49 protein-coding genes and 1 riboswitch (1 of these 50 running past the window's edge) are annotated in these 57,441 nt (G+C 69.6%); of the genes, 32 read left to right on the forward strand and 17 right to left on the reverse strand.

Translation table 11 applies throughout. From position 1 onward, the window contains the following. Positions 1 to 529 precede the first annotated feature (529 nt). Both AB0J66_RS43820 and AB0J66_RS43825 read left to right on the forward strand, forming a co-directional pair. Positions 530 to 4,057 (forward strand): hypothetical protein, encoded by a 3,528-nt coding sequence (locus tag AB0J66_RS43820; protein WP_364673646.1) that lies wholly within the window; start codon positions 530 to 532, stop codon positions 4,055 to 4,057. Between the two features lie 20 nt (positions 4,058 to 4,077). After that, positions 4,078 to 5,076, forward strand: a complete 999-nt coding sequence (locus tag AB0J66_RS43825) for an aldo/keto reductase family protein (RefSeq protein WP_364673649.1) — start codon at positions 4,078 to 4,080, stop codon at positions 5,074 to 5,076. Here the strand turns inward: AB0J66_RS43825 and AB0J66_RS43830 are convergent. Further along, a complete protein-coding gene (locus AB0J66_RS43830) occupies positions 5,073 to 5,900 on the reverse strand; it encodes a site-2 protease family protein (RefSeq protein ID WP_364673651.1) in 828 nt (275 codons plus the stop codon). The genes AB0J66_RS43825 and AB0J66_RS43830 overlap by 4 nt on opposite strands. A 1-nt stretch (position 5,901) precedes the next feature. Then, positions 5,902 to 6,099: a hypothetical protein gene (locus AB0J66_RS43835; RefSeq protein ID WP_364673654.1), complete on the reverse strand. Its 198-nt coding sequence runs from the start codon at positions 6,097 to 6,099 to the stop codon at positions 5,902 to 5,904. An 81-nt stretch (positions 6,100 to 6,180) separates the two neighbouring features. Here AB0J66_RS43835 and cobU point away from each other — a divergent pair, with 81 nt between their 5' ends. Continuing rightward, a complete protein-coding gene (gene cobU, locus AB0J66_RS43840; protein ID WP_364673657.1) occupies positions 6,181 to 8,025 on the forward strand; it encodes a bifunctional adenosylcobinamide kinase/adenosylcobinamide-phosphate guanylyltransferase in 1,845 nt (614 codons plus the stop codon). Further along, positions 8,022 to 8,756 (forward strand): adenosylcobinamide-GDP ribazoletransferase, encoded by a 735-nt coding sequence (locus tag AB0J66_RS43845; RefSeq protein ID WP_364673661.1) that lies wholly within the window; start codon positions 8,022 to 8,024, stop codon positions 8,754 to 8,756. The genes cobU and AB0J66_RS43845 overlap by 4 nt, the downstream gene beginning before the upstream one ends. 26 nt (positions 8,757 to 8,782) lie before the next feature. On the opposite strand, the gene AB0J66_RS43850 is transcribed toward AB0J66_RS43845, so the two are convergent. Together AB0J66_RS43850 and gcvT are read right to left on the reverse strand one after the other, a co-directional pair. Beyond that, complete coding sequence (locus tag AB0J66_RS43850) at positions 8,783 to 9,796, reverse strand: hypothetical protein (RefSeq protein WP_364673664.1); 1,014 nt, start codon at positions 9,794 to 9,796, stop codon at positions 8,783 to 8,785. Positions 9,797 to 9,844: 48 nt separating this feature from the next. Further along, the gene (gene gcvT, locus AB0J66_RS43855; protein WP_364673666.1) at positions 9,845 to 10,948 is read right to left on the reverse strand and encodes a glycine cleavage system aminomethyltransferase GcvT; all 1,104 of its coding nucleotides are present in this window, start codon (positions 10,946 to 10,948) and stop codon (positions 9,845 to 9,847) included. A 118-nt stretch (positions 10,949 to 11,066) separates the two neighbouring features. On the opposite strand from gcvT, the gene AB0J66_RS43860 reads away from it, so the two are divergent. Continuing rightward, entirely contained in the window at positions 11,067 to 12,602 is a 1,536-nt protein-coding gene (locus tag AB0J66_RS43860) for a leucyl aminopeptidase (RefSeq protein ID WP_364673669.1), read from the forward strand. A gap of 3 nt (positions 12,603 to 12,605) precedes the next feature. On the opposite strand, the gene AB0J66_RS43865 is transcribed toward AB0J66_RS43860, so the two are convergent. Beyond that, positions 12,606 to 12,968: a hypothetical protein gene (locus AB0J66_RS43865; protein WP_364673672.1), complete on the reverse strand. Its 363-nt coding sequence runs from the start codon at positions 12,966 to 12,968 to the stop codon at positions 12,606 to 12,608. A 166-nt stretch (positions 12,969 to 13,134) separates the two neighbouring features. Here AB0J66_RS43865 and lpdA point away from each other — a divergent pair, with 166 nt between their 5' ends. The 6 genes from lpdA (at position 13,135) to AB0J66_RS43895 (ending at position 20,100) form a co-directional block, all read left to right on the forward strand. Further along, complete coding sequence (lpdA, locus tag AB0J66_RS43870) at positions 13,135 to 14,523, forward strand: dihydrolipoyl dehydrogenase (RefSeq protein WP_364673675.1); 1,389 nt, start codon at positions 13,135 to 13,137, stop codon at positions 14,521 to 14,523. A gap of 35 nt (positions 14,524 to 14,558) precedes the next feature. Further along, positions 14,559 to 16,397 (forward strand): 2-oxoglutarate dehydrogenase, E2 component, dihydrolipoamide succinyltransferase, encoded by a 1,839-nt coding sequence (gene sucB, locus AB0J66_RS43875; RefSeq protein WP_364673678.1) that lies wholly within the window; start codon positions 14,559 to 14,561, stop codon positions 16,395 to 16,397. An 82-nt stretch (positions 16,398 to 16,479) separates the two neighbouring features. Continuing rightward, entirely contained in the window at positions 16,480 to 17,397 is a 918-nt protein-coding gene (locus tag AB0J66_RS43880; protein WP_364673681.1) for a TIGR01777 family oxidoreductase, read from the forward strand. Positions 17,398 to 17,428: 31 nt separating this feature from the next. Next, positions 17,429 to 19,279, forward strand: a complete 1,851-nt coding sequence (locus AB0J66_RS43885) for a DUF2079 domain-containing protein (protein ID WP_364673684.1) — start codon at positions 17,429 to 17,431, stop codon at positions 19,277 to 19,279. A gap of 21 nt (positions 19,280 to 19,300) precedes the next feature. Continuing rightward, positions 19,301 to 19,936: a lipoyl(octanoyl) transferase LipB gene (gene lipB / locus AB0J66_RS43890; protein WP_364673687.1), complete on the forward strand. Its 636-nt coding sequence runs from the start codon at positions 19,301 to 19,303 to the stop codon at positions 19,934 to 19,936. Then, positions 19,936 to 20,100, forward strand: a complete 165-nt coding sequence (locus AB0J66_RS43895; protein ID WP_364673690.1) for a peptide ABC transporter substrate-binding protein — start codon at positions 19,936 to 19,938, stop codon at positions 20,098 to 20,100. Before lipB ends, AB0J66_RS43895 begins: the two co-directional genes overlap by 1 nt. Here the strand turns inward: AB0J66_RS43895 and aspS are convergent. Next, entirely contained in the window at positions 20,097 to 21,344 is a 1,248-nt protein-coding gene (gene aspS, locus AB0J66_RS43900) for an aspartate--tRNA(Asn) ligase (RefSeq protein ID WP_364673692.1), read from the reverse strand. The two genes, AB0J66_RS43895 and aspS, sit on opposite strands and share 4 nt — an antisense overlap. Positions 21,345 to 21,727: 383 nt before the next feature. Between aspS and lipA the strand changes: the two genes are divergently transcribed. From lipA to AB0J66_RS43915, 3 genes are all read left to right on the forward strand, one after another. Beyond that, entirely contained in the window at positions 21,728 to 22,624 is an 897-nt protein-coding gene (gene lipA, locus AB0J66_RS43905) for a lipoyl synthase (protein ID WP_364673857.1), read from the forward strand. An 89-nt stretch (positions 22,625 to 22,713) separates the two neighbouring features. Beyond that, positions 22,714 to 23,706, forward strand: a complete 993-nt coding sequence (locus AB0J66_RS43910; RefSeq protein ID WP_364673695.1) for a hypothetical protein — start codon at positions 22,714 to 22,716, stop codon at positions 23,704 to 23,706. 103 nt (positions 23,707 to 23,809) lie between these two features. Further along, positions 23,810 to 23,876, forward strand: a riboswitch (guanidine-III (ykkC-III) riboswitch). A gap of 14 nt (positions 23,877 to 23,890) precedes the next feature. Then, a complete protein-coding gene (locus AB0J66_RS43915) occupies positions 23,891 to 24,205 on the forward strand; it encodes an SMR family transporter (protein WP_364673698.1) in 315 nt (104 codons plus the stop codon). An 82-nt stretch (positions 24,206 to 24,287) separates the two neighbouring features. On the opposite strand, the gene AB0J66_RS43920 is transcribed toward AB0J66_RS43915, so the two are convergent. Together AB0J66_RS43920 and AB0J66_RS43925 are read right to left on the reverse strand one after the other, a co-directional pair. Continuing rightward, positions 24,288 to 27,386, reverse strand: coding sequence for an AAA family ATPase (locus AB0J66_RS43920; RefSeq protein WP_364673700.1), 3,099 nt, complete (start codon positions 27,384 to 27,386; stop codon positions 24,288 to 24,290). 17 nt (positions 27,387 to 27,403) lie between these two features. Beyond that, positions 27,404 to 27,547: a hypothetical protein gene (locus tag AB0J66_RS43925; protein ID WP_364673703.1), complete on the reverse strand. Its 144-nt coding sequence runs from the start codon at positions 27,545 to 27,547 to the stop codon at positions 27,404 to 27,406. Positions 27,548 to 27,709: 162 nt separating this feature from the next. Between AB0J66_RS43925 and AB0J66_RS43930 the strand changes: the two genes are divergently transcribed. From AB0J66_RS43930 to AB0J66_RS43960, 7 genes are all read left to right on the forward strand, one after another. Next, positions 27,710 to 28,402 carry a DUF4191 domain-containing protein gene (locus AB0J66_RS43930; protein ID WP_364673706.1) on the forward strand — a complete coding sequence of 231 codons (693 nt, stop codon included), beginning with the start codon at positions 27,710 to 27,712 and terminating at the stop codon, positions 28,400 to 28,402. A gap of 135 nt (positions 28,403 to 28,537) precedes the next feature. Beyond that, the gene (locus AB0J66_RS43935) at positions 28,538 to 29,692 is read left to right on the forward strand and encodes an ROK family transcriptional regulator (RefSeq protein WP_364673709.1); all 1,155 of its coding nucleotides are present in this window, start codon (positions 28,538 to 28,540) and stop codon (positions 29,690 to 29,692) included. Between the two features lie 23 nt (positions 29,693 to 29,715). Continuing rightward, positions 29,716 to 31,032, forward strand: coding sequence for an ABC transporter substrate-binding protein (locus tag AB0J66_RS43940; protein ID WP_364673712.1), 1,317 nt, complete (start codon positions 29,716 to 29,718; stop codon positions 31,030 to 31,032). Positions 31,033 to 31,035: 3 nt separating this feature from the next. Beyond that, positions 31,036 to 31,959, forward strand: a complete 924-nt coding sequence (locus AB0J66_RS43945) for a sugar ABC transporter permease (RefSeq protein ID WP_364673715.1) — start codon at positions 31,036 to 31,038, stop codon at positions 31,957 to 31,959. Further along, positions 31,956 to 32,831: a carbohydrate ABC transporter permease gene (locus AB0J66_RS43950; RefSeq protein WP_364673717.1), complete on the forward strand. Its 876-nt coding sequence runs from the start codon at positions 31,956 to 31,958 to the stop codon at positions 32,829 to 32,831. Before AB0J66_RS43945 ends, AB0J66_RS43950 begins: the two co-directional genes overlap by 4 nt. Further along, positions 32,828 to 34,084, forward strand: a complete 1,257-nt coding sequence (locus AB0J66_RS43955) for a 6-phospho-beta-glucosidase (RefSeq protein WP_364673720.1) — start codon at positions 32,828 to 32,830, stop codon at positions 34,082 to 34,084. Before AB0J66_RS43950 ends, AB0J66_RS43955 begins: the two co-directional genes overlap by 4 nt. Continuing rightward, a complete protein-coding gene (locus AB0J66_RS43960) occupies positions 34,081 to 35,049 on the forward strand; it encodes a BadF/BadG/BcrA/BcrD ATPase family protein (RefSeq protein ID WP_364673723.1) in 969 nt (322 codons plus the stop codon). Before AB0J66_RS43955 ends, AB0J66_RS43960 begins: the two co-directional genes overlap by 4 nt. Here the strand turns inward: AB0J66_RS43960 and AB0J66_RS43965 are convergent. Beyond that, positions 35,030 to 35,407 (reverse strand): RDD family protein, encoded by a 378-nt coding sequence (locus tag AB0J66_RS43965; RefSeq protein WP_364673726.1) that lies wholly within the window; start codon positions 35,405 to 35,407, stop codon positions 35,030 to 35,032. The two genes, AB0J66_RS43960 and AB0J66_RS43965, sit on opposite strands and share 20 nt — an antisense overlap. A gap of 210 nt (positions 35,408 to 35,617) precedes the next feature. On the opposite strand from AB0J66_RS43965, the gene glnA reads away from it, so the two are divergent. Further along, positions 35,618 to 37,042 (forward strand): type I glutamate--ammonia ligase, encoded by a 1,425-nt coding sequence (gene glnA / locus AB0J66_RS43970; RefSeq protein WP_364673729.1) that lies wholly within the window; start codon positions 35,618 to 35,620, stop codon positions 37,040 to 37,042. Positions 37,043 to 37,125: 83 nt separating this feature from the next. Here glnA and AB0J66_RS43975 read toward each other — a convergent pair whose 3' ends face one another. Further along, on the reverse strand, positions 37,126 to 37,413 hold the full coding sequence (locus tag AB0J66_RS43975; protein ID WP_364673732.1) for a tyrosine-type recombinase/integrase: 288 nt from the start codon (positions 37,411 to 37,413) through the stop codon (positions 37,126 to 37,128). 386 nt (positions 37,414 to 37,799) lie between these two features. Here AB0J66_RS43975 and AB0J66_RS43980 point away from each other — a divergent pair, with 386 nt between their 5' ends. The 5 genes from AB0J66_RS43980 (at position 37,800) to AB0J66_RS44000 (ending at position 43,511) form a co-directional block, all read left to right on the forward strand. Further along, complete coding sequence (locus AB0J66_RS43980) at positions 37,800 to 38,180, forward strand: hypothetical protein (protein ID WP_364673735.1); 381 nt, start codon at positions 37,800 to 37,802, stop codon at positions 38,178 to 38,180. Continuing rightward, entirely contained in the window at positions 38,177 to 38,902 is a 726-nt protein-coding gene (locus AB0J66_RS43985) for a hypothetical protein (RefSeq protein WP_364673738.1), read from the forward strand. Before AB0J66_RS43980 ends, AB0J66_RS43985 begins: the two co-directional genes overlap by 4 nt. Before the next feature lies 1 nt (position 38,903). Further along, positions 38,904 to 39,236, forward strand: a complete 333-nt coding sequence (locus tag AB0J66_RS43990) for a hypothetical protein (protein WP_364673740.1) — start codon at positions 38,904 to 38,906, stop codon at positions 39,234 to 39,236. Positions 39,237 to 39,475: 239 nt separating this feature from the next. After that, positions 39,476 to 42,100, forward strand: coding sequence for an NACHT domain-containing protein (locus AB0J66_RS43995; RefSeq protein WP_364673743.1), 2,625 nt, complete (start codon positions 39,476 to 39,478; stop codon positions 42,098 to 42,100). 805 nt (positions 42,101 to 42,905) lie between these two features. Then, entirely contained in the window at positions 42,906 to 43,511 is a 606-nt protein-coding gene (locus AB0J66_RS44000; RefSeq protein ID WP_364673860.1) for a LysE family transporter, read from the forward strand. On the opposite strand, the gene AB0J66_RS44005 is transcribed toward AB0J66_RS44000, so the two are convergent. The 3 genes from AB0J66_RS44005 to AB0J66_RS44015 are packed head-to-tail and all read right to left on the reverse strand — an operon-like array spanning position 43,477 to position 47,515. Continuing rightward, a complete protein-coding gene (locus tag AB0J66_RS44005) occupies positions 43,477 to 46,551 on the reverse strand; it encodes a BTAD domain-containing putative transcriptional regulator (RefSeq protein WP_364673744.1) in 3,075 nt (1,024 codons plus the stop codon). The two genes, AB0J66_RS44000 and AB0J66_RS44005, sit on opposite strands and share 35 nt — an antisense overlap. A 33-nt stretch (positions 46,552 to 46,584) precedes the next feature. Continuing rightward, the gene (locus tag AB0J66_RS44010) at positions 46,585 to 47,061 is read right to left on the reverse strand and encodes a phosphoribosyltransferase (protein WP_364673747.1); all 477 of its coding nucleotides are present in this window, start codon (positions 47,059 to 47,061) and stop codon (positions 46,585 to 46,587) included. A 4-nt stretch (positions 47,062 to 47,065) separates the two neighbouring features. Further along, on the reverse strand, positions 47,066 to 47,515 hold the full coding sequence (locus tag AB0J66_RS44015) for an MSMEG_6728 family protein (protein ID WP_364673750.1): 450 nt from the start codon (positions 47,513 to 47,515) through the stop codon (positions 47,066 to 47,068). Between the two features lie 109 nt (positions 47,516 to 47,624). Between AB0J66_RS44015 and AB0J66_RS44020 the strand changes: the two genes are divergently transcribed. After that, the gene (locus AB0J66_RS44020) at positions 47,625 to 48,047 is read left to right on the forward strand and encodes a DUF6210 family protein (RefSeq protein WP_364673753.1); all 423 of its coding nucleotides are present in this window, start codon (positions 47,625 to 47,627) and stop codon (positions 48,045 to 48,047) included. On the opposite strand, the gene AB0J66_RS44025 is transcribed toward AB0J66_RS44020, so the two are convergent. Next, complete coding sequence (locus AB0J66_RS44025) at positions 47,999 to 48,874, reverse strand: hypothetical protein (RefSeq protein WP_364673756.1); 876 nt, start codon at positions 48,872 to 48,874, stop codon at positions 47,999 to 48,001. The two genes, AB0J66_RS44020 and AB0J66_RS44025, sit on opposite strands and share 49 nt — an antisense overlap. Positions 48,875 to 49,029: 155 nt before the next feature. On the opposite strand from AB0J66_RS44025, the gene AB0J66_RS44030 reads away from it, so the two are divergent. Genes AB0J66_RS44030 through AB0J66_RS44040 form a run of 3 tightly spaced genes read left to right on the forward strand, consistent with a single transcriptional unit; the run spans position 49,030 to position 52,584 of the window. Beyond that, the gene (locus AB0J66_RS44030; protein ID WP_364673759.1) at positions 49,030 to 49,329 is read left to right on the forward strand and encodes a hypothetical protein; all 300 of its coding nucleotides are present in this window, start codon (positions 49,030 to 49,032) and stop codon (positions 49,327 to 49,329) included. A 22-nt stretch (positions 49,330 to 49,351) separates the two neighbouring features. After that, positions 49,352 to 49,714: a hypothetical protein gene (locus AB0J66_RS44035; protein WP_364673762.1), complete on the forward strand. Its 363-nt coding sequence runs from the start codon at positions 49,352 to 49,354 to the stop codon at positions 49,712 to 49,714. Positions 49,715 to 49,773: 59 nt separating this feature from the next. Continuing rightward, positions 49,774 to 52,584, forward strand: coding sequence for a hypothetical protein (locus tag AB0J66_RS44040; protein WP_364673764.1), 2,811 nt, complete (start codon positions 49,774 to 49,776; stop codon positions 52,582 to 52,584). Between the two features lie 62 nt (positions 52,585 to 52,646). On the opposite strand, the gene AB0J66_RS44045 is transcribed toward AB0J66_RS44040, so the two are convergent. Genes AB0J66_RS44045 through mptB form a run of 3 tightly spaced genes read right to left on the reverse strand, consistent with a single transcriptional unit; the run spans position 52,647 to position 57,252 of the window. Continuing rightward, complete coding sequence (locus AB0J66_RS44045; RefSeq protein WP_364673767.1) at positions 52,647 to 54,749, reverse strand: esterase-like activity of phytase family protein; 2,103 nt, start codon at positions 54,747 to 54,749, stop codon at positions 52,647 to 52,649. 9 nt (positions 54,750 to 54,758) lie between these two features. Beyond that, positions 54,759 to 55,922, reverse strand: coding sequence for a glycosyltransferase 87 family protein (locus tag AB0J66_RS44050; RefSeq protein ID WP_364673770.1), 1,164 nt, complete (start codon positions 55,920 to 55,922; stop codon positions 54,759 to 54,761). Then, positions 55,855 to 57,252, reverse strand: a complete 1,398-nt coding sequence (gene mptB, locus AB0J66_RS44055; RefSeq protein ID WP_364673773.1) for a polyprenol phosphomannose-dependent alpha 1,6 mannosyltransferase MptB — start codon at positions 57,250 to 57,252, stop codon at positions 55,855 to 55,857. The genes AB0J66_RS44050 and mptB overlap by 68 nt, the downstream gene beginning before the upstream one ends. A 137-nt stretch (positions 57,253 to 57,389) precedes the next feature. Here mptB and AB0J66_RS44060 point away from each other — a divergent pair, with 137 nt between their 5' ends. Next, positions 57,390 to 57,441, forward strand: partial view of a hypothetical protein gene (locus AB0J66_RS44060; protein WP_364673863.1) — the 5' portion only. 1,457 nt of this gene lie beyond the right edge of the window; 52 of the gene's 1,509 nt are visible here — the first part of the coding sequence; its start codon is at positions 57,390 to 57,392; its stop codon lies off the right edge, out of view.

The raw sequence follows: 57,441 nt of genomic DNA on the forward strand, positions 1-57,441 counted from the left end.
CACCTCGGGACCCGCTCACCCGTTCACTGGACCCGTCCAGCCCACCTCGGGACCCGCTCACCCGTTCACTGGACCCGTCCAGCCCACCTCGGGACCCGCTCACCCGTTCACTGGACCCGTCCAGCCCACCTCGGGACCGGCCCAGCCCACCTCGAGACCCGCTCAGCCGTTCGCCGGGCCTACCCAACCGGTCTCCGGCACCGCACGACCGGTCTCCGCGCCGGTGCCCGACCCGGCCGCGACGGCGTGGCCGCCCCCGGGCGTGGCCCAGCCGTCCGCGATTCCGGTCCAACCCACCCAGGCCGGATCGCTCCACCCGACCTCCGCACCCGCACACCCCATCTCCGCACCCGCCCAACCCGTCTCGGCACCCATCGAGCCCGTCTCGGCGCCCGTCCGCCCCACCTCCGCACCCGTCCAGCCCGCCTCGGCGGCCGCACAGCCGGTGTCCGCGCCCGTCCACCCGGCCTCCGCACCTGTCCAGCCCGTCTCGGCGGCTGTGCAGCCGGTGTCTGCTCCTGTGCAGCCGGTGTCCGCGCCGACTGGCTACGACGCGGGCGGGCCGGTGGCCGGCGCGTTCCCGGTGGGTGGCCGGTTCGAGCCGGACCGGGACGTCGCGGACGGTCCGGAGGCCGGCGAGTTCGGTCGGCCGCAGCCGGTGACCGGGCCGCCCTACCTGGGCTCCGGCGCGGAGCTTGCGCCGGAGGCTGGGCACTACGACCCGTCCGTCAGCCCGGTGTCGTCTCTGCCCGCCGACCGTCCCTTGCCCACTGGTCCCGTCGCCGGCTCGGGTTCGGCTCTCGACCGGGCCGCCGAGCCGCCCGCGCCGGAAGCACCCCCGGCTCCCCGGCCCCCGGCGGACGACGAACCTCGCGGGCTCGGCTGGCTGCTGTCCCAGAACGGCCTCGGCGCGATCACCCCGCTGCCGCCCCCGGAGCCACTGCTGGCCATGCTCGAGCAGCCGGTGTCCGTACCTACGCCCGAGCCCCAGCCCGAGCCCGAGCCGGAAGACCTCCACCCGACCAGCGGCGGCCCGGAGAAGCAGAACTGGTTCGTGCCGCCCGCCGAGGACGAGCCCTCCGCCGACGACACCACCGCGACCGACGACGCCCCCGCGCTCCCGGAGGCTGTCCCGGCCGAGGCCACCGCTGCCCCCGCGGAAACGATCGCGCCGGCAGATCACCACGAGTCCGACGCAGCCTCGCCTGAACACCCGGAAGCCGACCGCGCCGCTGCTGCCTCCGCCTTCGTCGAGGAGCCCGAGGCCTACCCGCCCACGCCGGCCCACGAACCAGACGACCACCCGGCGCACCTGCCCGAGACCGAGCACCGGGCCGACGAGCCCGAGGCGCACCTGCCGACGCTCCAGCACCCGGCCGACGAGCCCGAGGCGCACCTGCCGACGCTCCAGCACCCGGACGACGAGCCCGAGGCGCACCTGCCGACGCTCCAGCACCCGGACGACGAGCCCGAGGCGCACCCGTCCACCACCCAACGGGTGGCCGACGAACCGCACGCGAGCCTGCCCACGACCCAGCAGCCGGGCGACGAGCTGGAGTCCCAGTTGCCCGTGGCCGAACACCTGGCCGATGGAGCCGAGGCGCACCCGTCCGTGGCGGAGCGCCCGGCGGAAGAGGGACCGGTGCCGCTCGCCGAGTTCGATCACCCGGCCGGGGAGCCGGCGGTGGATCCGTTGCTCGACGACTACGAGGTTGATGAAGTCGCGGCGGCTCGGGATCTCGCGGGCGCCGGATACTCGGTGGAGGAATCTGGGGCTGAGGCGCGGGTGGCGGAAGAACCCGGCGACCACCCGGCCGTGGCTGAGGGTCCAGGGGAAGAGCCTGCGGTTGACGAGCTTGCGGACGGGCGTGTGCTGGCCGAACCGGAGAATGCCGAGCGCAGTGACCTGCCGTTCGCCGGGCGCCCGGTTCAGGTGGAAGAGCCGGCGCCGACCGGGTCCGCGGCACCCGGGCAGGGGCAGGAATCCGAGTCCGCGCCGGACGCCCGTGACGATGAGGTCGTTCACTCCGGGCCGAGCTTCGTGGATGAGTCCGGCTGGCCGGAGCAGGACTACGCCAGTGTGCCCGCGCGGCCCGAGGAGCCCTTCGCGGAAGAGGTCGCGGAGCTGCACGAGGCTCGGGTCGAAGATGAGTCCGTCTTTGAGGTGACGCCGGTCGACGTCGAGGAGCCCGCCCGGCAGGAGGACGACTCCACCGGCGAGATGGAGCAGGTAGCCGCAGAGGAAGAGGCGGTCCAAGGCGCCGGTGCCTTGCGGGAAGAGGCGGCCGAAAGCGACAGCGGGCCCGAGCACGAGGCGGCCGAAAGTAACGGCGCGCCGGAGGGCGAGGCGCCGCACATCGAGATCGAGCTTGGGACGGGTGTGTGGGACCAGGAGGAGTTCTCCGGGGCCGCGCCGGTCGACGAGCTGCTCGAAGTGGCCGAGGCGCCCTCGGCTGAGTTCGGCGTGGCCGAGTCGGACGACGCGGAAGCGGTCGACGGAGAGCTTCTGGAGACCGCACCGGCCGCCGAGCCCGCGGCCGACGAGGTCCGGGACGATGACGGGGACGAGATCGTCGACGCCGAGCTGGTGGACGACTCGCTGCGGGAACTCGCCCCGGCCCCGGAAGCCGGGGTCGACAGCGAGCCGGAAGCTGCTGCCGAGGCCCTGGCCGCGGCTGAACCCCTGGCCGAGGCAGTGCCCGAGCCGGCTGCCGCGGCCGAGCCCGTGGCCGAACCGGCTGCCGCGGCCGAGCCCGTGGCCGAACCGGCTGCCGCAGCCGAGCCCGAGCCCGAGTTCGAAGCCCTCGAGCCCACGGCCGAGTCCGAGATTGGCGAGCCGGAAGCCCCCGAGGCCGGAGCCTCCGAACCCGAAGCCTCAGAGCCCGAAGCCTCCGAACCCGAAGCCTCCGAACCCGAAGCCTCCAAGGCCACGGCTGAGCCGGAAGCCGACGCCGAGCCCGAGCTGGAAGTCGGCGCCGAGGAGCCGCCGACCGAGGCGGAGCCGGCTTCCCCGGCGGCCAAGGACGAGCCCGCCGGGGAAGCGGCCTCCACCTTGATCGCGGTGCCGCGTGTCCCCGCCGCCCCGATTCGGCAGCGGGGTGAGCGGGTGGCGCCGCAGGACAGGCGGGCGGATCCGGAGCAGGTTCTCCAGGCGTACCCTTGGGTCTTTGATCCGGCGACGCTGCGTGAGCGGATCGAGGAGACCGACCCCATGGGGGTGGTCATCGACCGGCTGACCGACAAGCTGGAGTATGCCGAGCGGGCGGCCGTCCGGGCGCGGCTGCTGAGTTTGCGGGCGGTGGCGTCGCGGCTGCTCGACGAACTTGACCCGGCTCTGGAGGATGCCGAGGCGGCCCTGGCGCACGCCGAAACCACGGACGATCATGTCTTGGTGGCCACCGTGAAGGGGCGGCTCGCTCACGTGCGGCATTGGCGGGGTGAGTATGCGGAGGCCGACCGGCTCTACGCCGAGGCGGGGTCGCCGGAGCTGCCGACGCGGCTGCGGGCCGAGATTCATGAGCTGGCGGGGCGGTCGGCGTTCGAGCAGGGCCGCTATCTGGAGGCCGTGAACCACTTCGAGACGGCGCTGGACGTGCGTAAGGGCACGGACCCGGATCTCATCGAGCGGATCGAGCTGGCCCTCGACACGATCACCGGGTTGACCACCGAGGGCTGGGGCCCTTACCCGCGTACGGACGAGGAGATCGGCGGCGAACGGCCGCAACCAGCAGGCGGGGTGTTGCCGGAGCAGTACGACCGGTTCGCCACCACGCTCGCCGGCGGCGAGACGGTCGACGGCTTCACCGTCGAAGGGCTGGCCGTGGTCGAGAGCGACGGCCGGCAGGGTGTCATCGACCGGGCCGGGCAGGTCGTCCTGCCGCTGGAGCATGCCGAGGTGCGCATCCACCCGGCCGCTTTCGTGGTCGCCGACAAGTTCGGGCTGTGGGGGGCGCTCGGCCGGGACGGGGCGCCGATGATCGAGCTGCGGTACAAGGACCGGGCCGATGTGATCGAGGAGATCGAACGACGGGGGCCCGCCACCCGGCCGGTTGTCTGAGAAGGCAATAGTGTCGGGGCATGGAGTTTCGTCATCTGGGCCGTTCCGGCCTGCTCATCAGCGAGATCGCCTACGGCAACTGGATCACCCACGGGTCCCAGGTCGAGGAGGACGCGGCCCGGGAGTGTGTGCGGGCCGCGCTCGACGTCGGCATCACCACGTTCGACACCGCCGACGCCTACGCGGGCGGGCGCGCCGAGGAGGTGCTGGGCCGGGCGCTGAAGGGCGAGCGCCGCGCCGGCCTGGAGATCTTCACCAAGGTGTTCTGGCCGACCGGGCCGGGCCCGAACGACCGCAGCCTGTCCCGCAAGCACATCCTGGAGTCGATCGACGCCTCGCTGGGCCGTCTGCAGACCGACTACGTCGACCTCTACCAGGCTCACCGCTACGACTACTCGACCCCGCTCGAGGAGACCATGCAGGCGTTCGCCGACGTGGTCCGCTCGGGCAAAGCGCTTTACATCGGCGTCTCGGAGTGGACCGCCTCGGAGATCCGGGCCGGCTGGGAGCTCGCGCAGGATCTGAAGATTCCGCTGGTGTCGAACCAGCCGCAGTACTCCGCGCTGTGGCGGGTCATCGAGGCCGAGGTGGTGCCCACCTCGATCGAGCTGGGCCTGGGCCAGGTCGTCTTCTCGCCGATCGCGCAGGGCGTGCTGACCGGCAAGTACAAGGTCGGCCAGGAGCCGCCGGCCGGTTCGCGGGCGACCGACGAGAAGAGCGGCGCCGGGTTCATCGCGCGTTTCCTGAACGACCAGGTGCTCTCGGCGGTGGCCAAGCTGCAGCCGCTGGCCGAGCAGGCCGGGCTCTCGCTGGCCCAGCTGGCGGTGGCCTGGGTGCTGCAGAACAGCAACGTCTCGGCCGCCATCATCGGCGCGTCGCGCCCGGAGCAGGTGCGGGACAACGCCGCCGCCTCCGGCGTGAAGCTCGACGCCGATCTGATGAAGGCGATCGACGCGGCCCTGGACGAGGTCGTCGAACGCGACCCCGCCCAGACCAAGTCACCGGCCCGCCGGCCTTAAGAACCCGACCAGAAACGCATCAGTTCGAGGCCCAGCCGGACCAGGGCCTCGGACACCCCGATCTTGTCGGCGATCCAGAACACGACGTCGTAGAAGTACTGCCCGACCTTCGTCTGCCACAGCAGCAGGAAGAGCAGGATGAAGCCGTACGGGCCGAACAGGTTCCACGCCCGCTGGTAGGCCGGGCTCATCCAGGGCGCGATGATCCCGCCGCCGTCGAGACCGGGGATGGGCAGGAAGTTGAGCACGCTGGCCGTGATCTGCAGGAATGCGAGCGCGGCCAGCGCCGCCCAGAACTCCAGGTGATCGGTCGAGCCGGTGAGCTCGTACCCGCCGATGGACGGCACGAGCTGGGGGCCCACGCCGGCCAGGAACGGGATCGCCACGATCAGGGCCAGGACCACGTTGGTGAACGGGCCCGCGAAGCTGATCAGCGAGTCCTTGACCTTGCTGCGGATGTACCGGTGGTCGACCCAGACCGCGCCGCCGGGCAGGCCGATGCCGCCCAGGATCACCACGACCACCGGCAGCACGATGGACAGCAGCGGGCTCGTGTACTTCAGCGGGTTGAGCCGCAGGTAGCCGCGTTCGGCCACGGTGTGATCGCCGGAGAAGTAGCCGATCAGCGCGTGCGCGTACTCGTGCAGGCAGAGTGAGACCAGCCAGCCCGAGACGATGAACAGGAAGACGTCGACCCGCACGTTGCCGAAGCCGGTCCAGGTCATCCAGCCGCTGACCGCGAAGATCGCGACGATGCCGACGAAGACCGGGCTCGGGATGAAAGCGTTGCGCGGTGTCCGCGTGTAGACCGGTTCGTAAGTCACGTCACTCCGCCGGCAGCAGGCTCATCCGGTAGTCCACCCGGTCGTCCTCAACCAGCACGACGTTCGCCACCCCGGCCTCGGCCAAAGTGCGCCACTCCTGGCCGATCCACGACTCGGCGTCGGACTGGCTGCTGAACGTCTCCTGCGGACCGGCAACCGGTTGCCCGTCGACGTTCTCGTACCGCCAACTCCACGGCATTCGCCGCCCCCTCACGTCTTCGGTCGGTGCGTCTCCACCCTACGGCGTCCGCGTGTGCGGTCCCGGCTTAAGGTACGGGGCATGTCCGATGATCGGTGGCACACCGTCCTGGTGCTCGGCGGGATCCGCTCCGGCAAGTCCGAGTTCGCGGAATCGCTCGTTGCGGACGCCCCCGCGGTCCGATATGTCGCCACCGCGGTTGGCGGCGAGGACGATCCGGAGTGGCTGGAGCGGATCGAGGCGCATCAGCGGCGCCGCCCGCAGGCCTGGTCGACCGAGGAGACCGGGGCCGACCCGGCCCGGCTGACCGAGCTGCTGACCGAGGCCAAGCCGGACGACACGCTGCTCGTCGACGATCTGGGCGGCTGGGTGGCGGCGCTGCTCGACCCGGCCCGCCAGCCGAACGACGATCAGGCCGACGTCGCCGCCCTGGCCGCCGCGGTCCGTGACTGCGAGGCCCGGGTCGTGCTGGTCAGCCCCGAGGTGGGTCTGACCCTGGTGCCGACGACCCCGGTGGGCCGCGCGTTCGCCGACGCTCTCGGCACGACCAACCAGGCCCTGGCGCAGGCGTGCGACGGGGTCGCCCTGGTCGTCGCCGGCCAGGCCGTCTGGCTCAAAGACCTGGCGGTACGCGGTGAGGAGGCGACCCCGGCCGTCGAGGAGCCGGTCACGTCGCCGCTCCCGGTCGCCGCCCCGCCGGTTCCCGCCCCGCCGGTTCCCGCCCCGCCGGTCGTCGCTCCGCCGGTCGTCGAGTCACCGGCCGCGGCCACGCCCCTGGCCCGGGTGCTCGACGAGCCCACGATGAGCCTGCCCGCCATCGGTGCCCGGCCCGTCTTCGAGCCCGGCATGGATCTCCCCCTGCCCGACACGGAGACCGGCCCCGAGGCCCGCGACCGGCTCGCCACCGTCGACTTCCCCGGCTCCGGCCTGGGCGCCCTGGTCGGCGCCGTCGAGTTCGCCGCCGCCACCCAGGCCACCGTCACCCCGCAGCCATGGTCGTCGCTGCGTGTCCTGCTGCTCTCGGCCCGGCACTCGGGCGGCGCCGGCGCCGGTGACGACCTGGTCGACGTCGAGCGCCGGGTGGCCCAGGTCGAGAACGGCGAGGGCGTGCTCAGCCGCCTGGCCGGCGCGGCGGGGGCCGACATCGCCATTCTGCGTACGGCCGAGTCGACCGCCATGGAGGACGCCCCGGTCCTCTCGGCCGACGAGGTGGAGCACCACCTGCAGACCGGCTGGCAGCTGGCCGACGCCGCCGCCGACGCCGGCAAGGACCTGCTCGTGCTCGCCTCCATCGGCGTCGGCACCGACGCCGTGGCCACCGCGGTCACCGCCGCCACGACCGGCGCCGAGGCGGTGGCCATCCTGCCCCGGGTCCTGCTGCCCGGCGGCGTCTACGACGACGAGTCCTGGATGCGCCGGGCCGCCGCCGTGCGCGACGCCCTGCACCGCATCCGCCGTGAGCCCCGCGGCGCCAAGGACCTTCTGCGGGAGCTCGGCGGCGCCGACATGTCGGTGGCCGTGGGGGCGCTGCTGGGCGCCGCCGCCCGCAAGCTCCCGGTCATGATCGACGGCCCGCTCGGCATCGCGGCCAGCCTGGTCGCCCGCGATCTCGGCAGCCAGGCCAAGCACTGGTGCCTGCTGGCCGACTCCGGCGGCCTCCAGCTGGTCAAGGAGGGCGGCGACTTCCTCGGCCTCAATCCCGTGCTCGACCTCGGTCTCGGGCTCGGCGAGGGCGCCAACGCGCTGGTCACCCTGCCCCTGCTCCGTACGGCGATCGGTCTGGCCGGGACCGTCGCCGTGCACCCCGACATGCTGGCCGAGCTGGGCGACGGCGGCGCCACCGACCTGATCGTGCCCAACGACGAGGACGTCGACTTCGCCGAGCCAGAGCCCGACGGCCCCGGCCCCGCCTCCACCACCGAGTGACCCTGCTCGACGGCCTGCGCCTGAGCGTCACGACGCTGACCGTCCTGCCCGTCCGCGGCGGCCGCGTGGATCGCGCGACCGCCGCCGTGGCGATGGCCGTGGCGCCCCTCGTGGGGGCGCTGCTCGGCCTCATGCTGGCCGCCCTGCTGTGGTTGCTCCGGGAGGCTCACGCTCCCTCTCTGGTCGCCGCCGCGATCACTGTCGCCGCCGGTGCCCTGCTCACTCGCGGCATGCATCTGGACGGCCTGGCCGACACCATCGACGCCCTCGGCTCCTATCGTCGAGGCGATGCGGCCCTGGAAATCATGAAAAAATCCGACATCGGGCCGTTCGGGGTGGCGGCCATTGCGCTGACGCTGCTGATCCAGGTGGCGTCGGTGGACGGTCTGAGCCCGGTGTCGGTCATCCTCGCCTGGGCGGCGGGCCGCCTCGCGATCCCGCTCGCCTGCCGCCGGGGCGTCCCGGCGGCGCGTCCCGAAGGCCTGGGCGCCCTGGTGGCCGGGACTGTTCCGCTTCCTGTGGTGGCCGCCGGCGCCGCCGCGGTCGCCGGGGTGGCGGCGATCCCCGGCCCGCATTGGCCGGGGCCTCTCGCTGTCGTGCTCTCCCTCTCGGCGGGCCTGCTGCTGGTCCGCCACTGCGTGCGCCGGTTCGGCGGGATCACCGGCGACGTCTTGGGCGCCTCTGTGGAGTTGTCAACGACCGTGGCCCTGGTGGCTCTGTCCGTGCATTGAATCGCATCGCGGCGATCAACTCGGAGTTATCCACATTGAGGCTCTGTCCACAGGCCGCCGACATGATCTTGGGCAAATGAGGGAGGATTCCGGTGCCGTGCGCCCGTCGCACGGATGATCCGCCAGGCCCGCTCCTCGGCCGCCCGCGCGGCGGCCACCGCGGCCGAGGCGGCCACGACGGCCGCCCGAGCCCGATCGAGCGTCCCTTGAAACCGATGGACGACCGGCCGCCCGATGTCGTGATGGGCTCCAAAACCGCCCGGCACGGCAGCATCGTGGAATTCAAAACCGCCCGGCACGGCAGCATCGTGAGCTCCAAAACCGCCCGGCACGGCGGCATCGTGGGCTCGGAAGCCGCCCGGCACGGCAGCATCGTGAGCTCCAAAACCGCCCGGCACGGCGGCATCGTGGGCTCGGAAGCCGCCCGGGCGGCGCTCGATGCCGTACCGGTCCAGCAGGCGCCGGACCGACTCGGCGCTGGCCCCATGGTCGGCGGCGATCTGCGGGCACGTCAGCCCCCGCTCGACGTAAAGCACCCGCAGCAGGTCGGCCGTCAGGATTTCCGGCAGCCGGGCCGGCAGCCCCGGATGGCCGCGGGACAGCCGGTAGCGGGCGAGCCGGTACCGCACCTGGCGGGCCGTCGTCCCGGTCAGCGCGGCGATCCGGGGCGCGGTAAGACCCTGGCGGACATGCCATTCCCGGAGTAGATGCTCCGGCAGAGGGTCGGCGGCCGAGCCCACCGGCAGGTACTGCCGCGCCGGCCGGATCAGCGCCGCGCTGGTCAGACGCTCGACCAGCGCGGGCTCGGGCACGCCGGTGGCCGCCGCGATGCGCCCGACCGGGACGCCGGAGCGCCACCAGCGGACCAGCTCGTCCTGGGCCAGCCGGCGACCGCCGGCCGTGATGGCATAGCGGCGCAGCCAGTCATAGCCGGCCGACCGGCTCCGGCCGAGCCGCCCGCCGACCTCCGCCAGCGGCATCCGCTCGTCCAGCACCCACTGTTGCAGCAGGTCCGGGTCGGGCCGGCCGCTCTCTCTCACCCTGTGATCATCCGCGATGAGCGGCGCCGATCGCGGCCGAACCTGTCGTCAGCGCACCGACGGCTGCACGAACGGCGGCTTGACCACGCGGGCCTCGATGCGCTTGCCGCGGATGTCGATCTGGACCAGGTCGCCGTCGGCCACCCCGGCCGCGGTGTCGATCAGGGCCAGGGCGATTCCCACCTTCTTCGTCGGCGAGAACGTCCCGCTGGTCGTCTCGCCGATCCGCTGCTCGCCCGCGAAGACCTCCATGTGCCCGCGCGGGATGCCGCGCCCGGTCAGCTCGAGCCCGCGCAGGGTCCGGCGCGCCCCGGCCGCCTTCTCCGCCGTCAGGGCGTCGCGCCCCCAGAACGCCGGCTTGGTCCAGCCGACCGCCCACCCCGACCGGGCCTGGACCGGGCTGATCTCGAGCGTGAGCTCCTGCCCGTGCAGCGGATAGCCCATCTCCGTACGCAGGGTGTCGCGCGCCCCGAGCCCGCACGGCCGCACGCCGGCCGCGATCAGCGCGTCCCACACGGCCGCCGCGTCGTCCCAGGGCACCACCAGTTCGTAGCCGTGCTCGCCGGTGTAGCCGGTGCGGCACACGATCAGCTCGGCGCCGTTCAGGGAGGTGGTCGTGAAGGACATGTACCCGTGCCCGGTCGGCAACCCGAGCTTGGTCAGCACGGACACCGACTCCGGGCCCTGAACGGCCAGGACCGCGTACGCCTGGTGCTCGTCGGAGACCGTGATCCCGGTGGGCGCCGCGGCCGCGAGACGGCGTACGACCGAAGCCGTGTTGGCCGCGTTGGGGATGAGGAAGACCTCGTCGTCCGAGATGAGGTACGCGATCAGGTCGTCCACGACGCCGCCGTTGTCGTCGCAGCAGAGCGTGTACTGGGCCTGGCCGGGCTTGATCCGTCCCAGGTCGTTGGTCAGGCACGCGTTCACGAAATCGGCCGCGCCCTCCCCGCGTACGCGCGCCTTGCCCAGATGGGAGACGTCGAAGACGCCGACCGCCTCGCGGACCGCCGTGTGCTCCTTGATCACGCCACCGCCCGCGTACTCCAGGGGCATCTCCCAGCCGCCGAAGGCGGCGAACTTGGCACCCAGCGCGACGTGGCGCTCGTGCAGCGGAGACCGGAAAAGGGCGTCGGTGACCTCGGCAGACATGAGAGTGAACTTACCCGTGACCTTGCATGTGGTTAGAGTCGCGGGGACACCCCACATCGAAACAGCCGGCGCGCACCCATGAGGTGCCCGGCCCTTATACGTCCCGCGGAGAGCCCGAGTGAGCCAGCCCAGCCTCAGCCTGGTCGACACCGACCCGGCCGAATTGGCCGTCGACGCCATCGTCATCGGCCTGCACAGCCAGCCCGACGAGGGCGGCGCCCTGCTTCCGGCCGCCGGCGCCGAGAGCATCGCCGCCGCCTTCGACGGCAAGCTGACCTCGACGCTGGCGCTGCTGGGGGCGAGCGGCGCCCCCGGCGAGGTGACCAAGCTCGCCACGCTCGGCACGGTCAGCGCCCCGCTGGTCATCGCCGTCGGCCTGGGCGACGAGCCGACCGGCTCCGCGCCCGAGAAGGAGACGCTGCGCCGGGGCACCGGGGCCGCGGTGCGGGCGCTGGCCGGTAGCGCCACGGTCGCTCTCGCGCTGCCACTGCCCGACGACGAGGACGCGCCCGCTGTGCTGCGCGCGATCCTCGAGGGCGCGCTGCTCGGGTCGTACAAGTTCGCCGGCTACAAGACCAAGCCGCAGCCGAACCGCCGCGAGCCGGTCGGCGCGCTGCAGGTGCACGTGCCGGACGCCACCGACGCGGCCGCGCGGGCCGAGATCACCCGGGCCGAGACGGTGGCCAAGGCCGTCCGCCTGACCCGCGACTGGGTCAACACCCCGCCCAACTCGCTGCGCCCGCCGGAGTTCGCCGACGCCGTCGTGGCCGCGGCCGAGGGGACCGGCCTGCAGGTCGAGGTGCTCGACTTCGACGAGCTCAAGGCCGGTGGGTACGGCGGGATCGTGGCCGTGGGCCAGGGTTCCGAGGCCAAGCCGCGCCTGGTCAAGCTGACCTACGTGCCCGAGGGCGTCACCGACCCGAAGCGGGTGGCCCTGGTCGGCAAGGGCATCACGTTCGACACCGGTGGCATCAGCATCAAGCCGGCCGCCGGCATGTGGGAGATGAAGTCCGACATGGCCGGCGCGGCCGCGGTCGGCGCCACCATGCTGGCCGTCGCCGCGCTCAAGCCGCCGGTCGCGGTCAGCGGCTACCTGGCCATGGCCGAGAACATGCCGTCCGGTTCGGCCTACCGGCCGGGCGACGTGCTGACGATGTTCAACGGCAAGCGGGTCGAGATCTTCAACACCGACGCCGAGGGTCGCCTGGTGCTGGCCGACGCGATCGCCCGGGCCTGCGCCGACGGCACCGACTACGTGCTCGAGGCGTCCACCCTGACCGGCGGGCAGGTGATCTCGCTGGGCAAGCGGATCGCCGGCCTGATGGGCTCGGAGGGCGCGGTCGATCTCGTCAAGAAGGCGGGCGACCTGGTCGGCGAGCCGGCCTGGCCGATGCCGCTGCCGGAGGAGGTCCGCAAGGGCATGGAGTCCGACATCGCCGACATCTGCCAGACCAACGCGAACCTCGACCGGGCCGGGCACATGCTGCAGGGCGGCGTCTTCCTGCGCGAGTTCGTGGCCGACGGCGTCGAGTGGGCGCACATCGACATCGCCGGGCCCAGCTACCACACCGGCGAGCCCACGGGTTACTGGTCGAAGGGCGGCACCGGCGTGCCGGTCCGGACCTTCCTGGCCGCGATCGACGCGCTGAGCTGACCCTCAAGCGGGGGTTTCGGGGCGGTACGCTCCGGAGCCCCCGGGGTCGCGTCCGAGGCGTTTCTGCCGCGAGATGTAATCGCGCATGCGCTGTGGATAACCCATCAGCCGGATGTCGTAGATCGGTAGGCTCAGCTGGTGCGCCCAGCGCCGGGCGATCTCCGGCGACTCGATCCGTCGGCGGGTCCACTCGCCGTCGTGTGCCACAAGCAATACGGTGGTCTCGGTCACCGTGGTGCGCGGCTCGATGAACGCCTCGACCCCGCGGCGACTACGGACGAACTCCGCGAGATACTCAAGATCGGCACGGTCGACCGGCCGGCCGGCCGCCCGACGCCGTTCCCGGCTCCGCCGAAACCAGGCCACACCCGCTCCTCACGCTCTTGTGTGCCGCAAGAGTACGTCGCGCGGGCATGACTGTGGGGAACCTGGCTGCATCGACCGGTTCCACAAGTGACAAGATGGCCTGGACATACTGTGACCGTTTCCATTGTGTGACCCGCATGGCAACGACGCGAACACTGGAGTCAACGTGAGCCAGCCGAACGGCGGAAACTTCGACATCGTCATTCTCGGCGCCGGTAGCGGTGGGTATGCTGCCGCCCTGCGCGCGGCCGAGCTCAACCTTTCCGTCGCGCTGATCGACAAGGCCGAGCTGGGCGGCACGTGCCTGCACCGCGGCTGCATCCCGACCAAGGCGCTGCTGCACGCCGCCGAGATCGCCGACCAGACCCGCGAGAGCGAGCAGTTCGGCGTCAAGGCCGACCTCGTCGGCATCGACATGGCCGGTGTCAACGCGTACAAGGACGGTGTCGTCTCCCGCCTGTACAAGGGTCTGACCGGCCTGCTCAAGCAGGACAAGATCACGATCGTGTCGGGCGAGGGCAAGCTCGTCGCCCAGGACACCGTCGAGGTCGACGGCCAGCGCTACACCGGCCGCAACGTCATCCTGGCCACCGGCTCCTACTCGCGCTCGATCCCGGGCCTGGAGATCGACGGCAAGCGGGTCATCGCCAGCGAGCACGCCCTGAAACTCGACCGCGTGCCGTCCTCCGCGATCGTGCTCGGCGGCGGCGTCATCGGCGTCGAGTTCGCCAGCGTGTGGAAGTCGTTCGGCGCCGACGTCACCATCATCGAGGCGCTGCCCCGCCTGGTCGCCGCCGAGGACGAGGACATCTCGAAGACGGTCGAGCGCGCGTTCCGCAAGCGGAAGATCAACTTCAAGGTCGGCAAGCCGTTCGAGAAGGTCGAGCACACCGAGAACGGCGTGCGGGCGACCATCGCCGGCGGCGAGACCGTCGAGGCCGAGGTGCTGCTGGTCGCGGTCGGCCGCGGCCCGACGACTGCCAACCTCGGCTACGAGCAGCAGGGCGTCACGATCGACCGGGGCTTCGTGATCACCAACGAGCGCCTGCACACCGGCGTCGGCAACATCTACGCCGTGGGTGACATCGTCCCCGGTCTGCAGCTGGCCCACCGCGGCTTCCAGCAGGGCATCTTCGTCGCCGAGGAGATCGCCGGGCTCAACCCGGCCCCGATCGACGAGGCCGGCATCCCCCGCGTCACCTACTGCGACCCCGAGGTCGCCTCGATGGGCCTGACCGAGGCCAAGGCCAAGGAGAAGTACGGCGCTGACAAGATCACGTCGTACAACTACAACCTGGGTGGCAACGGCAAGAGCCAGATCCTCAAGACCACGGGCTTCGTCAAGCTGGTCCGTCTCAACGACGGCCCGGTGCTCGGCGTGCACATGGTCGGCGCCCGCATGGGCGAGCTGGTCGGCGAGGCCCAGCTGATCTACAACTGGGAGGCGTTCCCGGAGGAGGTCGCGCAGCTCGTTCACGCGCACCCGACGCAGAACGAGGCGCTGGGCGAGGCGTTCCTGGCGCTTGCCGGCAAGCCCCTGCACGCACACAGCTGATGATCGTCAAAGAAGCGGTTAAGGAGTACTGAGACATGCCGGTATCGGTCACCATGCCGCGGCTGGGTGAGAGCGTCACCGAGGGCACTGTTACGCGCTGGCTCAAGCAGGAGGGCGAGCGCGTCGAGGCGGACGAGCCGCTCCTCGAGGTCTCGACCGACAAGGTCGACACCGAGATCCCCTCGCCCGCCGCGGGTGTGCTCACCCGGATCGTCGTGGGCGAGGACGAGACGGCCGATGTCGGCAGCGAGCTCGCCGTCATCGCCGGCGACGGCGAGGACGCCGGCTCGGCCCCCGCGCCCGAGCAGAAGCAGCAGGAGCAGGCCCCCGAGCCCGAGCCCGCCGCGCCCACCACCCCGTCGACCGAGAAGCCGGTCGAGGAGGAGCAGCCCGCACCGCAGACGGCCTCGGCGTCGTCCGGCTCGGCCGAGGGCACCGCGGTCAAGATGCCCGCGCTCGGCGAGAGCGTCACCGAGGGCACCGTCACCCGCTGGCTCAAGCAGGTCGGCGAGACCATCGAGGTCGACGAGCCGCTGCTCGAGGTCTCGACCGACAAGGTCGACACCGAGATCCCGTCGCCGGTCGCCGGCACGGTCCTCGAGATCAAGGTCCAGGAGGACGAGACCGCCGACGTCGGCGCCGAGCTCGCCATCATCGGGTCGGCGGACGCCAAGCCCGCCCCGGCTCCCGAGGCCCCGAAGCAGCCCGAGGCGCCCAAGCAGGAGTCGAAGCCGGCTCCGCAGCAGCCGGCCGCCCCGCAGATCGAGTCGAAGCCCGCTCCGGACTTCGGTTCCGGCGGCGAGTCGTACGCCGACCCGGCCCCCGAGGCCGAGGTGGCCCAGGACCCGTCGGCGGCCGAGCGCAACGCCGAGCCGCCCGCGCCGTCCTCGTCCCCGTCCCGCGAGGCGGTCCAGGCCAACGGCGCCGGCGACGCCGGTTACGTCACCCCGCTGGTCCGCAAGCTGGCCGCCGAGAAGGGCGTCGACCTGTCGTCGCTGACCGGCACCGGCGTCGGCGGCCGCATCCGCAAGCAGGACGTCATCGACGCCGCCGAGAAGGCCGCCGCGGCGAAGAAGGCCCCGGCGCCGGCCCCGGCTGCGGCTGCGGAGAAGCCCGCCGCGAAGCCCGCGGCCCCGGCGCCGAGCCCGCTGCGGGGCCGCACCGAGAAGCTGACCCGCACCCGGGCCACGATCGCCCGCCGCATGGTCGAGTCGCTGCAGGTCTCGGCCCAGCTGACCACGGTGGTCGAGGTGGACGTCACCAAGATCGCTCAGCTGCGGAACAAGGCCAAGGCCGACTTCCTGGCCAAGAACGGCGTCAAGCTCAGCTTCCTGCCGTTCTTCGCGCTGGCCGCGGTCGAGGCGCTGCGCCAGCACCCGGTGGTCAACTCCTCGATCGACCTCGAGGCCGGCACGGTGACCTACCACGACACCGAGCACCTCGGCATCGCGGTCGACACCCCGAAGGGCCTGATCGTCCCGGTGATCAAGGACGCCGGCGACCTGAACCTGGCCGGCCTGGCCAAGCGGATCGCCGACGTCGCCGACCGCACCCGGAACAACAAGATCGGCCCGGACGAGATCTCGGGCGGCACGTTCACGCTGACCAACACGGGCAGCCGGGGCGCGCTCTTCGACACCCCGATCATCAACCAGCCGCAGGTCGGCATCCTCGGCACCGGCTCGGTGGTCAAGCGGGCCGTGGTCGTCAGCGACCCCGAGCTGGGCGAGATCATCGTCCCGCGCTCGATGGTCTACCTGGCCCTCAGCTACGACCACCGGATCGTGGACGGCGCCGACGCCGCCCGCTTCCTGGTCACGCTGAAGGAGCGCCTGGAGGGTGGCCACTTCGAGGGAGACCTCGGTCTGGCGTAAGTAATCACCGGAAAGGCCCGCTCGTTGATCGAGCGGGCCTTTCCGCGTTTTGAACGGGTTCGAAACGGGGCACAATCAAGGCATGCGCATCCTCATGGCCGGCGCGTCCGGTTACCTCGGCACGCCGCTCGCGCAGCGGCTGCGCGACGCCGGGCACGACGTCACCCGGCTGGTCCGCCGGCCCGCCGAGAAGCCCGACGAGGCGACCTGGCAGCCCTCGCAAGGTCAGCTCGACCCCGCGGTGATGGCCGGCCAGGACGTGGTGATCAACCTGGCCGGGGCCAACATCGGCGACAAGCGCTGGACCGCCCGCTACAAGAGCGTGCTGCGCTCGAGCCGGGTCGACACCACCGGCACGATCGCCCGGGTGATCCGCCAGCTCCCGGCCGAGGATCGCCCGCGCACCCTTCTCCAGGCCTCCGGTGCCGGCTGGTACGGCACCACCGGGGACACCCCGGTCACCGAGGAGGCGCCGGCCGGCAACACGTTCCTGGCCGATCTGTGCCGCGTCTGGGAGGCCGCCGCGCGCCCGGCCGAGGACGCCGGCACCCGGGTCGTGCTGCTGCGTACCGCGCCGACCCTGGACCGCGAGGGCAGCATCCTCAAGCCGCTGCTGCCCCTGTTCAAGCTCGGCGCCGGGGCGAAGCTCGGCAGCGGCAAGCAGTGGATGCCCTGGATCGCGATGACCGACTGGTTCGGCGCGGCCGAGTTCCTCCTCGAGCGGGACGACATCGCCGGCCCGGTCAACCTGGTCGGGCCCGAGCTGGTCACCAACGCCGAGTTCACCAGCACCCTGGCCCGGATCCTGCACCGGCCGGCGCTGCTGTTCGTGCCCGGCCCGGCCATGGACGTCGCGCTCGGCGAACTGGCCGGCGAGGCCCGGCGCAGTCAGCGGGTGGTCCCCGCCGTGCTGCAAAAGGCGGGATTCCAGTGGACATATCCGACTGTGGCGGCGGCCCTGCACGCGGCCCTGGGCAACGAACCGGCGGCATCTCACTGATCGACGGCCAGCCCTTGCTAACCTGCGGCTGATGTCCGTCGCCGCCCCCACCACCCCGTCCGCAGCAGATCGACCGGCCGTGCCCGGCGCCCGAGTGGCGACCCGGCGCCTCCGGGCCGATCTGCTGGTCGCCCTGGTCGCCCTCGGTCTGGCGGTCTACGTCACCGCCGGGTTGTGGTCCGACCCGTACCGGCACGCCGTCGCCGACAACGTCGGTGACCAGGCTTTCTTCGAGTGGGTGCTGGCGTACGGCGTACATCTGGTCCAGCACGGCGGTGATCCTTTCTTCACCGGCCTGCTGAACGCGCCGGACGGGGTGAACCTCGCCGCCAATACGTCGATCACGATCTACGCGATCCTCTTCACGCCGCTGACCATGCTGGCCGGGCCGCAGATCTCGTTCGTCACCATCCTCACGCTCAACCTGGCCGGCTCCGCCTTCGTCTGGTACCTGTTCCTGGGCCGCTGGGTCACGCGCAACCGGCTCGCGGCCGCCGTCGGCGGGCTGTTCGCCGGGTTCGCGCCCGGCTTCATCTCGCACGCCAACGGCCACCTCAACTGGACCTCGGGCTGGATCGCGCCGCTGGTGCTGTGGCAGTTGCTGCGCATGCGCGACCAGCGGCACTGGATCCGCAACGGGCTGATCCTGGGCGTGATGCTCGCGGTCGGCTTCTCGATCGCGGCCGAGGGGTTGTTCTTCACGGCTCTGGCCGGGGCGGTCTTCGCGATCGTGTGGGCGCTGGCCCGGCCCAACCGGGGCGAGGCGCGTGAGGTGCTGCCGAAGTTCCTGGGCAGCCTCGGGCTCACCGCGGTGGTGGCCGGCGCGCTGCTCGCGTACCCGCTCTACATGCACTTCGCCGGTCCGCAGACCTTCAAGGGCACCGGGTTCAACCAGCGGCACTACTCGGAGGACCTGGCCTCGTTCTTCGCCTTCGCCGACCGCTCGATCGGGGCCAAGCTGGGCCTGGGCAACGACCTGGCGCCCAACCCGACCGAGGAGACCTCGTTCTTCGGCCTGCCGCTGATGCTGCTGGTGGTGGCCACCCTGGTCGTGCTGTGGCGGCGGGCCGACGAGGCCCGGCGGGCCACCCTGCGGGCGCTGATCGTGGTCGGCCTGGTCTTCTTCGTGGTGGCGCTCGGGCCGCGGTTGCGGTGGTTCGACACCGAGCAGCCGATCCCCCTGCCGTACGCGCTCCTGCAGAAGTTGCCCTTGTTCGACGCCGCGCTGCCGCTGCGGTTCGCGCTCGTGCTGGTCGGCGTCATCGCGGTGGTGCTGGCCCTGTTCACCGACCGGTTGCTGGCCTCGCGCCACAAGCCGGTGCTGGTGGCGGCGCTCGCGCTGGCCCTGGTGCCGATCTTCCCGATCCCGCTGCTCTACCGGGAGCGCGCGGCCGAGCCGGAGTTCATCAGCAGCGGCGCCTGGAAGGACTACACGACCGACGGCGGCGTGATCACCACCCTGCCCTTCGCGATCAACGTGGCGGCCGACGGCCAGCGCTGGCAGGCGTACACCATGGCCCGGGGCGGGGCGGAGTTCCGCATCCCCGACGGCTACTTCCTCGGGCCGGACGTGCAGGGGGCGGAGGGCAAGGGACGCATCGGGGCGCTGCCGCGGGCCACGGACTGGCTGTTCCTGCGGGCCGCGCTGTACGGCTACATCGCCGACCTCGACAACTGGGACCGCGCCTCGGCCCGGGCCGACTTCCAGCGCTGGGGCGTCACCGCGGTCTACCTGCCCGACGGCGAGATCACCGGCCCCGAGGGCCCGCTGTTCCGCCAGGCCGTCGAGATCACCGCGACCGACCTGCTCGGCCGGCCCGAGCACGTGAAGGACGCCCTGGTGTGGCGCATCCGCCCGGGAGTGGATCCCATAGACAGGTAGCGACGGCAGTACGGTTGAGCCGTGACTACACCCACGCTCACCGTGCTGCGCCGCGGGCTCGTCGACTACCGCGAGGCCTGGGACGAGCAGCGCACCCTGCACGAGGCCGTGGTGGAGGGCGACAAGCCCGACACCGTCCTGCTGCTGGAGCACCCCAGCGTCCTCACGGCCGGCAAGCGCACCGAGCCGCAGGACCTCCCGATCGACGGCACCCCCGTGGTCGAGGTCGACCGCGGCGGCAAGATCACCTGGCACGGGCCGGGTCAGCTCGTCGGCTACCCGATCCTCAAGCTGCCCGACCCGATCGACGTGGTCGCCTACGTCCGCCGGACCGAACAGATGTTGATCGACGTCTGCGCCGAGTTCGGCGTCACCGCGGCCCGCTCGGAGATCGCCGGCCGCAGCGGCGCCTGGGTCCTGGCCGACGACCGCGGCCCCGACCGCAAGATCGCCGCGATCGGCATCCGGGTCGCCCGCGGGGTGACCCAGCACGGGTTCGCCATCAACTGCGACTGCGACCTGGCCAACTTCGACCGCTTCACCCCGTGCGGCATCCGCGACGCCGGCGTCACCTCGCTCAGCGCCGAGCTGGGCCGTGACGTGCCGGTGGCCGAGGTGCTGCCGGTGGTCGAGCGGCATCTGCGTACCCTGCTCTGATGCCGCTTTACCGCAATCCGCAGGACAAGCGGGTCTTCGTGCCCAAGAAGGGCGGCGGGGTGGTCCTGAACTTCGGCCACCCCATCGCCTGGACGATCCTCATCCTGATGACGATCGTCCCCTTCCTGATAGTCGCCGCGGTGACGATCGCGTATTTCGTTTAGGGCGCTATTCGGTGCAGGTCCCGCGGGAACGCGGTGACCTCCCGGACGTTGGCGATCCCGGTCAGCCGGGCCACGAAGCGCTCGAGCCCGATCGCCCAGCCCCCGTGCGGCGGCATCCCGTAGCGGAACCCGTCCAGATAACCCTCGTACGGCCCGGTCTCGCCTTTCAACGCGCGAACGTAGTCCTCGTACCGATGCAGCCGCTGCCCGCCCGTGACGATCTCCAGACCGCGGAAGAGCAGGTCAAAACCGTTGCTGTACGCGGGTTCGGCCGGGTCCGGATGCGTGTAGAACGGCCGCTTGCGCATCGGATAACCCGTCACGTACAGGAACTCCGACCCGTGCTCGCGCCGCGCCCACTCCCCCAGCGCCCGCTCGTGCGCCGGCGCCAGGTCGGGCTCGTCCGCGGGGGCCCCGGCGATCTTCAGCGCCTCCCGGAAGTGCACGGCCGGGATCTCACTGAGCACCGCGGGCGTCTCGTATCCCGTACGCGCCCTGATGGTCGACATCATCACCGACAGCGTCCGGGTCAGGGCCGCCATCACGTCCCGATGGTCGTCGATGAACCCCATCTCGGCGTCGAGCGACGTGTACTGCGCCAGGTGCCGCGCGGTGTCGCTCGGCTCGGCCCGGAACACCGGCCCGACCTCGAAGACCCGCTCGAAGACGCCGACCATGAGCTGTTTGTAGAACTGCGGCGACTGGGCCAGGTAGCCCGGCCGTCCGAAGTAGTCGAGCTGGAACACGTTCGCCCCCGACTCCGTGGCCGACCCGACGATCTTCGGCGTCTGGATCTCCACGAACCGCTGCTCGCTCAGCGCGACCCGGAACCCCTCGGTGGCCGCGGCGGCGATCCTCAGCGCGGCCCGGCGGGCCGGATGCCGCAAGGCCAGGGCGGCGTGGTCGAGCTGGGTGGGCAGGCTCGCGGTCAGCTCGGGTCGATGCAGTTCAAACGGCAGCGGTACGCCTGCGGCACTGAGCACCCGGATCTTCGGGTCGGTCAGCTCCACAGTGCCCTGGGTGACGGCGACCGTGCCGACGACCTGGACGACGCTCTCCTCGGTGAGCTCCTCGAGTTGAGCGCGCGTTTCGGGGTCCGACACGACGACCTGGCTGAGCCCCTCGGCGTCCCGGACGATCAGGAACGCCACCGACTTGAGCAGGCGGCGGCGGTGGATCCAGCCGGCGATCGTCACGGTCTCGTGCACGTGGGCGGCCAACTGGGTGGAGAGGATGCGTTGCATGGCGGGGACCTCCTCTGATGACTGCAACGCGGCCCCAGGGAGGTGTGGGCGAGCGGGATCCTCGCGGTGCCACCACACCTTTACGCTTTTCACAGCGCCTCTTGGTCGTGCAACGGCTCGGGAGTGTCTTCGCGCCCCGGCGAACGGGCCACCTTCACAGCTGCCGGTGGCTCTCTCGACCGTCGGATCGGGGCGTTACTCGGTTCCGTCTGCGCCGTCGGCTGGACATTAACAACAGGCATCGAACGTGCGAAAGTGAATTTACGCGTTGCTTGTGAGCGCGGTCACATGTGCCGTTACGTGAGCCTCGTCGCCCATGTCTAGGCAGAGACCTATACAGGCGTAATCTCGGGGCTGTGACTATTGCTCCTGAGGGCCGCCGCATGCTGCGCATCGAAGCGCGCAACGCCGAAACTCCCATCGAGCGGAAGCCGCCCTGGATCAAGGTCAAGGCCAAAATGGGCCCCGAGTACACGCAGATGCGCGGGCTCGTGCAGAAGGAAGGCCTGCACACGGTCTGCCAGGAGGCGGGCTGCCCCAACATCTACGAGTGCTGGGAGGACCGCGAGGCGACCTTCCTCATCGGCGGTGACCAGTGCACCCGCCGGTGCGACTTCTGCCAGATCGACACGGGTAAGCCGGCCGAGTTCGACGCCGACGAGCCCCGCCGCGTCGGCGAGTCCGTCGCCACCATGGGCCTGCGCTACGCCACGGTCACCGGCGTCGCCCGCGACGACCTGCCCGACGGCGGCGCCTGGCTCTACGCCGAGACCGTCCGCCAGATCCACAAGCTGCAGCCCGGCTGCGGCGTCGAGCTGCTGATCCCGGACTTCAACGCCGAGCCCGACCAGCTGGCCGAGGTCTTCGGGGCGACGCCCGAGGTGCTCGCGCACAACGTCGAGACCGTCCCGCGCATCTTCAAGCGGATCCGGCCCGGCTTCCGCTACGAGCGCTCGCTCAACGTCATCACCCAGGCCCGCGCGGCCGGCCTGGTGACCAAGAGCAACCTGATCCTGGGCATGGGTGAGGAGCGCTCGGAGATCTCCCAGGCGCTGCGCGACCTGCACGACGCCGGCTGCGAGCTGATCACCATCACGCAGTACCTGCGCCCGACGCCGCGCCACCACCCTGTGGAGCGCTGGGTCAAGCCCGAGGAGTTCATCGAGCTCAACGAGGAGGCCCTGCAGATCGGCTTCTCCGGCGTGATGAGCGGGCCGCTGGTCCGGTCGTCGTACCGGGCGGGCCGGCTCTACCAGCAGGCGCTCGACGCACGTAAGTAAGCAGCTTTCCCGCTCGCCCCGGCCGTTTCGGCCGGGGCGTTGCCGTATCCCGTCCGGCCGGGCCCGGGCCGCCCTAATCTGAGTTGACCATGCTGCGTCTCCTCTGCTTGCTGGCCGCCCTCGTCGCCCCGGCCGTGGCATCGCCGGCCTTCGCGGCCGACGCCTGCGTGTCCGCGGCCGCCGCCACCTACCGTCACTCCTTCGACGGCCCGTCCGGCTCCGTGACGGTCACCGCGGCCAAGGCGCTCTGCTCCGGGCAGACGCAGACGTTCGCCCTCGCCTCGTACACCACCGGGTCGGCCACCTCCAACGCCCGCCCGTTCGTCTACTCCACCGACCGCGGCTCGATCACCTCGGCCAGGCGCAGCCTCACCCTGAAAGTCGTCGTCCCCCGCTGCCACACCCAGGTCGAAGCCATCGCCGGCACCGCCCTGCAGTACGAGGACGCCAACCCGGCCATCGCCCTGCTGGGCGCCGACCCCCGCTTCGACGGCCCGCTCGCCTCGTACCGCGGGGGCGGCAAGGAATGCGCGCCCGCCCCCACCGTCACCTTCGACAACGCCTGCGACGGCTCGTTCACCGGCACCCTCGCCAACAGCGACCGTGCCACCACCGACGCCGTCTTCCTCACCGGCGACCGCCTGCTGCGCCTCGCCCCCGGCGAATCCCACAAACTGACCGCCCGCGCCGGCTCCACCCTGACCATCCGGACCAACACCGCGGTGACGTACGCCGGCACGTGGCGCCAGCCGGCCACCTGCGGCACCCCCACCGCCGCCCCGACCACCGCCCCCGCCTCTCCGACCCCCGCCCCATCTGCAGGCGGCGGGGCAGCTGGCGGCCCCGCCTCCACCCCAGCCACCTACCCTTCCGTCGCCACCACCACCGCGACCGACCTCACCGGCGACCCCGGCGCCTGGTACCCGGCCACCCCCACCACCCCGGCCGTCGCCACCTCCAGCTCGGCCAACTCCGGCATGAACCCCGGCAGCGTCCTCGCCATCGCCCTGGGCCTCCTCCTCATCGTCGGCGGCGGCTACCTCCTGGTCCGCGTGCTGCGGACCCTCCGCGAAGAGCCCTGACCCGTGCCCCACACTCCCACCGCGCCACCCGGAGCGTGCCCTCCGCCTGCGTGCCGTGGCCTCGACCGCAAGGTGGCCCGGGCTGGGGCGCGTTATCCTGGAGGTGATGCCGCGGCAGCGGACATCCCGGACGAGTGTGTGTCGTACCCGGCCTGACAAGACGACCACCGAAGAGGTGTTCGCCATGGCCTGGCTCGTTCTCGTCGTCTCCGGCATGCTCGAAGCCGTCTGGGCCATCGCCCTCGACCGCAGCGCCGGCTTCAGCCGCCCCCTCCCCAGCGTCATCTTCGTGGCGGGCCTGACCCTCAGCATGATCGGCCTCGGCTACGCCCTGCGTACCGTCCCAGTCGGCACCGGCTACGCCGTCTGGGTCGGCATCGGCGCCGTGCTCAACTCGGTGGTCGGCATCCTCGCCCTGGGCGAGAGCGCCAGCCTCCCCCGCGTCCTGTCCCTCCTGCTGGTCATCGCCGGCATCGTGGGCCTCAAGGTCTTCCACTGACCTGATCCGGGTGCCGGCTCAGTTGCTGAGCAGACCCAGGCGGTGGGCGAAGGTCTTCCACTGACCCAGTCCGGGCGCCGGCTCAGTTGCTGAGCAGACCCAGGCGGTGGGCGACGGCGGCGGCTTCGACGCGGTTGGTGACCTCGAGTTTGGCGATGATGCGGGAGACGTGGACGCTCGCGGTCTTGGGTGAGATGTAGAGGTCGGCGGCGATGCGGCTGTTGCTGTGACCCTCGGCGACCAGGCGGAGGACCTCGCGCTCGCGGGCCGTGAGGAGTTCGGTGCCGGGGGTGGCGGGGGCGGCCGTGCGCAGGCCCAGACGCCGGGCCATGGTGTCGGCGGCGCCGATCAGTGGGGCCGCGCCGAGATCCCCGGCCAGCGCGATGGCTTCGGCGATCAACTCGGCCGGGCCGGACCGTTCCGCCGAGGCCGGCCGCTCCACCGAGCCGGATCGCTCCGTGGAGGCGCCGCGAGAGCCCGGCGCGCTGAGGGAACCGGGCGCGCTGACAGAGCCGGGCGCGCTGACGGAGCCGGGCGCGCTGACGGAGCCGGGCGCGCTGACGGAGCTGGGCGCGCTGACAGAGCCGGGCGCGCTGACAGAGCCAGGCCGGCGCGGGGTGGGCACGTCCGCGGTGGAGGTGGGTGGGGCTGTGAAGCGGGAGGCGGCGAGGGTTTCGGCCAGGGACAGTAACGCGGTGGCCAGCTCGTAGGGGTGGCCGGCGGTGCGCCAGGCGGCGACGGCGGTGCGCCAGGTGGGCTCGGTGTTGGTGAGCAGGGCCTCGACGTGGGCGGCGTGGGCGTGCTCGGCGGGGTAGCGCTGGGGCAGGGCGGCGGCGCGGGAGGTGATCTCGGCGCCGAGCGTGGGGTCGTTGGCCTGGTGGGCGGCCTTGGCCGCGGCGGCCAGGATGGGCCAGGTGTAGCGGGGGTGGCTGCTCGTGTCGGTCTCGGCCAGGGTGGAGCGGGCCACGTCGGCCGCGGAGTGGGGGTCGGCGGACTCCAGGGCGGCCAGGATGTGCAGCTCGTGGATGGTCAGGCGGATCTCGGGCATCATGAACGGCTTCGACAGGAAGGCCAGGGTGCGCCGGACCAGGGCGTCCGCGTCGTCGCGGCCGCGGGCCAGCCGGAGGCGGGCGCGCAGGCGGAGCCAGGGGACGGCCAGCAGGTTGGGCGGGTCGAGGCGGGCGGCCTCGGCCAGGCGGGCGTCGGCCTCGTCCCAGCGGCCCTGGGCGATCAGCGCCTCGGCGTAATTGGCCAGCAGGTAGACGCCGGTGGTGCGGCTGACGCCGATGCGCTGGGCCTCGGGCAGGCCCTCGGCGGCGGCCTCGGCCGATGCTTCGTACTCCCCCACCTCGTAGAGGTGATCGGAGAGGGTGACCAGGCCTCGGGTCAGGCTGGGGACGTCGCGGGCCGCACGGGCCCGGGCCACGGCCGTACGGATGATGGGCAGCGCCTCGGTCACCGGGACCCGGCCCGAGCAGGCCAGCCCGTGGGCCACCTCGGCCATCACCAGTGAGCGCAGGTCGCCCAGCTCGGCGGCGTCGGCCATGGCGGCCTCGGCGACCTCGGTGGCGCGGTCCCGATCGATGCTGGCGAGGATCTGCGCGAGGTCGGCCAGCAACCGGACCCTGTTCTGCCCGTGCGGGGCGGCGAGCAGCAGGCGGAACGCCTCGTCGCACTCGGCCCGGCCGTCGGCCTTGCCCGCGGTGCGCAGCAGCTTGGCCCGGCGGACCAGCAAGCGGCCGGCGCGCAGCGGCTCGGCCTCCAGGTCGAGGTCGCCCAGGGCGGCCCGGGTCAGGCTGAGGGCCCGCATGTGCTCGCCCGACTCGATGGCGGCCAGCGCGGCCTCCTCGAGCAGGTCGCGATGATCGAGGCCGAGCTGGGTCTCGGCGTCGGGCACGTCCTCCCAGAGCTCGAGGACACGGTCGAGCAGCCGGGCCTGCTCCGCGTAGGCGAAGCGGCGGCCGGCCTCGTCGGCCGCGACCTTGGCCGTGACCAGCGCCCGCGGGTGGTCGCGGGCGGCGTGCCAGTGATGGGCGATCTCGGCCGCGGCGTGGCCGACGCCGACCAGGTGGGGCTCGGCCTCCAGCGCCTTGGCGTAGCGGGCGTGCAGCCGGGCGTGCTCGCCGGGCAGCAGATCGTCGTGGACGGCCTCGCGGACCAGGGCGTGGCGGAACTCGTAGCCGCCGTCGCCGTCGAGGACGACCACGAGCTGGGCCGCGACGACGGCCCGGAGCGCCGACTCGAGGTCGGACTCGTCGATGCCGGCCACCCGGGACAGCAGCTCGTGACCGAAGCGGGTGCCGCCGACGGCGGCCACCCGCAGCACCCGCTGGGCCGGCTCGGGCAGCTGGTCGACCCGGGACAGCAGCAGGTCGCGCAGCGAGCCGGGCAGGTCGCTGCAGGCCGGGTCGGCCGGGCCGGCGAACTGCTCGATGAAGAACGGGACGCCTTGAGCGCGCTCGTTGACCGCGTCGACGACACCCGGGTCGGGCTCGGCGCCGAGCAGGTGGGCCAGCATCTCGGCCGTGCCGTCGCGGTCGAGCCGGTCGAGCTCGTGCCGCTGCACGCCGCGGACCCGGTCGAGCTCGGCCAGGAACGGGCGCAGCGGGTGGCCGCGGTGCAGCTCGTCGGTGCGGTAGGTCGCGATGAGCAGCAACCGGGGCAGCCGCAGCGAGCGGACCAGGAAGCCGATCAGGTCGCGGGTGGACCGGTCGGCCCAGTGCAGGTCCTCCAGGACGAGCACCAGGGGCCGCTCGGCGGTGAGCCGGCCGAGCAGCGCGCCGACCGCCTCGAAGAGGATGCCGCGCCGCTGGGCCGGCGGGCCGAGCTCGGGCAGGAGCAGGGCCAGCTCCCGCTGATGCCCGTCGAGCACCCCCGTGCCCTCGGCGCGCACCAGATCTCGGACGGCCCCGGCGAACGGCGCGAAGGGCAGGCCCTCCTCCCCCAGCTCGAGGCACTGCCCGGTCAGGACCCGGACCGGCTCGCCGGCGAGGCCGCGGCAGAACTCCTCGACCAGGCGGGTCTTGCCCACCCCGGCCTCGCCGCCGACCAGCACGGTCGACGGCTCGGCGGAGCGGGTGCGTTTCAGCGCGTCGCGCAGCACGGTCAGGTCGGAATCACGCCCGACCAGGACCTCGCTGTGTGCCGTCACGAGGTCGAGCATGCCATGGGCGTACGACAACTTTCGCTCCCATAAATTCAGGCCGTCATCCGCCGGGGCCACCGCCCACGGGGTGGTGAGGCCGAGCGGGCCAGCCGCCGCGCCGCGGCCTCGTCGATGAGCGAGGCGACATGCTGGCGGTGGAGATCGAGCTGGATGTGCGGATCGGCGAGCGGGAACATCGGTGCCTCCAGGAGGAAGTGGCTGACACCGAGAACTCTTCGCCCGAAGGCACCCCCCGGGCATGGGGCGCCAGCCTTATCTCCACCCGCCGCGACCGCCTTACCCGGCGTAAGACCGCCCGCCCCGCGTAAGGCGTGAGCCCCCCACTACACTTTCGGGTTATGGCAAAACCCGAGGAGAAGGTGTCGTTCGGCACGCGCCTGAAGCAGATCGGCCAGGTGTTCTCGTTCACCGCTAAGCAGGACAAGTGGTTCGTCCCGCTGCTGATCGCGGCCGTGGTCATCCCGGTCGCGCTCACCGTGCTGCTGGTGCTCCTCGGCGCGGGGTGGATCTACATCCCGATCGGCCTTCTGGTCACCCTGCTGGCCGCCGTGATCGTGCTCAACCTGCGGTCGAACGCCGCGATGATGAATGCCGCCGAGGGTCAGCCCGGCGCCGCCGCCTCCCTGGTGGAGAACATGCGCGGCGACTGGCGGGTCCGCCCGGCGGCCTCGTCGACGACGCAGTTCGACATGGTGCACATCGTGATCGGCAAGCCCGGCGTGATCCTGCTGGCCGAGGGCCAGCCGCAGCGCGTGCGCGGCCTGCTCGGCCAGGAGAAGAAGCGGCTCTCCAAGGTCATCGGCAACGCCCCGCTCTACGACTACATCATCGGCAACGGTGAGGGCGAGCTCCCGATCAAGAAGCTGCGCACCACGCTGATGCGCATGCCGCGCAATCTGACCGGCAAGGACGTCAACTCGCTGGACAAGCGGCTGGGCGCGCTGATGGCCCGCCCGCAGATGCCCAAGGGCGCCATCCCGAAGAACATGCGCCCCAGCAAGGGCGCCTTCCGGCAGCAGCGCCCCCGCTAGCAGACCCGACAAAAGGCCGGTGCCCGCTGGGCGCCGGCCTTTTGCGTGCCCAAGCCTTGACACCTATCGATCAGCGGCATAACGTCCCCGCCAACTGTTAAAGAGTTTGCCTATCAGTGAGCTCGAGGGGGCGACATGACCCGTCCGGCCGGTTCGGCCCGGTTGCTGCGCACGATGAACGAGAGCGCGGCGCTGGCCCACCTGCTGGACCCCGGCATGCTCACCCGCGCCGACCTGCGCCGGCTCACGGCGCTGTCCACCCCCACGATCTCCGAGGTGCTGCGCCGGCTGACCGAGGCCGGCCTGGTCACCGTGGCCGGCCACGACAGCGGCCGGCCCGGCCCCTCCGCCGAGATCTACAACGCCCATCCCGACGCGGCCTACGCGGCCGCGGTCTCGGTCCGCGACGTCGGCCCGGGTGGCGCCCCGTCGGTCGTGGCCGCGCTCCGCGACCTCACCGGCGCCCTGCGCGGGCGCCTGGAGATCCCCATCGACTTCGCCGCCACCGACCCCCTGACCGCTCTCTCCGGCGTGGTCAAGCGGCTCGGCGAGGAGGCCGGCGTCCCGGCCGACCGCATCCGGCACGTGCAACTCGGCGTGCCCGGCTCGTACGACCCGCGCACCGGGACCATCCGCCACGTCGACGTGCCCGGCCTGGGCCGTACCGGCCTGGTGGCCGAGCTCGCCGCGGCGCTCGGCACCGAGGTCGGCGCCGACAACGACGTCAACCTGGCCGCGATCGCCGAGCGGCGGCGCGGGGCCGGCCGCGGCGCCGAGAGCTTCGTCCTGCTCTGGCTGGGCGAGGACGGCCTCGGCCTCGCCATCGACCTGGGCGGCACGCTGATGCGCGGCGCCCGCGGCGGGGCCGGTGAGATCGGCTACATGCCGCTGGCCATGAGCGGCGAGAAGGCCGACCTGCACGACCTGGTCGCCGGCGCGGCCATTCTGGAACTGGCCCGCCGGGACGGCACGACGGGGCGTACGCCCGCCGAGGCCGTCCGCAACGCCGGCAGCGGCCTGCTGACCGAGATCGCCGACCGCGTCGCGGTCGGTGTGGCCGCGGTGATCGCCGTGCTCGACCCGCACCTGGTGGTGCTGGCCGGCCCGATCGCCCAGGCCGGCGGTCACGCCCTCCTCACCGCTGTCCGGGCCGCCGTGCGCCGGGCCGCGCCGCTGGAGAGCGAGATCGCCGTGACCGCCATCGATGACGACGCGGTGCTGCTCGGCGCGCTCGACGCCGGCCTCACCGCGGTCCACAACGCACTGCTCGCCACCATCCGCGACAGCTGACCCTCACCCCCTGGAAGGCCATTGTGAACAAGCGGCTCCCCCATGCCCTTTTCGCCCTGACAACCGCAGCCCTACTGGCGACGGCTTGCACGCCGGCCCCGAAGGAGAACAAGATCGCCGATCCCGGTACGGAGGTCTCCGGCACCGTCGAGCTCTGGCACTTCTTCACCGAGCGGGAGGCCGACGCGGTCGCCGCCGTGGTCAAGGACTTCGAGCAGAGCCACCCGAAGATCAAGGTGACCATCAAGCCGGGGCAGGACGACTCCAAGGTCACGCAGGCCATCGGCGCCGGCAACGGGCCGGACGTCGGGCTCTCCTACTCCACCGACATCGTCGGCAAGTTCTGTTCCTCCGGCGCCTGGGTCGACCTCAAGCAGTACATCGACCGCGACAAAGTGGACCTGAACCAGCTGAACGCGACCACCCGCTCGTACACCGAGTTCCAGGGCAAGCGCTGCGCGATGCCGTTCCTGGCCGACGCGTACGGCATGTTCTACAACAAGGATCTGTTCGCGAAGGCGGGGCTGGACGGGCCCCCGAAGACGCTCGACGAACTCACCGCGTACGCCAAGAAATTGACCGTGAGGAACGCGGACGGGTCGCTCAAGACGGTCGGGTTCCTGCCGCTCTACGACTTCTACGAGAACGCGGCCGCGCACCTCGCGCCGGCCGTGGGGGCCAAATGGCTCGGTGACGACGGTAAATCCGCGGTCGGCGCCGACCCGGGCTGGAAGACGCTGCTCGCCTGGCAGAAGAACCTCGTCGACTGGTACGGATACGAGAACCTGACCAAATTCCGGGCCGGCCTGGGCGACGAGTACAGCGCCGACAACGCGTTCCAGAAAGGCCAGGTCGCGATCAACATCGACGCCGAGTACCGGCTCGCGTTCGTCAAGGACCAGGCCCCCAACCTGAAGTACGGGGTGGCGCCGATCCCGGCCAGCGATCCGGCGAGGTACGGCGCGGGTTACGTCACCGGCAACATTCTCGGGATCAGCAAGAACGCCAAGAACCCCGAGGCCGCGTGGGAGCTCATCAAATATCTGACCACCAACGACCAGGCGATCGTGAAGCTGGCCGGGCTGCTGAAGAACATCCCGACCACGACCGCGTCGATGAGCGACCCGAGCCTGCAGTCGGACGCCGATTTCAAGACGTTCATCGACATCTTCAGCAACCCGAACTCGTCGACCACGCCGCCTTCGGCCTCCGGCCCGGCCTATCAGGAGACCTTCGGCCAGTTTCTCAACAACTACCAGTCCGGCAAGGTCAAGGACCTCGACGCGGGCCTGGCCGACGCCGACAAGCAGATCAACAGCGTCATGACGCTGGGCGGCTGACCGATGTCCGCCAAAGTGCGGAGAGGCCTGACCACCTTCTCCTTTCTGGCCCCGGCGCTGATCGGCATAGCGGTCTTCCTCCTCTACCCCCTGGGTTCGGCGGTCTACTTCTCGTTCACGAAGTTCGACCTGCTCTCGGTCCCGGAATGGGTCGGGCTGGACAACTACCGGCGGATGGCCGACGACCCGTTCCTGCTCCAGTCGATCCGCAACACCTTGTGGATGGTCGTGGTCTTCGTGCCGGCGCGCATCATCGGCGCGATCGGCCTGTCGATGCTGCTGACCCAGCTCAAGCGGGGCGCCGGTTTCTTCCGCACGCTGTTCTATCTGCCCGCGCTGGTTCCGCCGGTGGCCGCCACCATCGCGTTCGTCTATCTGCTCAAGCCCGGCACCGGCCCGGTCAACCACTTCCTGGAGAAGATCGGCATCGACGGCCCGCTCTGGTTCAACTCGCCGGCCTGGGCCAAGCCGTCGCTCGTGCTGCTCGGGCTGTGGGCGATCGGCGACCTGATGGTGATCTTCCTGGCGGCCGTGCTCGGCGTGCCGGCCAGCCTGTACGAGGCGGCCGAGCTGGACGGCGCCAACGCGTGGCACCGCTTCCGCTCGATCACGCTGCCGACGATCCGCCCGGTGGTGCTGTTCGCCGCGGTGACCGGCGTGATCTACACGTTGCAGTACTTCGACCAGGCGGCGGTGGCCGGCTCGATCGCCAGCGGGCAGGCCACCGTCGGCGGTGGCATCTCGTCGAACTTCGGTTTCCCCGAGGGGTCGACCTTCACCTATCCGCTGTGGCTCTACACCGTCGGTTTCCGGTACAGCGCCCTCGGCTACGCGAACGCGCTGGCCATCGGCCTGTTCGTGGTGGCCCTGGCCGTCACTCTCATCCTGCTGCGCCGGGCCAAGGCCTTCTCCGGGGAGGAATCGTGACCGCCGTCCTGGAAAGGCCCGTGCACGTCGAGCCGGCCGCTCCCCTCAAACGCCGGCGAAGGCTCGCGTGGATCGCGCGGCACAGCATCGCGATTGCGCTCGGCATCATGTTCCTGACTCCGGTCGTCTATCTCGTGCTGCTCTCGCTGATGACCAGCGACCAGGCCTTGACCGCCGATTACTGGCCGAACTCGTGGCATCCGGAGAATTACATCCGGGTCTTCGAAGTCACGCCGTTGCCGCGCTATCTGCTCAACACGGTCATCTACGCGGTGTCGTCCACGGTCCTCGTGCTTGCGTCGAGCGTTCCCGCCGCGTACGCCCTGGCGAAGTTGAAGTTCCGCGGCAGCAATGCGCTGTTCCTGTTGGTGATCTGCGTGATGATGCTGCCACCGCAGGTGGTGACCGTGCCGCTCTATCTGATGTGGGCCCGGTACGGCCTGACCGGGTCGCTGTGGCCGCTGATCATCCCGGCGCTGTTCGGCGACGCGTTCTGCATCTTCCTGCTGCGGCAGTTCCTTCTCACCATTCCCACCGAATACCTGGATGCGGCCCGGGTCGACGGCTGCGGCGAATGGCGCACGCTGCTGCGGGTCGTGCTGCCGATGGCCCGGCCCGGCATCGCGGCGGCCGGGCTGTTCCAGTTCTTCTACTGCTGGAACGACTATTACGGCCCGCTTCTCTACACCAGCGAGAACGAGAGCTCGTGGACGCTGTCGCTCGGCCTGGCGTCGTTCCACAGCGTCCATCACGTCGACTGGAATCTCGTCACGGCGGCGACCGTACTGGCCATGGCGCCACTCATCGTCATCTTCTTCTTCGCTCAACGTGCCTTTGTTCAGGGCATCACACTGACAGGATTCAAGGGTTGAAAATCGCGGTGGTGGGCGGCGGGTCCACGTACAGCCCGGAATTGATCGATGGTTTTGCCCGTCTCGGCCCGATGGTCACCGAGCTCGTGCTGATCGACCCGGCCGCGGAAAGGCTTGAGGTGGTGGGCGCCTTTTCCGCCCGCATCCTGAAGCATTACGGCCATTCCGCGAAGATCTGGTGGACCACCGATCTGGACGCCGGGGTGAGCGACGCCGACGTCGTGCTCATCCAATTGCGCGTCGGCGGCCAGCAAGCGCGCATCGCCGACGAGACGTTCCCGCTCGACTGCGGCTGCGTCGGCCAGGAGACGACGGGCGCCGGCGGTCTGGCCAAGGCGCTGCGCACCGTGCCGGTCGTGCTCGACGTGGCCGAACGCGCCCGCCGCCGGGCCGCGCCGAACGCGTGGATCATCGACTTCACCAACCCGGTCGGCATCGTCACCCGCGCCCTGCTCGACGCCGGGCACCGCGCGGTCGGGCTGTGCAACGTGGCGATCGGCTTCCAGCGGCGCTTCGCCGGCCACCTCGGCGTCGAGCCGTCCCAGGTCGTCCTCGAACACGTCGGCCTCAACCACCTGACCTGGGAACGCGCGGCCTATGTGGACGGCGTCGACCGGCTGCCCTCCCTTCTCGCCGACTTCGCGGGCGAGCTGGCGGCCGAGGTCGACCTGCCCGAGGAGGTGCTGCGCACCCTCGGCAACGTCCCCTCCTACTACCTCTCCTATTTCTATTCGCATGATCGGCACGTCCGGGAGTCGCGCGGTCAGGCCACTCGGGGCCAGCGGGTCGCGGAGATCGAGGCGACCTTGCTGGAGATGTACCGCGACGTCACCCTCACCGAGAAGCCCGCGTTGCTCGGCCAGCGCGGCGGCGCCTACTACTCCGAGGCGGCGGTCGGCCTGATCGCCTCCCTGCACGGCCACGACGACGGCGCGGTCCACTCGGTCAACGTGCGCAACGAGGGCACCCTCCCCTTCCTGCCGGACGACGCGGTCATCGAGATCTCGGCCCGCGCGGGCGTCGCGGGCCCCACCGCGCTGCCGATCAACCCCCTGCCACCAGACCTGAGCGGCCTGGTCACGCACGTTTGGGGGTACGAGGAACTGGCGCTCGACGCTGCTCTGAGGGGCGGCCGGGAGCGGGTGTACCGGGCGCTGCTCGCGCACCCGCTGGTCGGGCAGCACCCTCTGGCGTCTGGATTGACGGACCGGCTGATCGCCAGCGGCCGCGACCATCTCGCGTGGGCGCGATGAGCGCGCTCTTCCTGGCCGTCGACGGCGGAAACTCCAAGACCGACGTGGTGCTCGGCACCGCGGCGGGCGAGGTGCTCGGCGTGGCCCGGGGCGGCACGTCGTCGCCGCACAACGTCGGCCTGGAGGGGTCGATCGCGGTGATCGACGAACTCGTCCGGCGGGTCGTCCCGGACGGCGTCACCGTCGACCTGGTCGCCGCCTACCTGGCCGGGGCCGACCTGCCGATCGAGGTCAGCCGGCTCGAGGAGGCCGTGTCGCAGGCCGGCTGGGGGCGGAAGACGCTGGTCGACAACGACTGCTTCGCGCTGCTGCGCTCGGGCACCTCGATGCCGGACGCGGTCACGGTCGTCTGCGGGGCGGGCAACAACTGCGTGGGCCGGGCGGCCGACGGGCGTACCGCCAGGTTTGTCGCTCTTGGCCCCGTCTCCGGCGACTGGGGTGGCGGGCACGACCTCGCCGAGCACACGCTGCGCCTGGCCGCCCGCGGGGAGGACGGCCGGGGCAAGCCGACCGCGCTCAGCGCCGCCGTGGCCGCCCACTTCGGCCGGCCCACGGTCGAGGCGGTGTCGATCGCCCTGCACTTCGGCGAGATCGACCACGACGAGGTGCCGTCGCTGTCCGAGCTGCTCTTCGAGGTGGCGGCGACCGGCGACCCGGTCGCCAGTGGCCTGGTCAGCCGGCAGGCGTCGGAGATCCTGGGCCAGCACCGGGTGGCGGCGAGCCGGCTCGGCCTGCTGTGGCAACCGCACGCGCTGGTGCTCGGCGGCAGCGTCCTGCGGGCCCGCCACCCGCAACTGCACTCGCTGGTCGTCGACGGCGCGCGCCGCCAGGCCCCGTACGTCGAGATCAGCGTCCCTACGGCGCCGCCGATCGTCGGGGCGGCCCTGCTGGCCATGGACGAGCTCGAGTCGTCCCCCGGCGCCGAACCCCGGCTGCGGGAGGCGCTCAGGGACGTCGCACGATGACCGAACGGGCGGCCCGGTCGTGCAGGCCGCGGCCGTCCCCGTCGTTGAACAGGGCCGGGATGACCAGGGCGAGCAGGACAGCGCGGATCAGGCCGCGGACGAGGCCGACGGCGCCGCCGTCCGTAATGGAGACGATACGGAGCTTGGCCAGGGTCATGCCGAGCGTCTGGCCGAACAAGCCCACGAAGAAGGCGTGCACCACCACGAAGATGATCAACTGGGGCCACGGGTTGGTCCGCAGATCGTCGACGAAGAACGTCGCCACCAGGCTGGCCAGCGCCCAGTCGATCAGCAGGGCGACCAGCCGGCGGCCGAAGCCCGCCATCTCGGCCTGCCTGAGATCGATCGCATCCGCCATGCCACCAGCGTACGCGGGGCGGTTTCGGTGACCCGGCACACGCCTCGGCCGGTCTGCGATAGCCTCGCCTAGTCGCCCACAGCGTTCGTAACACGGCAGAAACATTTGGGATACGCCGGGGCAACTCCCACCCCATAGCGTCGCGACCAGCCTAGCCACGCGGCGGAACCACGCCGCCCCGGTCTCGATTTTCCGTGCCAGGAGGACGTGTTGTTCGCCAATCCCGAGGAACTCCTGCGATACCTCAAGGACGAGGACGTCAAATTCGTCGACGTGCGGTTCTGTGACCTGCCCGGCGTGATGCAGCACTTCAACATGCCGGTCGAGTCGTTCGACGACAGCGTCGTGACCGACGGCCTCGCCTTCGACGGATCCTCGATCCGCGGGTTCCAGGCCATCCACGAGTCCGACATGATGCTGCTGCCGGACGTCACCACGGCCTTCATCGACCCGTTCCGCATCCAGAAGACGCTGGCGCTGAACTTCTTCATCCACGACCCGTTCACCCGCGAGGCCTACTCGCGTGACCCGCGCAACGTGGCGAAGAAGGCCGAGACGTACCTCGCCTCCAGCGGCATCGCCGACACCGCCTACTTCGGCGCCGAGGCCGAGTTCTACATCTTCGACTCGATCCGCCACTCCACCGCGGCCAACGAGGCGTTCTACTACATCGACTCGATCGAGGGCGCCTGGAACTCCGGCAAGGAGGAGGAAGGCGGCAACCGCGGCTACAAGACCGCGTACAAGGGCGGCTACTTCCCGGTAGCCCCGCTCGACCACTACTCCGACCTGCGCGACGCCATGGTGCGCCGCCTGATCGACGTCGGCTTCACCGTCGAGCGCTCGCACCACGAGGTCGGCACCGCCGGCCAGGCCGAGATCAACTACAAGTTCTCGACCCTGCTGCACGCCGGCGACCAGATGCAGATGTTCAAGTACATCATCAAGAACACCGCCTGGGAGCACGGCAAGACCGCCACGTTCATGCCGAAGCCGCTCTTCGGCGACAACGGCTCCGGCATGCACACCCACCAGAGCCTCTGGCTGAACGGCGAGCCGCTGTTCTACGACGAGACCGGCTACGCCGGCCTGTCCGACACGGCCCGCTGGTACATCGGCGGCCTGCTGCACCACGCGCCTTCGCTGCTCGCCTTCACCAACCCGACGGTCAACTCGTACCGGCGCCTGGTGCCCGGCTACGAGGCCCCGGTCAACCTGGTCTACTCGCAGCGCAACCGCTCGGCCTGCACCCGCATCCCGGTGACGGGCAGCAACCCGAAGGCCAAGCGCGTCGAGTTCCGCGTCCCGGACCCGTCGTCCAACCCGTACCTCTCCTTCTCGGCCCAGATGATGGCCGGCCTCGACGGCATCAAGAACAAGATCGAGCCCCCGGCCCCGATCGACAAGGACCTCTACGACCTCCCGCCGGAGGAGTGGGGCAACGTCAAGCAGGTCCCCGGCTCCCTCGACGCCGTCCTCGAGTCCCTCGAGAACGACCACGAGTTCCTCACCGCCGGCGGCGTCTTCACCGACGACCTGATCTCCACCTGGATCGACTGGAAGCGCACCAACGAGATCGACCCGGTGCGGCTCCGCCCGACCCCGCACGAGTTCGAGATGTACTACAACGTCTGACGCTGCCCAAGGCCCTGACCAGCGGTTTTTCGTACGCCGGTCTGATCTTGGGCACAACTCGGGCACAGCCTGAGGAACGGCGGTCATGTCTGGCTCCCAGCCGACATGGCCGCCGTTTCGCGTCGACCGAGCGCGCCGTCAACCAGTGAACGCGTGCAATCGAGGGCGTCCGGCCACTCATGCACGTACTTGTTGAGCGTCACCGTCGGCGTTGAATGCCCGAGTGCCAACTGCACCGTCTTGACACTGGCCCCGGGATGGATCAAGGGGATTGCGTAGTAATGCCGTAGGCCGTGAAAGCCCCGTCGCAGCGGCAGACCGACTCTGGCGCGGACCGGCGTCCACGTACGCGAGAACGTAGAGGCAAGCACCGATTACCGTCGGCCCCTCGGAATAGCAAATTTGCAGGCCGTCGTGTCGGGTGACGTAAGTCAGTGTCGTCGTCGACTTCGACCACGCGGCTCACAGGCCGATGGTACGAGTGCGTACGCAACGCTGGCACAGTGGCCACCCGACCACTTGCCAACCTTCACCTCGCGGGTCGGTTGAGCGACCTGTAGCCGGACTGAAACGCCTTGCCCTTCGATCCGATCTCCGGGTTCGAGCGCACTGCGAACGTCACCCGCCGCACCGTCTGCAAGCCGTGCCCAGTGCAGCGGTCCGGTAGCGGTGACTTGTGGGCGAGCCAGTCAGCCGGAATGTCTACCGTCATCGCTGTCGACACGCAGAACCTCCCAGACTCGTCGTCATCGATGCGATGGCGAAGCTGTCCGTCAGAGTTTTCATGACAGTGACGGGGGCACCAGTGAGCTTTACGGCGAACCACGATCAGATCCACAGCTTCGCCACCACGATCGGCGGGCTGACCGACGACGCCGACGAGGCCGTCAACTACACCCGCGAACACCTCGGCATCGGCTACGCCGACGGGCGCATGTTCGCCACTGTCGTCGACACTGCCACCACCGTCCGCGAAGCCCTAGTCGCGAACTACACCGCTCCGGCGAAACTGGCCGACGCGTCTGAGCAGGGAATCGTCAAGACCGCCAATCAGTATGGCGACACCGACCAGGCCGCTGCCGGCCCGTGTCGACGCCAACTACTGACGACGAGCCGAGACGGAGACACCTTCCCATGACGGACGCGCCCGTAGAAGCCTTGACCGCCCCGGTCGCCGAAGCTCCCATCCCGGACCTGGTCAACAACATCCTCGGCGGCGGGCAGTACATCAGGCCGTCCTACTGGCTTGGCTGGGCCATGGAGAAAGTCTGCAGCGTCAAACCCTGGGGCTGGATCGCCGAACAGTTGGCCGGCGATCGGAACGACGCCGCCGAAGCCAGCTCCGCCATCACCAACCTGGCCGAGTGCAACACCCGCTACGGCGACACCATTAACCAAGCCGCCGAGACCCACATCCCCAACGAGTGGGACGGCAACGCTGCTCTAGCCGCGCACACCTACTTCACCCAGCTCGCTCAAGACCTGCAAGCCCTGGTCGTCGCCGCACTCAAGGACATTGCCGGGGAGTTCCGCAGCCTCGCCGTCGGCATTGAGAAAATGGCACAGTCCCTGCAAACCCTGTGCCGAGACCTCCTCGACTGGCTGATCGCCATCGGCATCTCAGCAGCTGCGGCCGCCGCCTCAAGCTGGACCGTCGTCGGCGGCGTCACCGGAGCCGCCGCCACCGCAGCCTCCATCTGGGAAGCCGTCAAAGTCTGGTACCTCATCCCAGACGCCCACGACGCCGCCTGGGCCGCCGTCCAAGGCTTCGTCGGCCTCACCGCCGCCCACCTCGGCGCCATCCACGGCATGGACCACATCACCCTGCCTGCCACCGCCTACAACCACCCCGGAGTCTGACGTGACCGACGCCCACAACGAACCCACCATGCCCGTCGGCCATGGAGATCTTGCCCTCGCATGCCACCTCCGTAAATCCTTGGAAGTGTTGCGCGACGGCAGCGACAACGACGAATTCCGTCGTCTCGCCAACGACGTTCTCTATGGCCCCTTTAGCCTCCGCGATGTCTATTTCACTCCGACCTTCGCCGCTGGCATCAATCCAGGCAGCAAGCTATTCGGCAAACGCTGGGAGCAACTCAGCCGCGAAGAGCAAGAGAGGCTGGCGGACCAGGGGCAACGACAGTTTGACGGTGACAGGACGCGGCTACGAAACGCGGACCGAAGGCGATGATGCGCCGAATACAGTGTTGCGCGCCAACTTGGGCCAATAAGGGGATCTATGCAAAAGTGTAGCTAGGCGAGGAGATAAATCTTCTCGAGCTAGGCTCTAGGGCCCATCGCGTACATCCAGCGCAACTGGCCCGTTGCGCAAACTTGCACTCCGGACAGAGTTGCCCTTCAATCGAATAATTACGCGGCGTGCCGATTCAAGCTAACTACTGTTGGTCGAGTTAGAGAGTGACCTTAGCCATGTACGATCTTGACCTTAGAACCGCGATCGCGACTGCTGCGTTTATCATCTTACTAGTGATGGCACGTCGAATTATTCGCTTTGTGATCGCACGTCGCAATAAAATAGCGAATCGGCTATTTCAGGCGGCGAGTAGGTTTTTAAAGGAATCGATAGTCCGTCGGGCCGAGCTGAAGGCATACTGCTATAAAGAGCTTAATCGCTCCGCCAACAGGTTTCTTCCAATACCAGGGGCGAACGATGCCCTCCTAACCGATAAGGCATTCGTTCCACTAACTTTGGAGAACGAAGCCTTGAGCGAAGTTTCCGAGGCGCGAAACATCTGGGACGGGGACGCAACTCGGGTGCAGATTGTAGGAGACCCCGGTTCTGGCAAAACCTCTTTTGTCAAGCGAGTCTTACGAGAAGCGTGTCGGGAAGCAATCTTGGACAAAACAGCTCCTCTTCCCGTGGTGCTCGAACTTAAAAGTCTTAGTCCGCCTCGGCGCACGATGACGGATTCTGCGCTCGCTGAGTGGCTCGTAAGCCAGATCAGAGCCATGGTTGATTCTGCTGAAGGGCAGGGTAAAGCCGCAGGGCTATTCGACTATTTCGTTAATAGACAAGGCGTTACCGTCTTTCTCGACGGCTTAGATGAAGTCGCTTCAGAGTCGTATCCTCTCGTGCAACGAGCATTGTCGGCACTAAGTCGACTGCTGGAGGACCGGAACACCGAAAACCGCATCTTGCTCACAATGAGAAGCCAATTCTATCAGCAGATTCGCGACGAATATTCAACGACATATCCGCGCGTTTATCACATTCAGCCATTCTCGCCCGCCGACATCTATACGTTCCTTCAGCGATGGCCTTTTAAGGAGAATGTTGATGTGAGGCGAACGACGAACCGGATTTTTGGTGATCTTACCGACAGACCGACCTTGCGAGACATGTGTTCCAATCCGCTGGTGCTGGCGATGTACGTCTCTAGCGATCAGTCTGGGGGAGAGGCCGGCACGCCAGATACAAGAACCACGTTTTATTCCAGCGTAGTCGATGAGTTACTTGTACGGCGACGAGGAAGGCAGCTTGCGAGACAGTTCAAAAGTACAGTCAGAACCCAGCGTGAGCGTCTTTTTGGAAAGCTTGCCTTCGAGAATCTTATGGATGTCAGGCAGCCAGCCAACGTAATTTCTTGGGCTCGAGCTCTAGAGGTAACGAACGAAGTATACGGCCTGGATGGCATCCGTGCGGAAGATCAGCTGCGCCAGGTGTGCAAGGAAACCGGCATGCTGTCAGAGGAGCGCAAAGATGAGACGCTACGTTTTATCCACTTAACCTTTTGCGAATTCTTTGCTGCGAAGGAAGCGATCGAGGGAAGGGAAGAAGGCTGGGAAGAGCTAATTGATCAGCACGTCAAACTCCGGGAGATTTCGACACACACAGCTTCGCGTTTACTCGAGGTTCTGCCTTTTGCTGTCGGATTGACGAATAGAGTAGGCCACGCGGCCGCCATTGATGAAATTAGAAAACTGGATGATCGGCTAGTGCTTGGGCGGGTATATCTCGAGAGCCAGGCCTACGACCACCCAAGTTGGACCGATTATGTGAAATCGGAGGCGCGCCTGCTCACCCGCGGTAATAAGAAACAGTGGGATGAAGTCTGGCTGAAACGGCTGCACCTGTTTACTGTTGTTCTGGCAGATGAAGCCGAGTGGCGGCTCGCCAACAACAGAAAGCCTTCGGCACCGACACTGGAGGCGGTATTTGCTAAGCTGGTTTCGGACGATAAAGAACGACTCCTGGTCGTTTTCCACTCGTATGCTGCGGTCGATCCGCAAGCAGCACTTAGACTGGCAGCTTCTCTGAAGATTGACCTTGTAAGCAACTATCCCCAGATTGTCATAGACAACCTCTCAAGTCCACCATTCTTTTCGCTGATAATGGAGCAGCTCGCTGCCGAAATGCCGCTCAGTCTAGATAAAATGGCGCTACTTTGCGAGGCAGCGCTATCGAATGAGTGGGTCGCGTTTGAATTGCACAGGCTGCCGATGCTCTCGCTGGCATTGGGTAACGTGGAAGATATACCTCGCGGCTCGCGTTGGTTTACAGGACGACAAGGTGGCCTGACGGACTACGAGGCTGGTTTCGGTTTGCCGATGAGTCCGCTAACCGTCTGCTTGAGCTTCGTTCATCGCGACTGGAAACTGCTTAAAAATAGTGCCGCCTTCGCCCACCTAAGCGTGCTGGAGAACGTTTCGCCGCCAGGTGGGGCCTGGTATTTCCGGTGGTTGGATCTTCGGTTGTGGCTTCTTCCGGCGATTGTTATCTTTCCACTTCCGGCCGCACCCTTGGCTGTAGCGATGTCGTCGGATTCTGCTCCAGCGTGGTGGTTGTTTGTTCTCATACCTCTGAGCATACTTGCTGCGCAGATAGCGGGTTATCCTCATCAACGTAGCCTTGTCTACCGAGACTTTATCTTGATCGGTCCCCGCATGACCGACCCTGAGCAGTATTCGGGAATTTCGACTGTTTTGAAGTTCGGCGCTCTGCTTACAAAGCCTGAGATGAATCGCTTGCGAAGCGTGCGGCGTGGCATGGAGTTTTCGGCTCAGGAGGCTCGGCGCAAATCGCAGCCGGTATAGCTTCATCCACCATCTACTTAGCGGAAGGGATATGGGGACGGATGTCAAGTGTGTGGTCAAGTTTGGACTGGGGAAATGTCCCCGCTTGGGTAAGTTCCATCATAACTAGTTCTTCGCTCGGCCTTGCGTCTTTGACCTATCGAAAAAGCGTTGACGATAGGCGCCGCGAACAGCGCTCGAAGGAGCTGGAGCAGACAGGCATGGTCAGCGCTTGGCTCTTGAACGAGTGCACAGTAGTCATTCGCAACGGAAACAAGGTCGCTGTAGTCGTCACTGCGTACTACGACCTTGGGTATCAGATTATTCTTGCGGGCCCGAGGTCGCTGGGCCCAGAAGATCAAATAAGTATAGTTATTGACGAATCTGTGCTGACGGAGACTGCACGAGATTATGACGACGAGTCACGACACCTTCCAGCGCTAGTAGTCACTGATTCCATGGGGCGGCCATGGCTGCGAGCGCCCGGAGGTGAAATTTCGGCGGGTGACCCCACCGCAGACGAAGCTTTCAAATCGAGATTTGCGACACTGGGAAGTCGCCTCAATTTTAATACGGTGTCGGCTTGACTGAGCGGCTTGATCCGATCATTTTGGACCTCATACGCAGGGCATCATATGCCGCGTAAGCCCCTGCTCGCACAGCGGTCACAACGGACCCATCGGCCAGGCGCCCCAGGCCTCTTGGTAGCACATTAAGTCCAAGAAAAGTCACTCACCGCAACCGTCGATGACACGGCCGCACGGGTAAGAAACCATGCTGCTTAGGTTTCGTCAGCTCAGGGCGCTCTAGGGTGACCGCCGTGGAGATGGTCGCGGTTGGCCTGGCGCTGGGGCTGGCGGCTGGGGTCAGTCCAGGGCCGCTGATGGTTCTGGTGATTACTCAGGCGTTGCGGGGTGGGTGGCGGGCCGGGGTGGTGACGGCGGCGGCGCCGCTCGTCAGTGATGCGGTGGTCATTGTCGGGGTGCTGCTGGTTCTCAGTGCTCTGCCGCAGCGGGTGCTGCCGGTCATGGGGGTGGTCGGTGGGGCGTACGTCATCTGGTCGGGGGTGGAGACCTGGCGGGAGGCGCGGCACGGGCGGGTGAGGGGCTGGGACGGCGCGGCGACGAAGGCGTTTCGGCGGGCGGTGATGGTGAACATTCTCAGCCCGCATCCCTGGTTGAGCTGGGCTACGGCGCTCGGGCCGCTGCTGGTGACCACCTGGCATCGGTCGGAGGGGGCGGCCGTGGCGTTCGTCGCCGGGTTCTACGTGAGTCTGGTCGGGGCGAAGGTCGCCGTGGCCGTCCTGGTCGCCGGCGGTCGGGGGCGGCTTACCGACACCGGCTATCGACGGGCGTTGCGGGTGGGTGCGTTCCTGCTGGCGGCGGCCGGGGTGGCCCTCATTGTGGAGTTTCTTCCGCGGGCGGTGAGCTGATGTCCAAACCGGACGCTGACGCCGCGGTGGTGGCGGTGACGTCGGCTGCGCGGGCGTACGCCTCGTCGAAGCCGGCGTCGCCCAGGGCGGCTCGGGCCTCGGCGGTGATGCGGTCGACGTCGGGGACGGCGCGGTCCTTCGAGCCGCGGACGGCGTCGGCCGCGCCGAGCAGGTAGGCGGCCTGGGAGGCGTTGCCCTCGCGCATCATCAGGTCGGCCACGCCGACCAGGACCAGGGCGATGACCGGCGAGTCGCGGGAGACGGCCGCGGACTGCATGGCCTCGGTGTGCCAGCGGCGGGCCGCGGTCAGGTCGCCGGAGGCGGCGTCGACGAGGCCCTGGGTGCTCAGGGTGATGGCGCGGAACTGGGGGACGGCGGCCGGGTGCTTCATCATGCGTACCGCGTCCTGCATGCTTCGGCGGGCCTCGTCGAGGTCGCCTTCCATTCTCGCGAAGGTGGCGCTGCCGTACGCGACCGAGGCGTTGACCTCGGGGAGGTTCATCTCCTCGGCGGCCGCCTTGGCCTTCTTGAGCTGGATGCGGGCCTCGGTGGTCTCGCCGGCCAGCCACAGCTGATGAGCCAGTTTGACCTCCATCTGGGGCAGGTCCTCGCGGACACCGACCTCGCGGACCAGGACGATCGCCTCCCGCTGCCAGATCACGGCCTGCGCGAAGTCGCCGCGGGCGGCCGCCATGTCGCCCAGCGAGCTCAGGGCGAAGCCGATGCCCCAGCGTTCGCCGATGGCGCGGAAGCCGGCCAGGGCCTCGCGCATCTCGGTCTCGGCCACGTCGGGGCTCTGGCCGAAGTTCAGCCGCAACTGCGACACGATCATCTTGGCGACTGCGCGCAGCCAGGGGTCGGGGTCGTCGAACAGCGGCTCGGTCATGCGGAAGCCGAGCTCGGGATCGTCGCGGTCGTCGAACATCGCCGTCAGCGGGCCGATCAGGCGCAGCGCGGGGTGTGCGGAACTGCTGCCGGCCCCGGCTTCGCTCGCGCGGCGGAACTCCTCGTGCACCCGGTCCAGGTCGAGCGCGCCTTCCAGGCCGTTGATGGCGGCGTACGTGTGCACCAGTGCCAGCTCGTCGATGTCCGCCTCGGCCGCCGCCGGCATCGCGGACACGCCGGCGGCCAGCGTCGCCCCCTCCTGACGGTGCCCGCTGAGCCACCAGTACCAGCCCAGCCGGGCGACCAGGGCGGCGGCCGTACGCGCGTCGCCCGCCTCGATCGCGGCGCGCACCGCGGCGTGCAGGTTGTCGTGTTCGGCGGCCAGCCGGCGCAGCCACACCAACTGGTCGTGGCTGCGCAGTTCGGGGTCGGCCCGGCCGGTCAGCTCGATCAGCCAGCCGGCCAGGGCGAGCCGCTGCGACTCGGCCTCACCGGCGTCGGCCAGCCGCTCCAGCCCGTACTCCCGGATGGTCTCGAGCATGCGGTAGCGGCCGTCGGAGCCCAGCACCAGCAGCGACTTGTCGGCCAGGGCGCCGATGACGTCGAGGTCGGCGCCGCAGACCCGTTCGGCCGCGGTGGCCTCGGCGCCGCCGGAGAAGAGGGCGAACCGCCGCCACAGCTTCCGCGACGGCTCGTCGAGCAGGTCCCAGCTCCAGTCGACCACCGCCCGCAGCGTCTGGTGGCGGGGCAGGGCGGTCCGGCTGCCGCCGGTCAGCAGGCGGAACCGGTCGGCCAGGCGGTCGGCCAGGACCGAGACCGGGAGGGTACGCAACCGGGCCGCGGCCAGCTCGATGGCCAGGGGCATGCCGTCCAGCGCGCGGCAGATCCGTACGACCGCCTCGGCGTTGTCGTCGGTGAGCACGAAGGACGCCGCGCGGTCGAGCAGCAGGCGTACGGCCGGGAAAGCGGAAGCAGTCGCAGCATCCGCACCCACCGGCGGGAGAGCCAGAGGCTCGACCGGGCAGAGCCGCTCGCCCGGAATCCCCAGCGGCTCACGGCTCGTGGTGAGCAGGCGGACGCCCGGGGCCGAGCGGAGGAGCGCGTCGGCGACCTGGGCCGCGGCCGCGATCAGATGCTCACAGTTGTCCAGGATGATCAGCATGTCGCGCCCGGCGACCGCACTGAGCAGGCGGTTCAGCGTCTCGCCGAGCGGCACCCGCCCCGGCACGTCGAGGACGGCCTGGCCGCGTCGGGTGAGCGTGTTGAGCACGGCCTGCGGCACCTCGGCCGGGTCGGTGACCGGGGCCAGCTCCACTCGCCACACTTCGCCGGGGATCCGCGCGCCGACCTCGACCGACAGGCGGGTCTTTCCGCTGCCGCCGGGCCCGAGCAGTGTGACCAGCCGATGCGCCTTGATCAACTCACTGATCGCCCGGGTCTCGGTCTCCCGGCCGACGAAGCTGCTCACCTCGGCGGGCAGGTTGCCCCGCGGCCCGTCCTCGTCCCGCAAGATCGACACGTGCAACGCGGCCAGCTCGGCCGACGGGTCGCTGCCGAGCGTCCCGGCCAGCGCGCGCCGCGTCGCCTCGAAGACCTCCAGCGCCCGCCCCGGACTGCCGCCGGCCCGCAGCGCCCGCATGAGCAGCCCGGCCACCCGCTCGTCCAGCGGATGCGCGGCGTTGAGCGCCTCCAGCTCGGGCACGGTGTCGCGTTCGCCGATCGCCTCCGCGAGGCGCTGCAGCGTCGCCGTCCTTCGCAATTCCTTCAGCCGTACGGCTTCCGGTCGCGCCACGTCGGGAAAGTCGAGCTCGCCTTGCCACAACCCGAGCGCCTGCTCCGGATCAACCGTTGCGAGCCGCGCGAACCGGTGCGCGTCGACCGCCTCCGGCTCGACGGCCAGCCGATAGCCCCCAGGGGCGGCCTCAATCTCGAGCCCTAGCCGCCGCAGCCGCGACACGAGCGCCTGCAGCGCGTTCCCGGCCGCGGCCGGCGGCTCCGAACCCCACACCCCGTCGATCAGCCGGTCGGCGGCGACGACCCGGCCCGCGTCAAGAGCGAGAAGCAACAGGAGAGTACGCAGCCGCGCCCCCGCCACCGGCACGCTCTCCCCGGTGCGGGCACGCAGCTCCACCGGCCCGAGCACCGCAATCTCCACCCGTACGATTCTGCCCGCCGTGGCAAATCCGTATCAGCGGGCTCCGGTCACCGGTGGTTCGCTCGACCACGGGAAGTTGATCCATTTGTCGGTGCGGCGCCAGACGTACTCGCACTGGACGATGGTGTGGGGCTTCTCGTAGATGACGGCCGTACGAACCTCGGCCGCGTGCGTGGCGCAGAAGTCGCGGACCAACTTGATCGTCTCGCCGGTGTCGGCGACGTCGTCCACGATCAGGATGTTCGTGTCCTTCAGGTCGGCCGCGCTCGGCTCCGGGCCCAGCATGACCGGGGTGTCCAGGCGCTCGTCGACGCCCGTGTAGAACTCGACGTTGACCACGTGCAGGTTCTTGACGTCCAGGGCGTAGCTGATCGAGCCGGCCGCGAACAGCCCGCCCCGGGCCACGCCGAGGATCAGGCCGGGCCGCCAGCCGTCGTCGGCGATCTGCTGGGCCAGGGCGCGGCCCGCTCGCCCGAAGTCGTCCCAGGTCAACGTCTCGCGCTCGATCATCGGCTCAACTTACCGGCCACACGTACGGGAGATCATCCGGGACGTCCGGGCCGAAGATCGGCCGGTAGAACGCCGGGTCCTTGCGGAGCAGCGCCGACTGGTGGCTGCGGTGCAGGGCCGGGTCGCCCAGCCACGGCGGCAGGCCCGCGCGCGACTCCAGTTCCTTCTGCGTACGGATGGGGCGGTCGATCTTCGAGTCGGCCACCAGCGTGGCCGCGGTCGTGTCGGCCCGCCCGGTGGCCGTCCACACGGCGGCCATGTCCAAGCCGTAGCGCACCAGGGCCTCCTCGTACCCCCGCCACATCTTCACGGCCGGGTGGTGCCGCCATCCGTACGTCGGGATGGTCAGGCCCCTGAGCACTTGAATGGTCTCGACCCGCTGCTTGCCCAGCCGTTTCTGATCGAGCGCCTCCGCCGACGCGACGAAATCCGGGAACGGCAGGAATGTCTGCATCCACCGATAGTTCCCGCATTCTCGAGGCGCATTCACCCGAAGCGGGGTGGCGCGACGCGACGATCAAGGACGAGAATCTCCCGGTGATCCGCGACCACATCCCGCGCCGGTGACCGCCCCCCGGCACGTCTCCCTCGACCCGGACGGCCTCGCCGGCCTCTGCGTCCTCGTCGCCGCCCCGACCGGAGTCGTCTACCACCACCAGTACGGCGGCACCGCCTGCCGCCAGGGCCGTCAGGAGGGCTTCCTCGTCCCCCTGGCGGCGTTCAGCGCCCTCGACGAGCTGCGCGAGATCTTCGAGGTGCACCTCGACAGCGTCGGCACGTGGAACTACCGCTGGCCCGACGAGGAGCTCGACCATCTGCGCCGCGTGATCAGCGAGATCTCGTACTGGACCTCCGACGACGGCCGCAGCGAGGAACCGAAGCCCCTGGCCCTGGACGAGTCGCGCCTGCCCGAGGCCGACGAGGCCTGGATCCCGGTTCAGACCCCCGACGGCCCCGGCATCCTCATCTGGCCCAACTCCGACTGACTCCGGAAGAAGGCCACGGCGTCGGCACCGGCCTGCGCCCGTACCTCTGCGCCCTCCGCCGTGTCGGGGAAGAGGTGGTGATGCTGCACGTCCGGGCCGAGGCTCCGCCCACTCGCCCCGCCGATCAGCGTGAGATAGCGCAGCGCCGTCTCCTCGGGCGGCGTGATGACGTCGGCGTCGCCCCACCGGATCTCCACCGGCCGGGTCACCGCCCGTAGGCTCGCCTCGGCCGCCATCCCACCGTCCCCCGGGCAGATGAGGAACGCGCCCCGGACCCGCTCGTCGCTCTGATCGGCGCCGGCCCTCGCCGACAGCTGCCCGACCGCGCCGGCCGTCGTCGTCGCCCGCAACGACGCGAAGGCCCCGGGGAACTCCGGGATGTGCGGATCGGGGATCTCGCCTTCAGCGAGCCGGCGGACCAGGTCAACATCCAGCCGTACGCCGACCAGCGCACCCGCCGCGTATCCGCCGGCCGAAAAACCCGCCGCGCCCACCCAGTCGACGTCACGTTCCCGCCCGACCACGTCCAGGGCGTGACGCAGATCGGCCGGCCGCTCCCAGACGTGCACGAAGCCCTCGGCCAGATAGCCGTCGACCCAGTTGTTCCCGTGATGGTCCACCGCCGCGACCAGAAACCCGGCCTCCACCAGCGGCTCGGCCAGCCACGTCAGGTCCCGCCCGGAAGCTCCGGTCCCGTGCGACAGCAACACCAAGCGCTTGGACCCGGGCGTCTCCCACAGATGGATCCGTACGGGCCGGGGCCGCCCCGGATCATCGAACCGCACCCGCGACCCATCGACCGACTCGATCACCCGAGGCTCCAGCACGGCCCGAATGTAGCGCCCGCCCGCACCCGAAAGCGGGTCCGCCGTTCAGCGGAGGGTCACCCGGATGGGCGCTGACCAGTCCGGAAAAAGGGTGTTTGTCTGGGCACCGCACCGGCGACCGTCGCCCCGAGTGCACCCCTCCCGAGGAGTACGCCATGACCCGATCCCGCCTCCTGACCCGAACGGCCGTGAGCGTCACCGCCGGCATCGCCCTGATCCTCGGCTCCGCGGGCGCAGCCCACGCCGCCCCCACCCGAAGCTCGTGCGTCACCTACAAGCTGCAGCAGTGGGGCTTCAACCAGCGGCTGTGGGCCTACAACGGCTGCGCCCAGGAGGTCGGCTTCCGCGTCTACCGCTCCGGCGAGACCTCCCCCTGCCTGACCGTCCAGCGTGGAGAGTGGCGTGGCTGGCAGTGGCCCCGCATCCGCAAATTCCACCGCGTCGAATCCTGCTGACAGCCGCCATAGGGTGGAGACCGTGACGGACGACAGCAGCACGATGTACGGGCATGTCGAGAAACGCGACGACGTGGTGGTCCAGTTCATGCTCGGCGCCGGCGCCAACCCCGCCACAGTCGACAACGTCGACGCCCACCTCTACCTGGCCGACGGCAGCCACCGCTACGCCACGTTCTTCACCACCGAGGCCATCAACCGAATCCTCCGCAAGGACGCCCAAACCGGCGAGACCGGCGGAGGCCGGTACTTCTGGTGCTCGGACCAGGTCATCGTCCCCCGCCCCGGCATCCCGGCCATGATGGAGGCAGTAGACGAGATGATCCGCTCCGGCGACCTCACGGCCATGTGCGGCCTCGTGGACAAGGCTCCGGACGAGCAGTAGGTCGGCTTTTTTAATGTCGGCGAGGCCAAGTGGCGCCACCTCCGCACTACGGTGCGGAGGTGGCTCGATCTCGCCTGACTTACGCGCAAGCCGTCAAGCTCCTCACCGGCGACATCGACGCCGCTGCAGTTCTCGGCCGTGTTGTCGGGGGCGCGCTGCTGCTTGCCGCCCCGTTCAGCGCAACTGCCCTGTCGTGGTTCGACGCCAAGGGCGAAGCCAACTCGCTGCTCACCGACCTCGTCGGGCGGGCGCCCGCGCGGATTCGGGCCAGCCGAGGCAAGTCGCATTATGAGCTGATCGAGGCCGCCCACACCGTCCTGGTGTTGTCGTCCTATTTCGACGCGTTTGCCGAGCGCGCCGGTCTCCTCGCGGCCAAACTTGAGCTCACCGATGCGGAACGCAAGCGGATAGCGGGCCAACGCGGTGGAATTCGCGTCGGTGTGCCGACGATGCCGAACGCCACCCGCGGCTTCATCGAGAACGCGCGGCTGGTCCGCCAGCACCTCGTGGCCATGCATGACGAGCTGCTGCGATTCACCGAGGGCCTCGCCGCCGCGGAGCGCACCCCTTTGCCCGGTCAGCACACCGTCGTGGAGCGGGCGATGGATCTGTACCGGGAGCGGTACGTACGGCTGGCGGCTGACGTCCCTGAGTTCGCTCTCTGGAGCGGTCTGGATGAGCACGCCGCCACGCGGGAGGCCATCCGGGAGCAGCGCGAAGCACTAGCCCAAATTTCCGAACTACTGACGAGCATCTTTCACGGCAGCACCCCGGCCACTGAGGCCGAGAAGCTGCTCGCCCGGCACAGCGCCGAGGGGCGGCTCACCCGGCCGCTGTGGACAGCGGGCGCAACGGCCGGCGGTCCGGTGTTCCCGACCATCGAGAACGGATTCGTCAGCCCTCGGTTCCGAATCGCTGATGCTGATGCCAGCGCCCGCCTCGGCGACGAGTCCTGGTGGGCGGGGCGACCGGTGCGCGACGACCTCGCGGCCTTTCTTGTCGCCTGCGTCGGCGACGCCGGCTTCACCGAGCGGCCGCTGCTTGTCCTCGGACACCCGGGCGCCGGTAAATCTCTACTCACCGAGGTCCTCGCGGCCCGGCTCCCACCGGAGACATTCACTACCGTCAAGGTGCCCCTCCGCCGGGTCGATCCCGATGCGGATGTGCATCATCAGATCGAGGCAGCAGTCGAGCGGCTGGTGAAGGAACGCATCTCCTGGGGCGAGTTGTGCCGGGCCTCCGATACCACCAAGGTGGTGCTGCTGGACGGCTTCGACGAGCTGGTCCAGGCCACCGGGGTCGCCCAGTCGCACTACATCGAACGTGTCACGAGCTTCCAGCAGGAGGAGTGGGTCAACGGCCGCCCGGTCATCGTGGTCGTCACATCACGCACCCTCGTGATGGATCGCACGGTGGTGCCGCCCGGAACGACCGTGCTCCAGCTCGAGCCGTTCGACGACGCACAGATCGAGCGCTGGATCGGCGGCTGGAACACCGCAAACGCCGGACGGCCCCGATTCCTCCCACTCACCAGCGACGAGTTCCGGCCACATGCTGCCCTCGCGGGCCAGCCACTTCTGCTCATGATGCTGGCCATCTACGCCGACGAGACCGGCGTCCGCCTCAACGTCGGCGACCTTTCAGTCGACAACGTGTACCGGCGGCTGCTCGACTCGTTCATCCGCCGCCAGGTGCGTGAGAAAGCCGCTGACGATATCGGCGAGACGCGGCGTACACAACTTGAGACCACTACACGGCATGACCTGGCAGTGACCGCGTTCGCGATGTTCAACCGGGGACTGCAGTACGTAAGCGAGCAGGACCTGGAAAGTGACCTCGCTACGGTGAGGCCCACCGAGGACTTGCCCGCCGCGCGGGCCGGCGAACCGCTGACCCGGGCCAAACGCACCGTAGCCGGATTCTTCTTCGTACACGTCGCGCAGGCCGGCGACGACTCCAGAGCGCCCACTCGGCGCACATACGAGTTTCTGCATGCCACGTTCGCGGAGTATCTGGTCGCTGAGCACATCGTCGAGTTGCTCAGCGACCTCGTCGAGGACCGGCGCCGGCCCCGGCGCGCTGCGCTCGCTCGCCTTGACGACACCATGCTCCGGTACCTTTTGTCGCACCAGCCACTGACCAACGGCGACCAGGTCGTGCCGTTTCTCGTTGCGATGATCGACCGCCTCGACCGGACAACCCGCGACGACTTGCGCGACGCCTTGCTTGATCTGTTCCGCGACGCCCGTCGACGGGTCGAGGACGGCCCCTACCGGCCGACACCGTTCGACGCGGTCGATCGCCTGGCCGCCTACACCGCAAACCTCGTCCTGCTGGCCGCCCTGTGCGACCTGCGGGGCCTGGCGATCGACGACCTGTGCGGGCCGTCCGACGCGCCAAGCTTTGCCTCGACGGTGCGCCTGTGGCGCAGCGGTCTGGACGCCGAGGCGCAGAACAGCCTGTTCAGCCGCATGCACCGCGACAACGATCGCATCGTCTCGCGCCGAGTCGAGGAGCGCATACTTCCGCTGGGCGAGGCCCAACTACTAGGGGACACCTTCCTCGAGTCGGCCCTCGTGTCGGGTCGAGCGACCTGGGGTTTGCCCGAGGCCAGTCTCGAAATCCCCGAGATCACGCCGGTCCAGGGCCGGATGCATGAAATGATCGTCAACCTGCTGATCGAAGCAACACCGACGGCGTCCTTCAGTGACCTGGCGGATCTGGTGGACAGCAGCCGCGAACTCCCCCACAGCAGGTCTGTGCCGCTACTCAAGTTGAGCTTCTACCGCCAACGCCACCGTCTAAGGGGGGCCGTGGAGGACCGTCTGGACAGCATCCTTCAAGCAGCCTCGGAGCAGACCGAGTTGTGATCGCCCGGCTGCCGATCTGAGTGATGCGGCGCCAGCGGGTTGCTGGCGCCGCATCAGGGAACTCAGAAGAGGCGGCCGAGGCGGAGGAAGACCGTCTCGCCGGTGGCGTCGTCGATGGCGTCGTTGTCCGTGACCGCGTACGTCTGGCCGTTGCCGGCGGTGGCCAGGCCTTCGACCTTGTCCTGGACCCAGCCGTGGTCGGCTTTCAGGGCCGGGAGCAGGTCCTTGACCAGTTTCTTCTTGACGGTGGGGACGCCGGTCCAGGTGGCCGGGACGTCGAACTTGAAGACCTTCTTGATCGCGGCCTGGGGGCCGCGCTGGTTGTCGCGTTCGATGACGGCGAAGGTGTTGTGGTCGACCGCTACGAGTTCGGAGAGGCCGGTCCAGCCGAGCGGGGCGGTGTCGAGCGGGTAGGCCAGCCAGGACCAGGTGCGCTTCGCCAGGTCGTACCGGCCGATCCGGGCGACGGTGGTGGGGTCGGTCTTGAGCGGGCGCTGAATGGCGACCCAGACCGCGCCGCCGGTTTCGGCGACGCCTTCGAAGCCGTTCGTGGTGACGGCGGCGGCGATGTCGGCCGGCAGGGGGATCTCCTGCTGGACGGCGGCGCGCGCGTCGAGGCGTACAAGCAGGTTGGGGGTTGACGCCGAACCCTCCACGCCCAGCCAGTAACCGCCGGTCCGGCGGGCGACGATGCCTTCAGCGTCGTAACCGACGGGCCGGCCGTCCTTGGTGACCGTGAGCTGCCCGGTGATCTTGGCGGGAGAAGCAGCAACACCCAGGGTCAAGATCCGGGTCGGGCTGTACGCGGAGTCGGTCACCGAGACGAGCTTGTCGCGCGTGCCGGGGACGGCGGAGAGGGCCGACAGCGTGCCGAACGGGATCTCGTCGTCCGAGACGATCGACGGGAACCGGCCCTGGCCGAGGCCGTAGATGGCGAGCGAGCCGCGGATGTTCGCATCCGGGATCTCCTCCTCGCTGGAGACGATCACCAGGCCGCGCGACGGCACCGCGATGACGCCCTCGGGGCCGTTGGTGGTCGGCAGGAGCTGCTGGAATCGGGGTTTGCGGGGGTTCGACACGTCGTACACCGCGGTGAAGTTGCCCCGCTCGGCGTTGACGAAGACGAGCGGGGTGCCGTTGATCCGGGCGAAGGCCACGTTCTCCGGCTCGATGCCCTTGGCGTCGGAGCGCTTGTCCGGGTAGAGGCCGTGCTCGACGGCGAGGTGCTCGAGCGTGTTGCCGGCGTCCCAGACGACCTTGCCGTCGCGGGAGAAGATCGTCCAGCCGCGGCTGCCGCCCTCGTAGTCGCCCTCGTTGGCCGAGGCGAAGTAGTCGTCGGAGATCCAGGCGACGCCGTCGGGCTCGCGCTTGGCGGTGATCGTGCCGTCGAGCGTGATGGTGTCGTCGTCCTTGGTGTCGACGCCGGAGACGGTGACCTGGCCGGCGTCGAACTGGCGGAGGACCTTCCCGGTGGCCAGCGCGACGACGGCGATCTGGTTGTTCTCCTGCAGCGAGACCACGGCCTCGTCGCGGGAGTTGATGCTGACGTACTCGGGCTCCGGGTCGATGCCCGCGACGTCGACCCGGGTGGCCTTCCAGGTCCGCGTGTCGATCACCGAGAGGTAGCCGGCGGGCAGCTGCGGGAGCGCGCCGTCGTTGACGTCCTCGTCCCGCTCGTTCTCGATCGCCACCGCGATGTAGCGGCCGCTCGGGGCGACCGCGACCGAGTCCGGCTGCCCGCCCAGGTCGAGCTCGCGCACGACCTTGCGGGTGCGGTCGTCGATCACGACGAGCTTGCCGGACGGGTCGGTGAAGCTCGCGCTGGTGTTGACGCCGGCCAGCAGCAGGTGGCCGAAATGGGCGACCGAGGTCGGCTCGCCGCCGACGGCCAGGGTGCCCTTCGGCTTCGGCCGGGCCGGATTGGTGATGTCGACGAAGCCGAGGCGCTTACCGGGGCTGTCGGTGTAGACGACCGTACGGCCGTCCTCGGTCACGGTGGAGATCTCCGCGGCGGCCGTGTCGTCGATGGACGAGTTCAGGTAGGCGGGGAAGGTGGCGAGGCGCTTGAACTCAGTGTCGTTGTGGTGCGCTTCGGCCGGCGCTGAAAATCCCGCTCCGACTAGTGCGGCGAGAGCGATCGCCGAGGTGGTACGGCGTTTTGACATGCTCTCTGGCTACGTGAGGATCTTGTCCTTCTCGTGTATTTCAGCCGAACGGCGCGTGCCGATGGGTGTCCAGATCAGCAGGGCCAGGCTGAACCAGACATAGAGATTGCCGCCGATCAGCTCCAGCGGCGGCCGCGGCCGTTTCTCCCAGAGCCAGGTCAACCGCGAGGTCATGATGACGTACGCGGCCCCGCCGAGCCACAGGGGCCGTTTGTCCGTCCCCGACAGTCCGGCTTCGATGCAGCGCACGATGGCCGGGATGAGCCAGACGCAGTGATGGATCCAGGTCACCGGGCTGATCAGGCACCCGACGACGCCGGTCAGGGCCAGGCCGCCCATGATGTCGTCCGGCTGGCTTCGCACCTTCCAAATCCAAACGGCCAGGGTCAGCAGCACGCAGACCAGCCAGACCTTCGCTTCGACCTGGTCTATCGGGAGCCGGGCCAGGAAGCCGCGTTCCGACTGGTTGGAGAGGAACGACAGCACGCCGACACGGTTGGTGTCCCACAGCGCGGAGGTCCAGAACTCCCGCGACTCGTTCGGGAAGACGGCAGCCGCCACCAGAGTCACGGCCGCGGCGGTGCCGGAGGCGGTGATGGCCGCCCGCCAGCGCCGGGTGATCAGCAGGTAGAGGATGAAGACGCCCGGGGTCAGCTTGATCGCGGTGGCCAGCCCGATGCCGACCCCGGCCCACTTGCGGCCCTTGGCCAGCCCGAACAGCAGATCGCCGGCCACCAGCGTGAGCAGCAGCGTGTTGACCTGCCCGAACGTGATCGTCTCGCGGACCGGCTCGAAGGCGACGGCCAGGCACACCGCGACGCCGTACGCGAACCAGACGGTCCAGCCCTTGCGCTTGATCAACGGGCCGGCGAACCACCAGGTGAGCAGCGCCGTGGTCAGCACCGTGGCGATCACCGCGATCACCACGACCGCCCCGAACGGCAGGAACGCCATCGGCGCCATCACCAGACCGGCGAAAGGCGGATAGGTGAAGCCGTACGGGGTCCCGGGGCGCAGCCAGTCGTAGACCATGCCGCCGTCGCCGTGGAACCAGTACTGGATGGCGCCGTAGTAGACCTTCGAGTCGAAGTACCCGTTGCGCGTCTCAGCCAGGTAGACGATGAACAGCACGATCAGCGCCAGCGCCGCCAGGATCCCGATTTTTCGCTTCATGTAGGGCTTTCCACGCTAAATAGAGTACGAGGAGTGTCATCGCTACGGCGCCCTGGGCTTTGGTAGCCAGGGCCAAGTTGTAGCCGTCGGGCAGGCACAGGGCGGCGGCTACCGCGCAGGGGGCCACCAGCCATTTCAGGTGCCGGTGCAGGGTGGCGGCCAGGACCGGGAGGGCCCAGACCGCGTACCAGGGGTGGAAGACCGGGGACAGCAGAACCGTGGCGGCCAGGGCGTAGGCGGTGTAGAGCAGGGGGTCGCGGAGGCGGGCCCGCCACCAGAGGAAGAGCAGGGTGACGGCCAGCAGGACGATGCCGATGATCCGGGTGACAGGGACGGCATCGGGGCCGAACAGGTCGATGGTCATGCCGATGGCCGTCAGAGGCGAGGTCCACTGGACGGAGACGCCGCTGCCGGCCAGGCCGGTGATCCAGCCGAAGCCCCGGCCGGAGGCCAAGGAGGCCGCGGCCAGCGCGAGCACGACCCCGGCGACCAGTTCGCCCGCGACCCTCAAGATCCGCGCCCCCGGACGCGACCGCAGGGCCAGCCAGAAAGCGAACGGAACCACCACCACCGCCGTGGCTTTGACCCCGACAGCGAGGCCGAGAAGGAGGCCGGCGACCCAGATGTGACGGCCCATGGCCACCGCCAGCCCGGCCACCAGCAGCCCGGCCATCACGGCGTCGTTGTGGGCGCCGGAGATCAGGTGGATCGGAATCAACGGACAGGCCAGGGCCAGCCAGACCGCACGACCCAAAGGTACGCCCGACCGGCGGGCCAGCGCGGGAAGGAAGACCGCGATGAGCGCCACCCCGAGCACGGCAATGACGCGAAGAACGGCCAACGTGCCGGTGAGAGAGCCGCCGATCTTGACGGCGAGGGCGGCCAGCAGCAGGAAGACCGGGCCGTAGGGGGCCGGCGAGGACAGCCAGGTCGGGGCCACCGCCTCGGCCCACGGGCAGCCGAGCTCGGTCACGCCACCCGCGTACGGGTCGAGCCCCGCCGCCTGCTGCCAGCCCTGGCAGGCGTACGAGAACGCGTCGTAGCTCCCGAGCGGAAGGAACGGCACCAGCGGAACCATCCACAAGACCGCCGTGACGTACGACCATCGGGCCGTCGGCGACAGACGGACACCGGCCACCCAGGCGCCGATGATCAGGAGCGTGCCGAGCAGCCAGGCGAGCGGAAGCAGGACGCCGTTCTCGCCGTAGTAGATGGTGCCGGGAGTCACCGTGGGCTCCCACGGGCTGCTGGCACCGCCCAGCCAGGCGGCGACCGCAAGCAGCAGACTTCCTGCCAGGCCCACGTATCGGACGGCGGCGGGGCGGGGCATGGCGAGCACCCTACCGTGACACGCTGCTACGTCCGGGCTTCGGTAGGGTCGGGCGCGTGTGGGCTCGGCACCGGCTGGAGTGGGTCACCGCCGTGGTCGCGGCGGTGCTCGGTGCCGCGTACCTCCTGCTGCCCCCGATGGGCTCGGACCTGGCGGCCCAGGTGGCCCGGGCCGAGTTCTTCGCCGATC

Origin of the sequence: Actinoplanes sp. NPDC049598 (assembly GCF_040675435.1) — a bacterium.
Classification (GTDB): Bacteria; Actinomycetota; Actinomycetes; order Mycobacteriales; family Micromonosporaceae; genus Actinoplanes.

Coding starts and splice junctions, on each gene's coding strand:
- AB0J66_RS43825 (WP_364673649.1), top strand. CDS start 4,078: ATGGAGTTTCGTCATCTGGGCCGTTCCGGCCTGCTCATCAGCGAGATC.
- AB0J66_RS43835 (WP_364673654.1), bottom strand. CDS start 6,099: ATGCCGTGGAGTTGGCGGTACGAGAACGTCGACGGGCAACCGGTTGCC.
- cobU (WP_364673657.1), top strand. CDS start 6,181: ATGTCCGATGATCGGTGGCACACCGTCCTGGTGCTCGGCGGGATCCGC.
- gcvT (WP_364673666.1), bottom strand. CDS start 10,948: ATGTCTGCCGAGGTCACCGACGCCCTTTTCCGGTCTCCGCTGCACGAG.
- sucB (WP_364673678.1), top strand. CDS start 14,559: ATGCCGGTATCGGTCACCATGCCGCGGCTGGGTGAGAGCGTCACCGAG.
- AB0J66_RS43880 (WP_364673681.1), top strand. CDS start 16,480: ATGCGCATCCTCATGGCCGGCGCGTCCGGTTACCTCGGCACGCCGCTC.
- AB0J66_RS43885 (WP_364673684.1), top strand. CDS start 17,429: ATGTCCGTCGCCGCCCCCACCACCCCGTCCGCAGCAGATCGACCGGCC.
- AB0J66_RS43895 (WP_364673690.1), top strand. CDS start 19,936: ATGCCGCTTTACCGCAATCCGCAGGACAAGCGGGTCTTCGTGCCCAAG.
- aspS (WP_364673692.1), bottom strand. CDS start 21,344: ATGCAACGCATCCTCTCCACCCAGTTGGCCGCCCACGTGCACGAGACC.
- lipA (WP_364673857.1), top strand. CDS start 21,728: ATGCTGCGCATCGAAGCGCGCAACGCCGAAACTCCCATCGAGCGGAAG.
- AB0J66_RS43910 (WP_364673695.1), top strand. CDS start 22,714: ATGCTGCGTCTCCTCTGCTTGCTGGCCGCCCTCGTCGCCCCGGCCGTG.
- AB0J66_RS43915 (WP_364673698.1), top strand. CDS start 23,891: ATGGCCTGGCTCGTTCTCGTCGTCTCCGGCATGCTCGAAGCCGTCTGG.
- AB0J66_RS43925 (WP_364673703.1), bottom strand. CDS start 27,547: ATGTTCCCGCTCGCCGATCCGCACATCCAGCTCGATCTCCACCGCCAG.
- AB0J66_RS43930 (WP_364673706.1), top strand. CDS start 27,710: ATGGCAAAACCCGAGGAGAAGGTGTCGTTCGGCACGCGCCTGAAGCAG.
- AB0J66_RS43935 (WP_364673709.1), top strand. CDS start 28,538: ATGACCCGTCCGGCCGGTTCGGCCCGGTTGCTGCGCACGATGAACGAG.
- AB0J66_RS43945 (WP_364673715.1), top strand. CDS start 31,036: ATGTCCGCCAAAGTGCGGAGAGGCCTGACCACCTTCTCCTTTCTGGCC.
- AB0J66_RS43960 (WP_364673723.1), top strand. CDS start 34,081: ATGAGCGCGCTCTTCCTGGCCGTCGACGGCGGAAACTCCAAGACCGAC.
- AB0J66_RS43965 (WP_364673726.1), bottom strand. CDS start 35,407: ATGGCGGATGCGATCGATCTCAGGCAGGCCGAGATGGCGGGCTTCGGC.
- AB0J66_RS43980 (WP_364673735.1), top strand. CDS start 37,800: ATGGCGAAGCTGTCCGTCAGAGTTTTCATGACAGTGACGGGGGCACCA.
- AB0J66_RS43985 (WP_364673738.1), top strand. CDS start 38,177: ATGACGGACGCGCCCGTAGAAGCCTTGACCGCCCCGGTCGCCGAAGCT.
- AB0J66_RS43995 (WP_364673743.1), top strand. CDS start 39,476: ATGTACGATCTTGACCTTAGAACCGCGATCGCGACTGCTGCGTTTATC.
- AB0J66_RS44000 (WP_364673860.1), top strand. CDS start 42,906: ATGGTCGCGGTTGGCCTGGCGCTGGGGCTGGCGGCTGGGGTCAGTCCA.
- AB0J66_RS44010 (WP_364673747.1), bottom strand. CDS start 47,061: ATGATCGAGCGCGAGACGTTGACCTGGGACGACTTCGGGCGAGCGGGC.
- AB0J66_RS44015 (WP_364673750.1), bottom strand. CDS start 47,515: ATGCAGACATTCCTGCCGTTCCCGGATTTCGTCGCGTCGGCGGAGGCG.
- AB0J66_RS44030 (WP_364673759.1), top strand. CDS start 49,030: ATGACCCGATCCCGCCTCCTGACCCGAACGGCCGTGAGCGTCACCGCC.
- AB0J66_RS44045 (WP_364673767.1), bottom strand. CDS start 54,749: ATGTCAAAACGCCGTACCACCTCGGCGATCGCTCTCGCCGCACTAGTC.
- AB0J66_RS44050 (WP_364673770.1), bottom strand. CDS start 55,922: ATGAAGCGAAAAATCGGGATCCTGGCGGCGCTGGCGCTGATCGTGCTG.
- mptB (WP_364673773.1), bottom strand. CDS start 57,252: ATGCCCCGCCCCGCCGCCGTCCGATACGTGGGCCTGGCAGGAAGTCTG.